This is a genomic window from Clostridium sediminicola, assembly GCF_050402865.1.
Lineage (GTDB): Bacteria > Bacillota > Clostridia > Clostridiales > Clostridiaceae > Clostridium_AF > Clostridium_AF sediminicola.
Genome location: NZ_BAABMF010000001.1, coordinates 461371 through 518353 on the forward strand (window position 1 = coordinate 461371; position 56983 = coordinate 518353).

Consider the following 56983-nt stretch of genomic DNA (forward strand, 5'->3'; position numbering starts at 1 on the left):
ATAGTTATTCTCCCTCACATTTATCAAATATAATTCCCATATATTATTTTACAATTTCAACTTAACTCATATGGAAATTATAACAGATTTCTCATATTTCTACATCACTATATTTCTACAATAGTAATTTTCATTTTTTAATACCTTATTATTCAGTTGCCCTTTTGTTCATGCCATTGCTTTCTCAAAATTTTTCCATAAGGATGTGATACATCCTGATTCTCAACAATAATCAGTTTGTTCTCTTCAATCATCTTATCTATACGCAAAGCATACCAACTATCACTAACACCCAAATCGTAATTTGCCATAATCTCGCCAATTAAACGAGCCATAAGAAAATCATTGTCAGGAATATTTTTAGTAATAATGTAATCATAATAATCTTCGGGAACAGAAATCAACTTTCCGTTTACAACAGCTCTTAATGGGGCGTTTTCCCTTACCAAGTCACACCAACGGTTACTAAACATTCGTTTTTCAGATTGAGTTAATTGTCTTTCTAAAGGCAAGAATTGATAAAATTTCCCTGGCTCCATTTGCCCCCAGTTGCTATAAGTAACAATTTCATTCTCAGATACTTGGTTATACTCCGGTAATGAAACAACGCTTATTTCACAATCAACATTTCTTAATACATTGCAAATGAAGTAAAATCCGCAAGTCGAATATGGAGTGTTGCTCTTCCAAATTCGTATTGGAGTGCCGTTGATTGTAGCAGACAAAAGTTTTTCCATATCCTTGCGCTGATTATGAAAAAATTGTTCCTGTTCATTATCGTAAAAATTAAATCTTCCACATATTTTCTGAAAAACATTTTGACGCTCAATGCCATCAAATTCACCGGATATATCCCCAATATCCAATGCAAATCCTATATAAACTACATCTTGTGAATCTCCGCCAACAGCCTGACCTTCAAAGTGTTTCTTTAATTCAGCTTTAGATGGCTTTTTTCCAATATATCCGATAGCTCCACAAAGCATACATTTTTCATCATAATTTTTTGCTATTTTCATAGAACCTTTTGTGCTATCACTAAATACAACTTCAAGCATTGTTTTACCCCCTAATATGTAAATAACCTTTGTTACGTAATATTTTACAGTTTAGACTAAATCTTATTGAAATTATAACATATTATTATATTTCTACATTCAGCTTACCATAAATATAAAATAAAACTTAGATCAGTAAAGTATTGAAAAAAAAACTAATACCCATTATAATATAATTGATAATATCAACTATATTATAATGGATGTGATAAGATGAATGAAACTAAACGAATAAGAAAAGAACTTCGTATAATAGTTAGAGAGTTAGGACTATTAAATTACAATAGTCTTAATTCGGGGATGACATTGGTACAAGCTCATATATTAAATTATCTAGTTAAAAATGGAGAAACATCCCTAAATGAACTTCTAATACAATTAGGGTGTGATAAAGCATCATTAAGTAGAACAATACATACTTTAGAATCAAAAAACTACATTATAACTGAAAAAATGGAATCTGATAAGAGAATGAAGAAAGTCAGCTTAACTCCATTTGGAAAAAAAGCAATTGAAAATGGGGAGCGTAATGCAGATAGTTATATAGATAGTATTTTAAGTTCGGATACTGGGGATTTAGATAAAATTATTGATGCACTAGAATCCTTTCGTATACTTATTACAAAAAAAAGTATTATGAATGATGACAGAAAAATAATATTCGAAAAATTATCTTCAAATTATTATGAATCAGCAATGAATTTAGTTATGGATATTTTTAATAAAGAACAAAATATACCTAAAGAACTTATCCCTATTTCACAAAAATATTTGCCTATGTGGTGGTGTATAAGAATAGGAGAAGATATTATCGGAGTAGTGGCATGTTGGATTGAAAATGATATGTACCATCTTGGGAGAATTGCCATAGATAAGAAATTCCGAAAACTTGGAATTGGAAAGAAAATAATAATTAATTCAGTGGAAGCAATTTTTAGACTAGGTGGAGAAGAAATATATCTTGAAGCAAGAGATATAACTGTAAAAATTCTTCAGAAAATTGGGGGTGAAATTGTAGCCGATTCAGTTGATTTTTATGGGGAACCTGTGACGCCAGTTATATTAAAAAAATCACATTATATTAATAAAGTATGAATTACCTACCGCTTATGACGGTAGGTATTCTCTCACAATATTAACACATACCGTACATCTCATTTAACTCATATAACCTTCTTGAAAAATTGTTACACATTGATACAAACCTTAATACATTATTATCATACAGCTACTTTGCGAAAAACATATTACAATATAAATTTTTCTCTACAAAGTATCTAAAATAATATTAAAGAAGGTAAAAATGAGTACTCTAAATCCAGAAAAACTTTCAGTAGATTTTCAAGGCGTTACTCCTACAACCCCTATTATACCTAGACGATATACCCTTACCCATTCGGATATAACCGCTGAGCTTTTTCTAACCATAGGATTAAAATATGCCTATGATAAAATTAACCAAATGAGAGATGAAGTTCTTGGTGAGTGGGTTAGAATAGGTGAAAACTACTTTTACTATGTAAACTTATATGTAGATGGTCACTTAGGTCCTACTGTAACAGCTATACGAAATGCAATATTTATAAGAGAACTACCCCTTGCTCTTCAAGCTATAAGATATGGCGATGATAAATTCTTTAGTGTTTATCCTGAATTAGATAATGCTCCAATATTAGTTAACTTTAATTCAATAAATCCTTATTTCAACAGAATAGAAAATTGGGGAACTTTTTCAGATTATAATATAAATAAATCAACCACCTAAAAATATAACTTTAATTTCTAATAACTCAATATGAGCTCTTAGAAATTAAAGTTATATTTTAGTGCTAGATGGTAAACCGCAAGTATTTCCTGTCAGCATGCTATCTATATATCCTCTTTTTTTATCTAATTCTACATGAGCTATTCCTTCTGAAAAACCAAACGCTTTATCGAATTTTCACAAGGAACAGTTGAGTCAATACACAGTAATTGTGATTAGTTCCCTTTGTCATATTTATTTAATATTTTTTCTGGAATATGACAATAATCATTTGGACATCTAGCCAACCTATTTTGATGTTCTTCTGCACTTCTGATGTAATTTGTAAGAGGTAATACTTCAACAACTATATTATCACTATCACTTCTCTTACTTATAAACGCCTTCGCATCTTCCAAATGTTTAGAATCTTCACTATACACTCCTGTTCTGTATTTCTTACCAACATCCTGTCCTTGTTTGTTCAAACTATATGGATCAATTATTTCAAAGAAATATTCCATTAATTGCTCAATAGTTACAACCCTTGGATCAAATTTTGTTTTTACACATTCAGCATAGCCATCATAGTCACTCTCAAGTGAATTATTTGTTCCATTCGCTCTTCCCGCTTCTGTAAACTTAACACCAGGTAAAGTTTTTATAAAAGCTTGTACTCCCCATAGACATCCACCAGCAAAATATACTACTTCCATATTGTTCCTCCTATTTGGTAAAAATATAGCTAAATTAATAATACCTTAATTCTAAGGCAATTTAAAGTAGAAAAACCGCTATTATTTATGATACGTTTGACCATATTCTATTCTAAATCTTCATAAATTTATTCAATAATTAACTACTTCATTCTCTACATTCAACTTCTTGGTATTACTTCATGCAAAAATCCAGTATTGAGTTAAACCTTCAATACTGGATTTCTTAATACTTCTATTCACTTTTAACTTTAAAGAGTTGTTAATTTTTTTTATTATTTGATAACTGCTAGAACTTCAATTTCAACAAGTGCATCTTTAGGTAATCTTGCAACCTGTACAGCACTTCTAGCTGGATAATTTTCAGTAAAGAACTCTTTGTATACATCATTCATAGCTACAAAGTTATTCATATCACTTAAGAATACAGTAGTCTTCACAACATTTCCCATGCTTGTTCCTGCTTCTTCAAGAATCGCTTTTACATTTTGAAGGGATGTTTTAGTTTGCATATCAATTGTTTCTGGCATTACACCATTCTCATCCATTGGAAGTTGTCCTGAAGTATATATCATATTATTTATTATTATTCCTTGAGAATATGGTCCGATTGCTGCTGGTGCTTTTTCTGTATTAACTATTTTTTTCATATTAAATTCCTCCACTCTTCATACTTCACACTATCATTAAAATTCTCTCTTAAAGTTTATATTTCCTTTTTTATAAACTGCACTACTATATACAAATGCAGCAATAATATATACAGCAGACATAACATATACACTAACTGATTGATCTACTAATAAGAAGTAACCTTGAACAAATTGAAGTATAACTCCTCCTGCTACTAGTACTTTTATTAATGTTTTTGGCAATTTGAAAGGCGATTTTTTATAAGCTTCTGGATATTTATATGCTAGCATTGCTGCTGCAATTAATGGTAAAATATTTGCAAGTTGTATAGCGGCATTACCTAAAGATGAAATAAATTCTAGTGATAAACCTGTAACAATAGGAATTAACCCTACAACATAGAAAAATGTAAGTATCCAGTGAGGAGTTCCATATTTTTTATTAACTGCTCCAAATTTTTCTGGTAACCATCCATCATGACATGCAATTAAAAGACCCTTTGTAACCCATGAAAATGTTGCGTTTAGAGTAGTTGCTAAAGCTGCCATTGCTCCAAAAACTATAAAACAAATGAAAAGACTATTTGGTAGTATTTCTTTAGCTACATTTGTAAGAGGTTGAAAAGCAGTTTGTTCTAATGGTAAAATACCAACTGCTACCATTGAAACTAGAGCATACAATACTCCAACCACTGCTGTAGAAACCAATATCGCTACAGGTATATCTCTTCCTGGATTTTTTAATTCTCCTCCAAGTTCAGAAACAACAATTGCACCATTTGTAGCAAAAGTAAGCAATGCAGTTGCTTGTAAGAATCCTTTCAAGCCATGTGTAAACAACACAGTTTTACCAGCTGTAAATAAAGAATAATCAACTTTTGGTAATCCCTTTACTATAAAAATCCCTAGAGATAATACTAATAACACCATCAAAACTTTCTGCAATTTAGCTGCTTTTTGAACTCCTACTATATTAGATAAGTATAATAACGTTAAAATTATGCCTGCCACTAACTTTATTGGAACACCTGGCATAACACCCTGTAAATACTCAGCGAAAGATAACGCATACATTGCAATTGTTATCTGTCCAAGAGTAAACAGTGCCAAATAAAAGAAACCAATCTTTGGTGATATTATTCTACTTGTATATCTATAGTTTCCTCCAGTAGTAGGGATTGTTGCACCATTAAATGCTAATGGCATTGCAACTACAATAGTGATTAATGCGGCTAAAACAAATGCAAATACTACACTTGGACCAGTTAGGCCAATTCCTATACCTGTTAATGCCATAATTCCAGCACCTATAATTTGCCCTGTAGATATACTTATAGCACCACCAAGTCCGATTGTCTTCTTAAGATTATCTTCTGGATTTATATAATTAGCTTGATTATTCGACATATTAAATTCCCCCTATTAATTTATTAATTAATAATCTTATTGCAGTATTGCATCTTTCATTCTATTCATGCATTCTTCAAGAACTTGTCTTGGACAAGCAACATTAATTCTTTCAAATCCTCTGCCTTGCTCTCCAAAAATATATCCTTCATCTAAAATAAGTTTTGCTTTATTTACCATGAAATCCTCTAACTCTTCAGCACTAAACCCATATTCTCTTAAATCAATCCATGCAAAATATGTTCCCTCTGGGATTGTATATTTAGCTTTAGGTAAATGCTCATTAAGAAATTCTTTTATAAATTGTAGATTTCCATCCATGTATTCATTAGCATGCTCTAACCACTCTTCTCCAAGATTATAAGCAGCTTTTGTACCTTCAAGGCCAAATACTCCTGCTCCAAATAAATGATTTCTATCCACTAAATCAGCAGACCATTTTCGTCTCAACTCTTCAGTCTTAAATAATATACTAGACATTTGCAGCCCTGCCAAATTGAAGGTCTTACTAGCAGCAAGAGCTACAATAATTTTCTCATCGGATGATAAAGTTCCAACTGGGGTATGTTTAACGCCTTTTCTCACAATGTCACAATGGATTTCATCTGATACAAGATAAACATCATTTTCTACACAGATATCAATAACTTTTTGCAACTCTTCTTTTTTCCATACTCTTCCCACTGGATTGTGTGGACTACAGAATAAAAATAGTTTAGTATTTGGATCTTTAGCTTTTTCTTCTAAGTCTTCAAAATCCATTTTGTAATATCCATTATCGTTGATCAATTCATTAACAAGAAGCTTTCTTCCATTGTTTACTATTGCACGACTGAAAGGATAGTATACTGGATTTTGTATTATAACACCTTCCCCTTCATTAGTAACCATACGAACAATTGCCGCAAGTGCTGGAACTATACCAGGTGAAGTTACTATTTCTTCTGGATTTATTTCGTAATCAAATCTTCTTTTAAACCAAGATGTAACAGCATCAAAATAGCTTTTATCAGCTAAAGAGTACCCAAATATTTGTTTATCAACTCTTTCTTTTAAGGCATCAAGTATAGGTTGTGCACATGCAAAATCCATGTCTGCAATTGATAAAGGAAGTATTTTATCCTTATCATCTTCATTAGCATTAATAAAATCCCATTTTACACAACTCGTGTTTCTTCTTTCTACTAACTCATCAAAATTATATTTCATAATACCCTCCTATATTTTTTCACTTAAGTTACTTAAGTGATAAACCAAAAAAATAGTCCTTTATAAATCCTCTACTTTAGATTCCTTAATAAATACTACTTTATTGACTTTATCTTTTCAGAAGAACTTCTTAACATCATATTAGCAGCTTAATTGATAATTGTCAAGGTTTTCATTTAGTTTTTTATCAAAAATTCTACAATCTATTTCTCTATTGCTAGAATACTTATAAAATAGTTAAGTTTATAACAATCTATAATAGCTTTACTTGCATATGCTTAAACTATTCGTATTTATCTGCTATAATAAAAGAGTTCGCTAAAGTTTACACAGGAGGGATTATTTTGAATGATATAAGCCAATTTATAAAATTCATAGATAAATTATATGATTTTTCAAGAGTATTTCAGGAATATGAATCTATACCAAGAAACTATGGCACTGATGTTAAATTATATATGAATGAAGTGCATACACTATCTATTGTTTTTAATAACGACGGAATTACTGTAAGTGAAATTGCAGAAGTTGAAAATAAAACACAAAGTGCTATTTCTCAAAAAATTAACAAGTTAGAAAAAAAAGGATTGATACGCAAAGAAAGAAATCCTATCGAATACAAGAAGATTAATTTGTTTGCAACAGATATTGGTAAAAACATATGTAAGTTCCATTCGAAATTAGACGATACTACCTATAGACATCTTATAAGTAAAATGAAAGATTACGACGAAAAAGACTATGAAAAATTCACAAAAATATTAACTATAGTAACAACTGACATGCAAGGAAATATAGAACTCTCCAAAAAATAGGAGAGTTCTATATTTGGTAAGTTAATTCCATTGCTTTAGCGCTATCATTGTTCAATTTATATATACAACAAAAAATAGTTTAGAGAAACCAAAATTGGGTTTTCTAAACTATTTGCTTTATTAATTAGTAAATCCTCTACTGAATGCCTCCAGTAATTTTTGTAGCTTTATTCATAATTTCTTCTGAAAATTCAATATTTAATTTTTCAAGAGCATCAGTATTTATATGTATTGAACTTTCTTTTTGAGTAGTTACTGGAATATCTTTTGGCATTTTACCCTCTAAAACTTCTACAGCTTTCATTCCAGCTTCATGACCTAATTGAAAATAATCTATACCTATTGCTATAATAGCTCCATTAGCAACGTGAGAAGATTCTGAACCAATTATAGGTTTATTGTTTTCAAAACATATTTTAGATACTATGGGCATTGAAGATACTATCATATTATCAGTTTGAACATATAAAGCATCAATTTTATCAAGTATTGAATTTAAAGTTTGAGGTATATCATTAACACTAGTTATCCCTTGCTGAATAATTTCTATACCTAGCTCTTTTGATAATTCTATAGCTCTTTTAACTTGAACTTCTGAATTACTTTCACTTGTGTTATACATTATCCCTATAGTCTTAATATTTGGCAACTCATCTTTAATAAATTGAAATTGCTTGTCCATAGGTGATGCACCTGATTTTCCTGTTACATTACCGCCAGGACTCTCAAGAGACTCTACAAGCCCTGCTCCTACTGGATCTGTTACTGCAGTTATTACTATTGGAATTTCCTTTGTTGCGTTAAACGCCGCTTGAGCTGAAGGTGTTGAAATTGCATAAATCATGTCCACTTTGTCATCAACGAATTTTTTTGCAATAGTTTGTGTTGTTGGCATGTCTCCTTGAGCATTTTGAAAATCATACTCCACATTTTTACCCTCTTCATATCCATTCTCTTTAAGGGCTGCCACAAACCCTTCTCTAGAAGCATCTAAAGCTGGATGTTCAACAATCTGAGTTACTCCAATTTCAATAACCTCTTTTTCTTCAGATCCTCCTGAAGGTTCATTTGTGGTTCCTGAACATCCAATAAGACTTGTTACAAGTAAAGAACTACATAATAATGCTAAAACTTTCTTTCCTACCATACTACCATCCTCCTAATTTTCTACAATTCTAAATAAAGTAAAAAACCCCCACATTGGAGAGTTTCAATACATTATCCTACTTAATAAGTTTAGCTTGTTTTTAAAATCATGTCAATATCGCATTACCATAACAAAAGGACAGTATTCTGTACCAGCATCTATGCAGTCAATCATTTCATAATTCATTATGAACCTCCTAAAGTGCTCTAATAATAAAGTATTTTATTACTAGTTGTCCTGTTACACAAAAATAAACTAAAGTAAAATAGATTATTTTACTTTAGTTTATTTGCATCATAAGATATTGAACAGATAATCTATAGTTTATAAGTCATATACCTTACAATATCATCTCAATTGATGCTAGCTCTTCCATTTTAATATCCTTTCCTCTTACAGTAAATTTACCGCCAACACTTTCTTTTTTTGAATTTGCTACTTTTAATAATTTTAAATAGTTAATTTTTTTTATAAATGTTTTAGTTTCATCTTTAGTAAGAACAATTCTTTTTGAATTTTTAAAATTAAAAGCTAATCTCATATATACCCTCATAAATTGCTTTATATATTATATTCCTATTAAAGTAATTTTATAATCTAAATTGAGAATTTTCAAATAAAATGATATAATCTATAAAAAGAATAAAGTAGGTGATGTAATGCAATATTATTTAGTAGCTTTATTTGACGAAAAGTCCTATAAAAAAGTTGAATATTTACAAAAACAAATTGCAGATAAATATAATTTATATGAAAAACTTCCTACACTTCATATGACCTTGGAAGTTATTGACGAAGCAGAAAAGGACAAACTAATTCCTCTTCTAGACAAAATTTTAAAAAAGTACTCAAAATTTACTTTAAAAATTAATAGAGGTATTTGCTTTGATCCACCATATAAATCAGTGAATTTAAAAGTTGAAAAAGACTTAGATACACAAAGTCTTATTTATGATATAAATAGTTCTTTAAAAGCTAATAATTTTAAAGTAAGAGAAAATATCGAAGATTGGGATCTTCATATTTCCTTAGCAAATATTTATTTCTCCAAAAGAGAATGGGAAACAAATGAATTTAATAACGCCTGTGAGTATATAATGGATATGGAATTTGACATAAACCCAACAGTATCTGAAATACAACTATGGAAGCCTGTTAATAATACAAGTGAAATGGTTTTATATAGAAAAATATTATAGGGTTTCCTCTTGTTGTACAAGAAACCCTATAATTAGATCCAAATCCTTATTTTAGTTTTTCAATAATTTTTGTAAATATATTTTGTTCTTCTAAAGCAAAATCTTTTTCTGCTTCCAAAGGCATACTCAAAAGTATTTCCTCATCTTGTAAAATTTGTACCTTTCCAAGATTTTCTCCCTTAAGTATTTTATTTGGAGCTTCTACCGGTATTTTAACTTCATACTTAACTTGTGACTCATTTTTCACCGGAATAATTATATCATCTTTCGATAATAAATCCATTTTATTCTTTTCATTTATTTGGATTTCACCTAATTTATCACCTTTTTTTGCTAAAGTTTTATATTTATAATTTTCTTTGCAGTAATCATATATTTTTTTTGTTTCTTTCCATCTACCTGGACAATTAATAACTACAATAATTATGTCAGATTCTTTACCCTTTACTGAGGTTACTAAGCATTTTCCCGCACCACCAGTATATCCGGTTTTCACCCCATTAGCATTTGGTATTTGGTAAAGTATTTTATTTATATTGTGATAACTTCTAGTAAATCCACCCTGTTTAGCACCAATATCTCTTGTATTTACTATTTTACTAAATAGCTCATCTTCTTTTGCTTTACTTGTTATTAATGCTAAATCATAAGCTGTGGTATAATGATTTTGACTATCTAAACCATGTGGTGTTTCAAAATGAGAGTTACATGCTCCAATTTCTTCAGCATACTCATTCATAAGTTTCAAAAACTCTTCTACACTTCCGCTGACTCCTTCTGCAATGGCAATTGCAGCATCATTTCCTGACTTTAACATTAAACCATACAATAATTCTCTTAAAGTCAGTTCTTCCCCAGCTCTGTATTTCACTTTATTTCCACTAACACTTGCTGCTTTTTTTGATATTTCAATTTTCTTGTCTAAATCTCCATATTTTATTGCTACAAGTGCTGTCATGATTTTAGTAGTACTTGCCATAGGCGTTATATTATTTGCTTTTTGCTCAAATAAAACTATACCCGTTTTACTATCCATTGCTATTGCACATCTGGCATTTATATAGATAGGTGCTGCTCCTACTTTTATATTAAAAACATTAAAAATCATTATACTACATATAAAAAGTAGAATTAAATTTTTTCTCTTTTTCATTTTTACTCCTCCTAACTATAAAAACTGTTACATAAAATGAAATTTATACCTGTCCAAAGTCCTTACAGATATTGAATTATAATCATATATTAATAGCTAATCTAAAATCCCAATAATCTTATTTTTAACTTTATAAATATTATTAGTCATGTAATTTTTGGAGTGGTTAATTTACTTATAATTACTTTTTATGGATTAATATGATATAAAATTATTTTTTGGTTATACTATTAATGTTATTGGAGGTATATTCCTTGAAAGTATTAATAATAGTTTTGTTGATTCTAATTATTCCATTACCACTTATTTTTGATTTAACTTATAATTATAATTCAAACTTTATTTTAAAGATTAATGGATTTAATATAAAATCTTTTGGATTTGTAAATAAAAAATCAAAGAAACAGAAGAAAAGGATAGTTATTAAACCAAGTAATAACGTTGAGAGATTGAAATTAGTAAGAAAACTTCTTTTTACATCTCAATTTTCATATTATAAGCCTATTGTTTTTATAAAACTAAATAATGAATATGGTTTTGGAGACCCAGCTATTACCGGGATTTCTTATGGAGCTATAAATTATATAGTATCTCAACTTTTAGTTTTATTTAATAATTTTTTTCATTTGAAAATTTCAAAAATTAATATAGTGCCCATTTGGAATAAAAAAAAGATTGAAGTAAAATTAAATCTATTTTTTATCTGCAATATATTAAATATCATAATCTTTATACTTATATTGTTGAATTATGTAATAAAGTATAAAAGAGAAAATAAAAAAAAGGAAGGATAGTTCATGGAAAATAAAAGCGGAAACATTGATTCAATAATCAATATTACTATGGAAAACTTGAGAAAAATAATTGATGTGAATACCATTATTGGAGATCCAATAGAAACAGAAAACACCATTATTATCCCCATTTCCAAGGTTTGTTTGGGTTTTGCCTCTGGTGGCTCCAATGTAAATCTTGAAAATAATTCATCTGAGAATTTACCATTTGCAGGTGGTTCTGGTTCAGGTGTATCAATAAAGCCTATAGCTTTCCTAGTAATAAGAGAAAACACTGTTAGATTACTTCCTATGGATCAAAAAAATACATATGATAAGTTAGTTGATCAAATTCCAAATGCTATTGATATGATTACAAAATTTTTCGATAAAGAGAATAAAGATAAGGAAGAAGATTTAACTGAAGAGTAAAACACAAGAATCAAATATAAAACTAGATTTATATTTGCATAAATCTAGTTTTATATTCAATTCTATGAATTATATTTAATTTTCTTTGTCTAATGCAATTTCATCCATATCATCATCTAAATCTTCTATTTCTTCTATAAAACTTTCTATTGACGGCATTTCATTTAGATTTTTTATACCAAAATAACTTAAAAATTCTTCTGTAGTTGCGTAAAGTAGTGGTCTTCCTGGAACTTCTTTTCTTCCAGATTTTCTTATGAGATTTTTATCTATCAATGTTTGTATTGCTCTATCACTTTTCACACCACGTATTTCATCTATTTCAATACGAGTTATCGGTTGCTTGTACACAATTATTGCCAAAGTCTCAAGGGCTGCTCTCGATAGTGATTGTCTAACATTAGTTTTTAATAATTTCTGCACATACTCACTATTTTCTGATTTTGTTGCAAGTAAATATTTATTGTTAAGATTTACCAAGACTAATCCTCTATCATTTGCTTCATATTTCAATTTCATTTCCGCTAATAGTTCACTAGTATAACTTTCTTCACAATCGATTATAGAGGCTATTTCCTTTAATATAATTGCCTCTCCACTTATAAACAATAATGTTTCGATAATAGAAAAAAATCTTTCCTTATCTCTTATTTCTTGTGTTTCTAATTGATTTATATTAATATCATTCATTAATAATAGCCCCTTCTATATAAATATCTTCATAGTTATTTTCTTGAAAAACTTTTATTTTTCTTGTTTTCATTAATTCAAGCATTGCCATGAAAGTTACAACAATTTCAATTTTATACTCACATTCCTTAAGCATTTTAGAAAAATTTATACTCCTTTTTTCTTTAATTAAATTATCTAATTGGAGCATTTTATCTTCAATTTTATATTTATCTAAAGGAATTTCTTTTTGAATCACATTATTTTTATTAATTTTTTCGTTATAATTTGATATCAATTCATTATATAATAAAAATAAATCTAAAATTGATATATTTTCTAAAAAATCCTCAATATTACTATCCTCTTTAGTCTCAATTACTTCAGCTTTTTTATAATACCTAATTCCCACTGCTTCTTCTCTTAATGATAAAAAATTTGCTACATTTTTAAATTTATTATATTCAATCAACCGATTTATAAGCTCTGTTTTAGGGTCTAATTCATCCTCATTTTCCTCTTCAACGCTTTTAGGTAATAACATATTGGATTTAATCTGAAGTAGTGTAGCTGCGATTACAATGAACTCTGAAGTGACTTCCAGATCCATCTCTTTCATTGAATCAATATATTTTAAATACTGATTTGTTATATCATGAATCTTAACATCATATATATCCATTTTGTTCTTCTTGATTAAATGTAAGAGTAAGTCAAAAGGTCCTTCAAAATTTTCTATTTTTATTTTTAATGGCATTATGGCTCTCCTAAAAAATTCTTTTTTGGTATGTTTTTTCTATTTCAATTAATGTATTTAGTTTTAATTCTACTATTTTTTTCATCATCTTACCTAATTTTTTTTTGTTTTCAATTGTTTTTACTTTATCATCTAAAAGCTTCGTATTTAGTTTCATACTACTTAAATTATTCTTGTAATTGGTTATAATATATTTATATTTATGCTCATAATTAATCAATAGCATTTCAATTGGATTAAGATTTTTAAAAATAGTATATATACTAAAATTATCTGCTCCTTTATTCATCATATCTTCTAATCTTTGCAATATCAAATTATGATTTCTAAAAGCTATTCTAATTTCTTTAGATAAAACTGAATTTGAAATAAAAATTTTCTTATCTTCTTCATCTGATAAAGCATAAAATATTGAAGCAATTTTATGTTCAATTTTATTATTATCATACAAAGAGTTTTCTAAAAAAAGTTTCTTCATATCTAACTTAATAATATTAAACATGGATACAGTATATAAATTTTTTACACATTCTTTTTCAGTGCAAAGCGAAATTATTTCCTTCATAATTCTATCATGAGATATCATGTTTTGTATACCTTTATTAACTACACTTTGAATTTCAGCTCTGTCCATTATGCTAAAATCATATCTATTTGAATATTTTATTGCTCTAAAAATCCTTGTAGGATCTTCAAAATATGAGTTTGCATGAATTTTAGTAATTTCTTTCCTATAAATAGAACTTACTCCATTGTAAATATCTATTATCCTATTATCAATTAAATCATAAGCTAATGCATTTATAGTAAAATCCCTTCTAAACAAATCCTCTTCAATAGTGGATTTAATGACAGAAGGTAATGATCCATTCTCTATATATTCTTCTTTTCTAGTACAAATTAAGTCTATTTCAACTCCATTTTTGAATTGTATAGTACTCGTACGAAAATTTTCATAATAATTGTATTTATTTATAAACCCTTTACCTTGCATTTCTTCTATCACAATTATTGGGTCCGATTCTATACATATATCTATATCTTTAAACCTTCTTCCGAGTAAATAGTCTCTTACTACTCCTCCAACTAAATATGCTTTTATAGAAAGTTCCTTACATATCTCGCATACATAATTTACTACTATTAATTCCTCAGAAGATAAATAATTTTTTATTCCCATGGTAATTACCTCTTAGTTTTTGATGTATTTTGTGTATTGCATGTTTTATAGTCTAACCTTATTATAGCAAAAATAAAAGCTCTACAGTGTTTTTTGTAGAACTTTTATTCTCCTAAATGTTTTACAGATATTTGCATCTATTGTTCAAAACATCAAATATTTAACTATGTCTTTATATTGCTTTATCAAAAAGTGATTCTAAGTTTTCTTTTAAATGATCAAGTATTCCCCTAGTTTTTATATCTCTATCACTATAAATATCTACTTCTCCAATCTTATCGCCATCAATAACAATTTCACAGACTCCTATTTTTTCTCCTTGCTTAAATTCTTTAGAAGAAAAATCAATTTTTAAATTTTTCTCTATTTTATTTTCTTTACCTCTTTCTAAAATAGCTGTATAATTTTCGCTAGCTTTGGCAATAAGAAATTTGTCTCCTTTTTTATTCAAAAGTACCTTTTCTATTTCTGCATCTTTTTCCAATATGTTAGTTGATTCAAATTGTGAAAATCCATAATTCATTAACATACTAGCATCTCTATTCCGAACTTTATAAGTAGGTGCCCCCATTATTATTGTAAGCATTCTAACATTATCTCTTATTGCAGTTGCTGATATGCAATATTTAGCTTCGTTTGTAAATCCAGTTTTAAGACCATCACAACCTTTATAAAATCTAACCAATTTATTATGATTTACAAGGCCTATAGGATTTAACCTGCCTTCAGTAATTGTCTCCATATATGTTCCAGTATATTTTAAGATAGAGTCATGTTTTAATAGTTCTCTTGACATTAATGAAATATCATAAGCTGTGGTTAAATGTCCTTCAGCAGAAAGTCCATGACAATTTTTAAAAGTAGTATCATCCATCTTTAATTGCTTTGCTCTATCGTTCATTGCTTTCACAAAAGCTGCTTCGCTACCACCCAAATATTCAGCTAATGCTACAGCAGCATCATTACCTGATGCTATAGCTACACCTTTTATTAACTCCTCAACGGTTCTAACTTCTCCAGTATCTAATAACATACTGCTACTACCGCCTTTTCCAGCTTTCATTGCATTTTCGCTTACAACTACTTCATCTTTCATTTTTATCTTCCCACTATCAATTGATTCCATTGTTAATAATAATGTCATAATTTTTGTAACTGATGCAGGTGCAAATTTTTCATGTGAATTCTTTTCATAAATTATTTTTCCTGTACTTGGCTCAATTAATATTGCTGATTTTGCCTCTACTTCTAATTCTGGTGAAGCAGCAAATACTACAATATTTAAAGTATTGGATATCATAAGTATTGAAATAATGAACATAGCTAAGAATTTTTTATATTTTTTCATGTGTATCTCCTTCCTTTTTTCCTTTATGCTTTTATTTTTACCAAATTCCAATAGATTATCACTAAATATGACTAGCTATAATTACCAACAAAAAAATCTCATCCTAAGCTCTAGGATGAGATTTTTTATATACGTCCATTATTTTCGATTTTTTTGCAATAGATGAATAAATCTGAGTGCTAGAAATTGCTGCATGTCCTAATAATTCTTGAATAGATTTTAAATCTGCACCATTTTCAATCAAATGAACAGCAAAAGAATGTCTCAAAACATTTGAATCAACTTTCTTATCTGTATTTAACTCAGCTGCATATTCCTTAATTATCTTCCAAAAGCCTTGTCTACTCATTTTATTTCCTCTTAAATTAAAAAACAAATATTCTTCATTATATTTATTAAATTCTTTTCTAACTCCAAGATAATTCTCCAAACATTTTATAGCATATGAACCTATAGGAATTATTCTTTCAAATTTATTATTTTTACATCTTATATATGATAATTTTAAATTTATATCACTTATTTTTAAATTAATAAGTTCAGTTATTTTCATTCCGGTTGCGTACATCAACTCCAACATTGCTTTATCTCTTTTTCCTTTTATTGTATTACTTTCTGGCATATTAAGTAAACTATCTACTTCTTCTACAGATAAAATAAACGGAATATTTCTCTTTGATTTTGGAGATTTAAAATAGAATAAAGGACTTTCTTGAACTAAATTTTTATTAAATAAATATTTATAAAAAACTCTTAAAGTTACAATACTTCTTACAATTGATGAATTAGCTCTTTTTTTAATTCTCATAAATTGTATGTATGACATAATAGTAACAGAATCAGACGAAATTATATCTTCATTTCTTTCATTTAAAAACTTCTCGAATTGTTTTAGATCTCTTTTATAAGAATCTAAAGTATTTTTGCTTAGTTTTCTTTTTTCTCCATCTTTTATAAACTCATTGATATAAGATACCATAATTCTCCTCATCTAAAATTATAACGTTAAGAAACATTTAAATACATAAACATAATATTTAAAAATGTTATAATTCACCTTATAAATTCTAAAGACATATGTTACATTATCATATTTTCTGGACTTTAAAAATAAAGTGGATACTAAAAAGTCAAAAACAACAGGAAGTATAACAGAAAAAAAATATAATATAACAACACACTTCATTACTAATATGATAAAGCTTATTATTGAATTTTTCAATAAATTTATCCTCCTAATTATATTAATTATACAATTAACTTTACAACATTAGGAATTATAAATGCTTCAATGAAAAATCCAATAAACATTACTATTATTATTAATATGTACATACTTGAGTAGGAGACAATTGTTACAAAAATACTTTCTTTAACATTCTTATATGAATCTTTATTTAATAAATTCAAAGAAAATTCCATAGCAAATACTGATGAAAGAATAATTAATGGTATGTATATAATATTCTGAGGTATTATACTTAACAATGTTATCCCAATACCTTTTCCTCCTAGCTCTTTCATTAAAAAACTAATAGAGAATCCTAAACTAAATCCTTTAAAAGTATCAATAATCAAGATTATTGGCATTCCAACCATAGTCAATCCTAGAAACCAAATAGCTATAATCACTGGCAAATTATTCTTTATAGCTTGAACTAGCACCTCGATATTATTAACCTTAGTCTTGTCCACTGAAACCAAAAAATTATTCAAATAATTCAATAGTTCAGTTTTTTCGTATTTCCCCATATACTTGACTGCATATATTCCTAAAACAATTCCAGTACATATACATAATAGAGTTATAATATACAATAACAAGCTCTCTTTTATTCTCTTGTTTAAATTAATGTTCAATAGATAGTTTTTCATATTTCTCCTCCTTAAGTTATTAATTAATAATAAATATGTTTAACCTAAGGAATTTATTCAATTAATATTATAGTTAAGCCACAAAAGTTATTTACATAACCTTTGTGGCTCAGTTGTTTTATAAATACATCAAGGCGCAAATAGTTTTTGCGTCTATAATTTTTCCTGATTTGACCATTTCTTTAACTACATTAAGATCTATTTCCAGTAAATTGATAAATTCATCATCATCCCCACCAACATTCCCTTTAAATAGGTTCTCCGCTTTATATAAGTATATATACTCATCGGTATATCCTGGAGATGGTACAATCTTTCCAAGGTATGTAAAAGTTTCAGCTTTATATCCTGTTTCTTCTTCCAATTCTCTTCTACCACATAGTTCAATATCTTCGTCTTTTTCAAGTTTTCCAGCTGGTATTTCTAGTAAAACTTTCTCAATAGGACTTCTAAATTGTTCTATCATAAGAAGAGTATTTTCATCTTTAAATGCTATTACAGCAACACCACCAGGATGATTAACAATTTCTCTATAAGCCGTTTTTCCATTTGGCAATTCTACTTCCTTAACTGATAAATTTATAATTTTACCTTCAAATTTCACTTCAGATTTTAGTGTATTTTCTATTACATCCATTTTTAAATTTCCTCCATTATTTTAAGCTTTAAATGAACATGAAAATTTAAAATTCTTAACTAACTTTATTTTTTAATCTAAGTTTATCAGCAACCATTGCTATAAATTCAGAATTTGTAGGCTTTCCTTTACCATTAGATACAGTATATCCAAAAATTCTATTAATTGTATCAACTTGCCCTCTTGACCAAGCTACTTCTATTGCATGCCTTATAGCTCTTTCAACTCTACTTGCAGTTGTATTGTATTTTTTTGCAATTGAAGGATATAATTCTTTTGTTACTGCAGAAAGTAATTCCATATTGTTTACAACCATGTTAATAGCTTCTCTAAGATACATATATCCTTTTATATGTGCAGGAACACCTATTTCGTGTATTATGTTTGTAATTTCTTGTTCTAAGTTCATAGGTTCATTTCTTGAAATATGTATACTTACATTTTCGCCAATTGTAGAACTCTTCTTTATTGATGAGTTGTCGCCAGAAATTGTATCATTAAACATTTGTCTTATTCTTTTTGTAAACACTTCCATATCAAAAGGCTTTACAACATAATAGTCTGCACCCAATGTAAGAGCACGCTGTGTTATTTTATCTTGTCCAACTGCTGATAAAACTATAACTCTTGGAATTGGGTCAATATTCAATGTGCTTAATTTTTCTAAAACACCTAACCCGTCAAGATGTGGCATAATTATATCTAAAATTATTAAATCTGGTTTTTTTTCTTGAATCAAATCCAATGCTTCTAAACCATCTTTTGCAATCCCTGTAACCATTATATCTCTTTGATTTAGTAGATAATCATTTAGTATGTTACAAAATTCCTTGTTATCATCTGCAATTATTACATTAATTTTGGAACTATCCATTTAAAATCTACTCCTATATTTTACCATATTGTTATATAATATGTATTCGACATTTCTTTGATAAATCCTCTAATAAAATAAATTTTTTAGAAAAATTTAGTAAAATAGAGGATAAAGTTTTATTATCTTCTATTTTACTACCAAATTGAAATAATTTCTAGTAATATTATAATATTCCTGCATCTTTCAACATCCATTCTATATAAATTCCATAACCTACATCAGGTCTACTAATCAAAACATGTGTTACAGCTCCGATAATTTTTCCATTTTGAATTATTGGGCTACCACTCATACCTTGAACAATCCCACCTGTTTCTTCCAATAATCTAGCATCAGTAACTCTTATTACCATTGATTTAGATCCAGGTACCTCTTGATTCAATAGTTTTTCTATTTCAATATCATATAATTCAGGTTCATTTCCATCTATAGTTGTTAATATTTTTGCAGGTCCAATTTTAATTTCATTTCTCAAAGCAACTTTCATTGGTTTTGAATAGCGATGTTTTGATAATAAATTTGTACCTTTACCATAAATCCCGCATTTAGTATTTTTTTTCACTGTTCCAATGCAATTATCTTCATCAATAAATAATCCCCTTAACTCTCCAGGTGTTCCTTTTTCTCCTTTTCTGTAAGATATTATTGAAGAGTTTACAATTTCACCGGTATCTATCCTTAATATTGTGCCAGTGTCAACATCTGTTATAGGATGTCCTAATGCACCAAAAATCCTTGAATCCTTATGATAAAAAGTCAATGTTCCCACACCTGATGTATAGTCTCTAACCCACAATCCAATTTTATAATTATCCTTACCAGAATTCAATGGTATTATTTTCTTAGAATATTCTTTTCCATCCCTATCAAATAAAACAGTTATTTCTTTTCCATTTGAAGATTTTATTTCATAAACAAGTTTCTCTGCAGTATCTATTTTCTTATTATTAACTTTAGTGATTATATCGCCAACTTGAATACCTGCAAGGGCTGCAGGACTAGTGATTTTCTCACCCTTAGTTTCCACATCACATAAAGCAACTACCAATACACCTTTGGTATTTAGTTTAACACCTATCGGTTGACCACCAGGATAAAGACTAATGTCTGGTACAGGTTCAACTGAAACAGATTTGACTGGAAACAATCCTAGTAAATTTATACTTATAGCATCATTATTATTTTTTTCATTTATAGCTATATTCTTAGTTAAAAAAATGTTAGTGTCAATAATATTATTGGATTCTATCTCCTGTCCTTCATGCACAAAAATTGTATTTGGTATTGAAGAAATATTTTTAAATATACCACAGCACAAAATAAGGAAAGGAATAATAATCCAGCATATTATGCGACTAAGTCTTTTTTTCATAACATTACCTCCTGCATAACATACTAACTTCAATTTTAACTTTCCCCAACTGTAATATATTATTCTAAGATATTTATACAGAAAATACTCACTTTTTCTTTAAAAAAAAGATAAAACCATATAAATTAATAAATGGTTTTAGAAAATAACTCTTTTTTAGTTTCATTTGCAAACTTTATCATTTCTTTTGAATTTTCAATTGTTAATTTTGTAATTTTACTTCCGCCTATCATTCTAGCAATTTCTTCTTCTTTTTCATTTATTTTCAAATTAACTATATTAGTTACAGTGGTCTCATCAACTGTTTCTTTAAAAACTTTCAAATGAAAATCTGACATACTAGCTATCTGCGGTAAGTGTGTTACACAAAATACTTGATGTTTTTTTGAAATAATAAACATCTTTTCAGCAACTCTTTGAGCAGTTCTACCACTAATACCTGTATCGATCTCATCAAAAATTAATGTAGGAATATCATCTTTATCAGCAAAAATAGTTTTTAAACATAACATTATTCTAGATAATTCTCCTCCAGAAACTATTGATTCCATTGTATGTAATGGTTGACCAGGGTTTGTAGAAATCAAAAATCTAATTATATCACTTCCATTATGATAAAAGTCTTCTCCATGTGTAATTTCGATATTAAAAACTGCTTTTTCTAATCCAACATAATTAAGCTCAGATTTTATCTTTTCTTCTAAATCTTTTTTTACAATTAATCTTTTTTCATATAAAATTGCTGCACTATGTTTTAATTTTTGGAGTATGTCTTCCTTCTCTTTGTGTAATTGATTTATTATTTTATCACTGTTTTCGATATTATCAATTTTTTCTCTTAAAGATTCTTTAAATTCTAAAATTTCGCCAACAGATTCACCATATTTCCTCTTCATAGCATCAATTAGAAATATTCTGCTATTTATGTAATCAAGTTCATCAGCATTGTAATATACGTTTTCTTTAAATTTCCTTACTTCTTCAATAACTTGTTCTATGTTAAAAAATGACTCTTCTAATAAATTTATAGAAGGAACTATATCTTTTAAATTGTTTTCTATAGTTCTTAAACTATTTATAAGTTTACCAATTTGATAGTATACAGAATAATATGAGTCAGAATTTTCATTTAAAACTTCATATGCTTCATTTAAAACAGAGCTGATTTTCTCTGCATTTGATAACATATTATATTGTTCTTCTAAATCTTTATCTTCATTTTTCTTTAGATTTGCTTTTTCAATATCCTTTAATTGAAAAGATAAATAGTCTTTTAATTTTTCGTCTTCATCTCTATTCTTTTCAATTTTTTCAATTTTATTCTTAATATATGAATATTTTTCATAATATTCATTATATTTTGCTAGAACTTCTTTCAAATCAACTTCACCATATTTATCTAAATACTCAATATGTTTAGATGAATCTAGCAAATCTTGATTCTGATGCTGTCCATGAATATTTAATAGAGTTTTTGAGATTTCTTTCATTTGAGAAATTAATAAAGACTTACCATTTATTTTCACTAAGCTTTTACCTGATTTTGAAGTTTCTCTACTTACAATAATTATATCATCAAACTCTATATTAAAATCTCTAAGAATTTCACATGTCTTTGGATTATTTATTTCGAAAACTGCTTCTACAAATGTTTTGTTTTCACCTTGTTTTAATAAATTTTTATTAATTTTTTCGCCTAAAACATAACTAATGGCATCTATTAATATTGATTTTCCAGCTCCTGTTTCACCAGTTAAAATATTTAATCCCTTTTCAAAATTTACATTTAAATTCTCTATTAAAGCAAAATTCTTTACGCTTACCTGAAGTAGCATTTTACCACCTCTTTAATTTATCATTTTTTTCATTTTTTTTACGATTTCTTTAGCTTTTTCTTCATTTATGGCCATTATAAATATTGTATTATCTCCGGCTATTGTTCCAACAAGACCTTCTAAATTCATAGAATCTATAGCCTCACATGCACTACCTGCTGATCCAGTCATTGTTTTTATACAAACAAAATTACCCACATTTTGTACTGAATTAACTGTTTGTGAAAAAATATTAACTAATTTATTTGACATAACATTATCTTTAGGAACTATAGTAGCATACTTATAAGTACCTTTTTCTGTTAATACTTTTATTAGTTTTAGTTCTTTTATATCTCTTGAAACTGTCGCTTGAGTTATATCCATACCTTCTTTTTTTAGTTCTTCAGCTAACTCCTCTTGTGTCTCAATGTCTTTAGTACTTATAATTTCCAATAATTTTGCTTGACGTTCAATTTTCATATTATTCTCCTTTTAAGAGTTGGCTTAAGAATTAGTAGAAATCATTCCTAAACAATCTCTTTCGTTTAATTATTTTAAAATTTTTAATCTTTAAATATTAAGTAAAATCTTATTTCTTAAAATATTAAAGTAGTCGTCTCCTTCAAGTTTAATTATCTTACATTTTTTTTCAGAACTCTTAATATTTATTATATCTGAATTAGCTATATGACAATGTGACTGTCCGTCAATAGATAATAAAGTTTTGCTTTTATTTTTATTGACATATACATTAATTTCAGATTTTTCATCTATAATAAGACTTCTTGAATGTAATGAATGAGGACATACTGGAGTTATTGAAATAACATCTAAAGTAGGGTACATTATTGGACCCCCCGCTGATAAAGAATATGCTGTAGATCCTGTAGGTGTTGAAATTATCACGCCGTCAGAATTAAAAGTAGTATAATACTTGTCATCAACATTAACTGTAAATTTGTTTATCCCCACTATCTCACCTTTCGAAATAACAACCTCATTTAAAGCTTTAAATTTCAACTCAGAATTAGATTTTATTACAGTACAATCAAGCATCATTCTATCTTCTGTTTGGAAATCACCTAGAGATAATTTTTTTATGCCTTGGTCCAACTCCGACATTTCTATAGAAGTTAGAAAACCTAAGTTACCCAAATTTATCCCTAAAATAGGTATATCATAATTACACATTTGCCTAGCAGTACCCAGTATAGTTCCATCACCTCCCAAAACAATAATTACATCAAAATAACAATTATGTTCTTTATCCAAACCTATTGAATCTTTAAATAACATAATTTCTATACCATTATTGTATTTTTTTAAAGTGGAGATGACTCTCTTAATTGAATTTAAACTATTACCAATAAATTTACTACTATTAATATTGACAGCTATCTTTTTCATTATATCACCTACTTTGTTTCCGTATGTGAGCAATTTACAATTTTTTCTACATCAACTTGAGAAAAATTAGATTCTTTATTCATATCTTTCGTAAAATATATTAAGTATTCAATGTTCCCTTCCGGTCCTTTTATTGGAGAAAAATCAATCCCTAAGATATTCAAGCTACTTTCCTCTAAAAAGTCCGTAATTTTCTTTATAACCTCTTTATGAATTTCCGGTTCTCTAACAACACCTTTTTTACCAACTTTTCCTTTTCCCGCTTCAAATTGTGGTTTTATAAGTGCAACTATACTACCTTTATCATTTAATAAATTACATGCAGCAGGTATTATTTTAGTAAGTGAAATAAATGATACATCAATACTTGCAAAATCACATGCATCCTCAATATCACTTTTTGTCAAATATCTAGCATTTGTTCTTTCCATGCAGACTACTCTAGGATCAGTTCTTAATTTCCATGCAAACTGTCCGTAACCAACATCAATTGCATATACTTTAGATGCTCCATTTTGCAGCATACAATCTGTAAATCCTCCTGTTGAAGCTCCTATATCCATACACTTATTATCATTTAAAACAATATCAAAGGATTTCATAGCTTTTTCAAGCTTATACCCACCCCTACTTACATAAGGCATATTTTTCCCTTTAAATTCGATTTGTGCATTTATATCAACTTTCTGCCCACATTTATCAACACGTTCTCCATCAACAAAGATTTCCCCCGCCATTATCCTAACTTTAGCTTTTTCTCTAGAATCAAAGTATTTTAAATTTACTAAAAGTACGTCTAACCTTTCTTTCTTTGAACCCATCATCATTCTCCTTTGTATCTATAAAAAATTTAATATACTTTTAAATATCCCTTCTTCATCCAAACCGTATAATTTATATAATGTATCAACACTCCCATGAGTAATGAATTCATCTTTAAATCCTAAATTAAGTACTTTAACATTTTGCTTTTTTACATTTAGATAATTAAGAACGAATAAACCGAATCCGCCAATAATATAGTTATCTTCTAAAGTGATTATTTTATAATCATCCTCTACTAAATTGTCTAATAACTCAGTATCTAAAGGCTTGATGAAACAAGCATTAACTATCAAAGGATTTATTCCGACCTTTAACAATTCTTCTTTCACAGCTACTGCTTTGCTAACCATCTTACCAACTGCTAATATGGCTACTTTATCCCCTTCACTTACAACTTCCCATTTATTTGAAATTATATTTTTATATAGCTTTAATTCATTATTTTGTTTATCCCCACCTCTTGGGTATCTAATAGCTATAGGCTTATTTTCTTTTATAGCCCATTCCAACAGATATGGTAAATCATCTACGCATTTAGGACTAACAATTGTAATGTTTGGAATATGGGTCAAAAAAGACATATCAAAAACACCTTGATGTGTTTCTCCATCCTCTCCTACAATTCCTGCTCTATCAATCGCAAGAATTACAGGTAGCTTTTGCAAACATATGTCATGTATAATTTGATCATAAGCCCTTTGAAGAAAAGTTGAATAAACTGCAAAAACAGGTATCAATCCCTCACTAGCCATTCCTGCCGCTAATGTTGTAGCATGTTGTTCAGAAATACCCACGTCAAAAAACCTATCGGGATATTTTTCGCTGAATTCTGACAATCCTGTTCCAGTTGGCATTGCTGCACTAATTGCTACTAGGTTTTTATGTTCTTCTGCAAGTTTTACCATTGCTTTACCAAAAGCTTTTGAATATGTATTTTTTCCACTAGATTTTGTCTTGCCACTCTCAAGATTAAATGGTCCAATGCCATGAAAAGTATCTGGATTCTGTTCTGCGTAATCATACCCTTTACCTTTGACTGTTACTACATGTATCAATACTGGACCCTTTATGTGTTTAGATAATTCTAAAGAATTTGAAATTTGCTCAATATTATGTCCATCAATAGGTCCAACATATTTTATTCCTAATTCTTCAAAAAACATTCCAGGCACAACCATTTGTTTGATTCCACCCTTAATTCTTTTTAATGACGATGCAATCTCTTTTCCTAAATAAATTTTATTTAATTTATTAGTAAAGTCTTCTTTAAATTTATTATATTTAGGGTCGATTCTCATTTGGCTCAAATATGCAGAGACTCCACCAACATTTTTAGAAATTGACATTTGATTATCATTTAGAATTATTGTCATATTTGTTTTATTATATCCAATATCATTTAAAGCTTCTAAAGCCATTCCCCCCGTAAGGGCACCATCACCAATAACTGCAATAATATTAGAATTTTTCTTAGCTAAATCTCTAGCTCTAGCCATTCCAATTGCAGCTGAAATCGATGTACTGCTGTGTCCTGTTTGAAAATGATCTAATACGCTCTCTGATTTCTTAGGAAATCCACTCATTCCACCAAATTGTCTTAATGTATCAAAGCAATCTTTTCTTCCGGTTAATAATTTATAAACATAAGTCTGATGTCCTACATCCCAAATTATTCTATCATTATAAAGATCAAAAGTTTTTACAAGGCTTAATGTCAATTCCACTACTCCAAGATTTGAGGCTAAATGACCTCCTGTCTTTGATACTTTATCTATAAGAAATTCTCTTATTTCACTAGCAAAAACATTTAATTCGTCTAATGATAACTTTTTCACTCCATTTTCCATAGAGTAATTATCTAAATATTTATACATTTTATCATCTATCCCTTTTCATTAGATTTAGAACTTTTGCAACTGCAAAAACTATATCATTACTTTTGTTAATAGCAATATTCTTCCCTATAGCTTTTCCACCTACTGTCAATGAAGCAATCACAGCCCCAATTAATGATCCAATAATTATATCTATTTTTTGATTATAATAACTTATATTGGTTAATATTTTTGCTAATATCAAAGTTCCTATAGCTCCACTGATTACACCACAAATGTCACCAATAACATCATTACAAAAATTAGAAACTTTATCAGCATTTCTTATTAAATTGACAGCAACCTTAGCTCCTTCTACACGTCTTGAAGCCATAGAATGAAAGGGAGTTTCATTAGCAGCTGTTACAGCTACTCCTATTAAATCAAAAATTATACCAACAAATATAATAAACACTAATATAATTAATGCAATAACAATGTTTACATATTGCAATACTATATTAGCGAAAAGAGAAATTGCTGCTGATATAAATAATGTCCAAATCACAATGATAATTATCCATCTTGTATAGTCATTCTTTTTTTTATTCTTTTTTTCTTTTTTATTCAAATTTCCCTCCAAATATATAGATAGTGGTGGTATGTTAAATAAATCTTGTGGCTTAGGTCCAGTAGGATTTCCCATAGAAAAACCATCCGTCGCCGGTATGGCAGTTTCCTTTTAATTTTCTACCTATAGTGTCTCCAGATATAGAACTGAATTACCACTTAGTCCACACTGCAATCTTTAACATACCTCAAATACAGTCTAGGAGTTTTCCTCAGCAGTTAGGTGTTTTTCTAGCCTCTTTTGCAACATAGGTTTCCTTGAGCCATATTTTGCTCACCTCTACCTATCTCACTCAAGGCAGGCTACTCTGTACATAGCTATTCACCACAATACAGGTTTAATCCATTGTCGTAGAATAGGTATCTCACCTAAACCACAAGCAATGGTCTCCACGGAGGGTAGGGTCGAGTACGCATGCCTTTGCGGTCGCCCCATCCCCCTTACTCCCAGCACAAGCCCACCACTGGGCGTAGCAAGCCAGCACCAGAAGCTTCATCGATGTGCCCTTTGACGGATTTTTAGCCCCGCCTTCAAAAAACACTTACCTGACTAGAATACTGCACCACTATTTCTAATAGGGATTATATCATAAACAGTAAAATAATTCAAAAACAATATATCAATTATTCTACTCATCAATTATTTTACCTATCAATTATATTACTAATTAGTATTGTCGGTTTAATAAAAAACTTGTTATTCCTCTTAAATTAGTTACATCACTGTTAATACTATCTAATATAGCATAACAATCGTTAGTTAAGTTTTCACACATACTTATACATTCATCTAACCCAAACTCGCTAATAAAAGTAGTTTTATTTTTATTATCATCACTATGTGTTTTCTTGCCTAATTTTTTTGCGTCACCTGTAATATCTAATATATCATCTTTTATCTGAAATGCTAGCCCTAACTTTTCACCAAATATGGTAAGTTTATCTATATCATCTTCTATTGCCTCACCTAAAATTGCTCCTGCCTTTATAGATGCCTTTATCAAAGAACCTGTTTTTTTACTATGCATATACTTTAATTTTTCAATAGAAATTTTTTTGTTTTCACTTTCAATATCTACTATTTGGCCACCAATCATACCTTCTGGCCCTGCAGCATTAGAAATTTCCGCACATGCTTTTAAGTGATTTAATGATTTAAATGAGTTATCAAACATTATATTCATAGCCTCATTTAAAAGCCCATCTCCAGCTAAAACAGCTATTGCTTCTCCGTAAACTTTATGATTTGTTGGCTTTCCTCTCCTCAGATCATCATTATCCATACATGGTAAATCATCATGTATTAGTGAATAAGTGTGAATCATCTCAAAAGCAGCCGCTATAGGTAATACATTTTCATAATCAGATTTGTACATAGAATACGTTGTTAACAATAATATAGGTCTAATTCTTTTACCACCATTTTTAATACTATATCCCATTGCTTCATACAAGGTTTTATTGTAATCATTTTTTCCACTGAAATATTGTTCAAACCACAAGTTGATCTCATTTTTGAGTTTATTCATTTTCATCATCCTCGAAAAATAATATTTCTTCACTATCTTTAATTATCTTAATTTTGCCTTCAGCTTCATTCAAAATTTTATATAATTTATTTGTAAGCTTAATTCCTTTTTCATAGGCTTTCATGGATTCGTCCAAGGACATTGTCTCCCCATCCATTTTATTAACTATTTCTTCTAATTGAAGGAACATTTCTTCATAATTTTCTTTTTTCTTCGGCATATTACCACCACCTAGATTCAAATTACATTACACATTACTTGACACAAATACATATCTCTTTTAATAAATTTAGCTATCTAGAATATGGAATTCTTTAATCTTTGCAGATCCATTAGAAAAAACAATTTCTACTTCTTCTTGTTCTTTAAAATTCTCCACAGTCTTAATAACTTTCTCATCTTTATCTCTAACTAGGGAATATCCTTTTTTTAATATATTCAAAGGATTTTTTTCTTCAATTAATTCATATAAATGAGCTAAAGATTTACTTTCTTTCTCTATTTTTCTATATATACTATTATCAATTTTATCCTTAAGTGCATCAATTTTAAAATATTGATTTGAAATAAAATTAATAGGATTATTATTTTTAATTTTCTCTGAATATAACATCAATCTATTCTTCTCAGAATCAATCTTATTTAATCCATTTTTCTTAATCATCTTTTTTAAATAGTCGAGTTTTTCAACATATTCATTAATATTAAAAACAGCTATTTCTGCAGCTGCGGATGGTGTTGGTGCACGCAGGTCACTTACGAAATCAGAAATAGTAAAATCTGTCTCATGGCCTACTGCTGAAATTATAATTTTTTTACTTTTATATATTTCTCTTGCTAAAAGTTCCTCATTAAAACTCCAAAGTTCCTCTATAGAACCTCCACCTCTAGAAATAATTATCAGCTCTACATCATCTCTTTTATTAAAATATTTTATCCCTCTTATAATATTTTCACTTGCTGCCTCACCTTGAACAAGAGATGGATACAATATCAAATCTATTTTATCATTTCTTCTTTTAGCAACATTTATAATATCTCTAAATGCTGCTCCTGTAGGTGATGTAATTATCCCTATTTTTTTAGAATATTTAGGAATCTGTTTTTTATATATATTATCAAATAATCCTTCACTTTGAAGTTTATTCTTTAGTTTTTCAAATTCTATATGTAATTTACCAACACCATTTAGTTCAATAGATTCACAGTAAAACTGAACGGCACCTTCTTTGGAATACAACGTCACTCTACCAGTAGCAATCACTGATAAGCCATTATCAGTTTCAAAGTCTATGTTTGATGCATAATCTCTAAACATAATACAATTTATTTTGGACTCATCATCTTTCAATGAAAAATAGATATGCCCACTACTATGCCTTTTCCAATTTGAAATCTCACCTTTCAAACTTACATTTTTTAAGATGAAATCATTATCCATAGTTTTCTTTATATAATTATTCAATTGCGACACTGATAGAGTTTTTATATACATTAAATATTTCCCTCACAAAGATTTGCCAATAACATAGCTGTTGTCATAGGTCCAACCCCTCCTGGAACAGGAGTAACATATGATGCTACTGGTAGAACTTCATTATAGTTAACATCTCCAACTAATTTTCCATCTACTACAGATGTTCCAACATCTATAACTACTGCATCTTGCTTTATATACTCTTTACCTATATAATTAGGCCTTCCTACTGCTACTACTAGTATATCGGCTCTTTGACAAACCTCTTTTAAATCAGCAGTTTTAGAATGACATATTGTAACAGTAGCATTTTCTTGTAAGAGAAGTTGTGCTACAGGTTTTCCTACAATATTACTTCTTCCTAAAACAACAGCTTCTTTACCTTCTATTTGTATTCCTGTTTCCTTAATGAGACGAATTATACCTTTTGGTGTACAAGGTATGAAGCATTTTTCACCTTTAAACAATTTTCCTGTACTCAAACTATTTAATCCATCAACATCTTTTTGTATTGCTATTGCTGATGTTACTTTATTCTCATTAAGATGTTTAGGTAATGGCAACTGCAATATTATTCCAGTTACACTTTCATCATTATTCAATTCCCTTATAGTATTTAATAAAGTCTCTTCATCTATATCCTCATTTAATTCAATACTTTTTGTATTTATACCAACCTTGTTACACACCTTATTTTGAGTATTCAAATAATACTTTGAACCTCCATCATTACCCACTAATATATTCGCTAAACAGGGAATTTTATTTTCAGATTTATCAATATATTCTTTTATGTCTAGTTTAATCTTGTTTGCAATCTCTTTACCATCTAATTTTGTCCCCACAAAATCAACCCCTAACTTTACATAATTTTCATTATAAAATTATAGTTCAACTAATAATCTATAAAGAGATTCTAGCTCAACTAATAATTTATACGTGTCTAAAACTCGTTGAAACGTCGAGATTTTGAGACATGTATAAATTAAATTTCACTATGAAACTCTATACCATATTACCTATAACTCCATTTATAAATGATGGTGCATTATCTGATGAATATTTCTTAGCAAGCTCAATAGCTTCATTAATTGCTACCCTTTTTGGAATATCTTTCTCAAATAACAGCTCATACGTACATATTCGCAAAATAGCCAAGTCAATTTTAGAAAGTCTATCAATCTTCCAATTTTTTAAATTCATCTGAATTTTATTATCTATTGTTTCAATATTTTCTTGAATTCCATTAATTTCTAATTCTATAAATTCAAAATCATATCCATCTAATTTATTTTCTTTGTCATCTTTAAAATTTTGTACTACTTCTTTATAAGTTAATTTATTTATAGAAATTTCGAACAAAAATTTCATTAGTAATTCTCTTGATTTTCTTCTATTCATAATGTTTCCTCCTAGGTATGTAAGTATTTCTATTAATAACATTATATATTTTTCATCTAAATGTCAAATACTTTCTCAAAAAATAGCAAAAAAACATCCTCTTTTAACGAGGATGTCTAGTTATTCATCGATATTCTTATCTTCTTTAGGAAGAACCATGTTTTGTATATACACATTTACCGCTGAAACTTTCAAGCCAGTCATAGATTCTACAGATTTTTGTACATTTTCTTGAACTTGTTTCGCTACATTCATAATTCTAGTTCCATATGTAACTACAACAAATATATCTATAGTAGCGCTGTCTTCACCAACTGAAACCTTAACTCCTTTTGTTACACTTTTCTTAGAAGTTAAAATCTTAGTGATTCCACCAACTAGTTTAGTGCTCATTCCTACAATTCCATCTATTTCAGAAGCTGCTAATCCTGCAATCACTTCTACTACTTCATCAGATATTTTAACTATTCCGATATCGTTTAAATTCTTTATATTATCTTCCATTATTGTCCCTCCCTGTTTGGATAAGCCAAATCAAATTATCTTATGTACATTATAACAAATAGCATTTATTTTTACAAATGATTATTCTTTTTGTGAAATATCTACATCCATAATTTTAGTAACATCAACAACAACATCTTGAATTTGCTTTAATTGTTGGTCAGTCAATTTTTCTGGAGATTTTATTATGATTCTTACTTTATTTTCCTCTACAAAACATAAAGCTTCTGCATAACCCTTTGCTTTAAGCAATGTTTCAATTTCAGATTCACTATTAGATGCCATTGTCAATTCAGTATACTTACTTGAAGTTTTTTGTCTTTCTTCTTCTGAAATGTTTTCATCATCAATTAAAGTTTTAAGATTTTGTAAAATTTGATTCTCCTTGTTATCCCTTATAATCTTTTGCTCAGCAAAGAAGTTTGATGAAGTAGTTGTTTCTGTTTGACTAGTAGAAATACTTGATACATCATTATTCAAATCTTTCCCAACGTAAAGTGAATCATTGTTCAACTTTGTTGCTAATATCCCAGCACTGATAATTAACGCTAGTAAAACTACGATAATAGCTCCCTGTTTCTTACTCATAAAAATTCCTCCTCTATTATTAGTATTAATTTCATTTTCAATATAATCTATATGCTTAAATTCCTTATTTATGTTATTTTTTCATTGGATAAACTGTTACTTTATTTTCTGGTATGCCAAATAATGTTATAACAGCTTTCTGAATATTTAATTTCATCAAATCATTAGAAGCTCCTTCTGCTACTACACATACACCTTCAACACTTGGACTAATCTTTTTCAAAATTAATGGTTCATTTCCCCCATCACCGTTCATCATCACAACCGTTTTCCCATCATTATTTTGAGTAGTCTTTCTTGTACCACCCTCTCCATCATTCTCTTCTGTTAAACTAGTTGAATCATTAGTGTTTATTGCAGGTACTTGCTCCTCACCTCCTTCAAAATTTATCATTACAACAACTTTTCCTACACCGTCTATGTGTTCCAAAATTGATTTTAATTCTTCTTCAACTTGAGTCTGATAATCTTGACTCACTTGTATAATTGTATTTGTATCTTCTACTTTTGGGGTATCTTTATTTGAAAATATGGGTTTACTACTGCCAAAATTTTCACTGACTATGATCAGCAGAATTGCAATTAGAATTAATATTATTATATTCGGGCTTAATTTTTTACTTAATTTGTTACTCAACTTTTTCTCACTATTTTTTAAGTTATTATGTAAAAACTCATTTATTTTCATTGTATTCCCTTCTCCTTTTCTATAGTTTATAAACTTTAATTTTTTCAGTTGATATATTCAAAAGTTGGGATAAGCTTTTTTTAATTTTATTTGAAATTTCACTGTTAACCTGCCCCATATTATTAACTTCTTTTGAATCATTGATTTCAACTTTTTTGATTTTCTTTATTTTTGAATCAGAAACCCCTATTTTAGCCCAATTAATCACAAATTCTGATAGTTCCTTCGAATAATCAACATTTATTTCTATATCAAATTCACAATTTGGGATAATTCTCTTCAATTCCTTGTTACAAACATTTGATAGTTTGTCTGCAAATACACCTATGGAATTTTCTATAGATTTTTCTCTATATTCTACAAATTCTGTTTTTTCTTCATTGCTATTTAAATAATGAGAAGCTTCTCTCGAATAAACTTCAAGGTCATATTCCCTATCAAACAACTTAATTATTGGATTTAAAATTACTGTGACTAAAATTAATCCTAATGTCAATTTGGCATATTTCTTTATAGAATTTTTAGGTAAAATCATTTCCACAGCTGTTATAAAAAAAACTGCAGTACAAATGCTAATAATCCAACTTTCTAAATAATCCATTTAATCACCTTACCATTAACCATTTAAAATTATTTTTCCAGCAGATGCAACTATTGCTATCATAATAAAAAACATTACTGACACGCTTATTAAACAAGATGTTATTAATATAAGAGAATCCCCTGCAGCGCCAACACATCTAACAAGTCTTTTATCACTAATAGGTTCAATAAGTGCCGCTGATAGTTTATATATCAAAGCAATTACTAATAATTTTATAATTGGTATCAAAACTATAGCAATTAGGACAATAAGACCCAAACTACTTAATGCATTCTTTATTAATAAAGAATAACCTGCAACTGTAGTTATAGCATCTGAAAGTGCACCACCTACTATTGGAATAAAATTATCTACAGCAAATTTAACTGTTTTTTCAGCAACTGCATCTATAGTATTCGCAGATATACCTCTTATTGTGATAACCCCAATGAAAATTGTCATAATAATTCCTTGAATCCAAAGAACTATTTGTTTCATCAATTTTGTCAAATTCTCAATTTTATTATCTTCCGTAATATTATTGACAAAAACCAAAACAAATGAAAATCCAATGATAGGCAATAAAATATCTACAAATAATTTGACACTAATATTTGCTGTCCCAATTATTATTGGATCTAAAACAGCTGCTTCTGTTATACTCCCCACTCCCGCTAACAACATTAATAAAACTGGAATTAATGCTGCCATAAAATCACTCATACTAACTATAGTTTCTCTAGCTAATGTAACTCCAATATAAAAGCTTTTCGATAGAATAATAATCAACACTGAATAACATGCAAAATAAGCAATATTGGTCAAATTTTCATTACTAAAGGCGGATTCAAGATTTTTTATAAGAGCACATATAATTGAAATAATTATTATAGTAGACATTATTTTTAGTGTTGCTGAAATTTCTCGTAATCCATATTTTATAAAAATATTCAGTAAGCCCTTTACAGAAAGTCCACCAGCTCCAGATTTTAAGTATGTATCTACGTATTCTTTAAAACTTATGTCGTTTAGTAATTCATATTCACTTTGAATTTCTGTCATATAATCGTATAATTGTTGTATTTTTATATCATTTTCAGCATCTTCTATGGTAAATGTTTCATTATTGATTTCATTACTAGGAGTATTGGTTTGTCCATAAGCTACATCTACAATACAAAAATTTAATAAAATAAAAATAATAAAACAATAAGTTATTCTTTTCAAATTTATCACCTGTGTCTTACATTATTTTTAATATTGATTGCAGGACTGCCATAAGTATAGGAATAGCTAGAACAAGTATTAGTATTTTTCCTGCAAATTCAACTTTTGATGCTAAATTTCCTTCCCCTGCATCTCTACATATCTCACTACAAAAGGAAGCTAAATAGGATATACCCAGTATTTTAAAAACTACATCTAAATAAACAAAATCTATATTTGCTTTCAAAGCAAGTTCTTGAAGCAACTGTAAAACAGAAGAGATTTTACTTATCATATATAAGAAAATAATAACCCCTGAAACAATACTTATTTGAATGGCTAGATCTTGTCTTTCTTTTCGCACTGTAACGATTATCGCAAGTGCTATAAATGCAAAAGAAACAACCTTAATAATATCCATAGGCCACCTCAGAAACTAAACATTGTTTTAATTGTATTAAATAGTTTATTTATAAGGTCCATTACCATCATAAGTATTATTACAAGGCCTGCAATATTTATTACAACCGCATATTCTTTTTTTCCACTAGAGTCAATTATCTTATCTAGTACGATAATTAATATGCTTACTCCTGCTAATTTAAAGATCAAACTTGTATCTAACATAATTTTCCTCCTAAATGATAAGAATAACTATTGTAGCTCCAATAGAAAACCCTAAATATCGGTATACTTTCAGGTTTTTCTCTAATTCTGTTTCTGCACTTTTAATTTGTTTTTTTAGTTTCATATCTATTAAATTCAAAACATTGCTTTGCCCTTCAACATCTGTATCTCCTAAAGATTTAGCCAAATCTAGTAATATTTCTGTATCGTCATTCTTTAAATGTAATTCGTGATTTTCTTTTGATAGTTCCTCTATAAAAGCCTCATGAATAGAATCTACTGCATTTAAAAATAATTTTTCAGATATATTATTAAATATTGTGGCTAAAGGTTCAGAACTTTTTTTTGCGATATCATTTAATATTTCCGGAATCGGTGTAAAAGTATATTGAATATGAACCTTCATTTGATTTACTGCTTGTAAAAGAGAATTTAACTCTTCAACCCTTTTACGTAAATTTTCTCCATACTTAATTCCTAATAGGGTGCATGATATGATAATAATTAAAGAACAAATTAGTTTAATTATCATTAACATTTCCTCCTATTTTCATTTTTTTTGTGAAGTCATAAATATACTCTATAGTTCCTACTTTATTTCTATTGCTAAGGATTACAGCACGCTTAAAAACCTTATTTTTTATAATCTCTCTAAAAACATCTCTATTATTTAAATCTTCTATGCCAAAACCATGAATAGTAGTTATTAATTTTATACCTGAACTCAATGCTGCTATGATACTTTTTATATCATCATAAGTTCCAATTTCATCACAAATAATTACATCAGGAGACATAGACCTTATAGCCATCATTATTCCACTACTTTTCATACAGTTATCCATAATATCCGTCCTATTACCTACATCAAGCTGCGGGGTTCCATTGTAGCACCCTCCAATTTCACTCCTCTCATCAATAATGCAAACTTTCATACCTCTTATTTTAGTATTATTGAGAGTGAAGCCATTTGATAAATTTCTTGAAATATCTCTTATAAGTGTAGTTTTACCACACTTTGGGGGTGAAATAATTATTGTATTCATTAAATTAGAATTTTTCATTAAATATGGCAATAATTTTTTCGAACAATTAATTATTTGTCTTGAAATTCTAATATTTAAAGATGATATATTCTTGATAGTCTTAACCTCACCTTTATTAATAACACAACTTCCACAAATCCCAACTCTGTGCCCACCTTTAATTGTTATATACCCTTGTTTTAACTCTTCATCAAATGCATACATAGAATAATTACTCATACGCTGTATAATCTTACTTAAATCGTTCGGTTTAATTATGTAATTCAGTATTTTTTCATTTTCATCAATATAAATAGCTATAGGTTTATTGCTTCTTAATCTAATTTCATTTACTCTTTCAAGATTCTTAACATCTTCAATAACTTTACTTATGTGATCTGGTAAAATATAAAATACATCTCTTGTGCTCATAGTTTTCCTCCTTTCTTAATTAATTTTATTGCTTGTACACTAAAATTATTCCTAAATAAAGATAAAAAAAAGCCGTAATGCAATTTAATGCATTACAGCTTTTTTAAAATTTAATTATATTATGACAATTTGGACATTCAAAAGAACTTTTAGAGTCTATCAAAGATCTTTCTACAGCTATCTGTTCAAAACATTTTTCACATTGAACATCAGTATATTCAAAATCTTCAAATTCACTTTCTTCTTCTTCGAAACCATAAAGTTCTTCTTCAATATTCCCTAAATTTTCATCTAATACAGTAACATAGTCATTGATTTCATCAAAATTTGAATTCAATTCTAATACATTATTCGCCAATTCACTAATAACAAAAAACATATCAGATATGATTTCATTGTATTGTTCGTTTTGATTATCGATTTTATCTATCTTACTTTTTATTGTTTCAATTTTTTTAACTAGTGAGTGCAAAATATCACTTCCTAAGATTTAAACTCTTTCCATGTAATCGCCAGTTCTTGTATCTATTCTAATAGTATCTCCTTCGTTTACAAATAAAGGTACTGGAACTACTGCTCCTGTTTCAACTGTTGCAGGCTTCATTACGTTTGTAGTAGTATTTCCTTTTACTCCTGGCTCACATTCTGTTATAAGTAATTCAACAAAGTTTGGAGCTTCTACTGAAAACGCGCTTCCTTTAAAGAATTTTATTATTGCAAACATATTCTCTTTTAAGAATTTGATAGCATTTTCAACTTGCTCAAAACTTAAAGGAATTTGCTCATAAGTTTCTTGGTCCATAAAATAGTATAATTGACCATCTGAGTACAAATATTGCATTTCTTTTCTTTCAATTACCGCTTCTTGTAATTTTGTAGTTGGGTTAAAAGTTTTTTCAACCACTGAACCACTTATCACGTTTCTTATTTTTGTTCTTACAAATGCAGCACCTTTTCCTGGTTTAACGTGTAAAAATTCAATTACTGTAAATACTTGTCCATCCGTTTCAAAAGTCGTTCCTTTTCTTATATCTCCTGCTGAAATCATTGTGTATCCCTCCACTAAAAAATATATATTATAAAAATATTTTTAACATAAATAATAATTTATATACAAATAAGCTCTTTTGAAGACTTTGATAAAACTTTGCAACCATCTTCTGTAACTAAAATTAAATCTTCAATTCTAACTCCACCAAATTCTGGAATATAAATACCTGGCTCATCAGTTATTACCATTCCACATTTAAGCATTGTTTTGCTTTTAGGACTTACTCTAGGTTCTTCATGAATTTCAGATCCTACACCATGACCGAGTCCATGCCCAAAATAACTTCCATAACCTTTTGATTTAATATAATCTCTGGCAACTTTATCAATGTCTGAGCACATTTTACCAGGAGCAATTTCTTCCAAGGCTTTTTCTTGAGCAAACTTTACAGTTTCATAAATTTCAATCATTTTTTCATTTGGCTTTCCAATAACAACTGTTCTTGTCATGTCAGAACAATAACCATTGTAAACACATCCAAAATCAAGGGTTAGAAAATCACCATCATTGATAACCTTACTTGTAGCTGTACCATGTGGCAACGAAGATCGAACTCCTGATGCAACAATTGAAGTAAAAGATAATGCTGAAGCTCCTAATTTTTTCATAAAAAATTCTAATTCTAGAGCTACTTCACTTTCCTTCATTCCTACCTTTATAAAATTTGTAATATGGCTAAATGCCTTATCAGCTATTTCAGCTGCCTTTGATATGCATTCGATTTCATAATCATCTTTTACTATACGTAATTCCTCAACCATACCTTCTTGGGGTACAAGTTCACATTCAAAACCATTTTTGAACTTATCATATTGTGAAAAAGATATCTTTTCATCTTCAAAGGCTAACTTTTCTATTTTCAAATCTCTTATCAAATTTGAAATACAACTAACTAAGTCTCCTTTATAATCAACAACTTCAAAAAGCTTAGCTTCTAACTTAGCTTGTTGAATATATCTAGAATCAGTTATGAAAAATGCTCTTTCTTTTGTAATAAGCGCATAACTCTCATCACCAGTAAATCCAGTTATGTAATTTCTATTAGCATCACTATTGAGTAATATACCCGATAAATGCTTCTCTTGCAGTTTATCTCTAAGATTAATCAATCTAGCAGTATACATTGTTGCCTCCCTTCTACTAAACAATGATATTTTATCAAAACTTAAGTATATTTGCAAATAGAATTTAATTTTTTCATTAATAGTTTTTATTCTCTAATATATCAAAAGTCACTTCAAGCTCTCCTTCTTTATCTTTAAATGACTTTAGTTTTAGTATTTCTAAAGAAGTATTTAAATCAAGAATTCTACTGATTTCATCAATTTTCTCGTAACCTTTTAGTTTTATTTTGTAACAAACAGAATTTTCTTCATTAATTATACTTTCAATCTTAATATCCTTTATATTGTGGAAGTAATTAAGAGAATTTAAACTTCCATTCTCATAATTTTCTATAGAAGAATTACTAAAAGTCTCTTTACTAACTAGCCTTGTATATAGCAATATGTTTTTTTGATTTATTAAGAAAATACATACTATCAAAACAACTAAACTATATTTGTATACTTTTTCTTTCATTTTAACTCCATTTCTATACTGATTTTATATATATTTTCGCTGTTTATTATACTGTAATTTAAAATAGAAAATTGTTTGTTTATATTCCCTAATATATTTTTGCAGTAACTATAATCCTCATTTTCTATTGTCAAATTCATTTTATTATTTAATAATTCTATTTCTACAGTTTTATCATCCATTAAAACAAGCATTAAATTTTTAAAGTTATTAACAAATTTTTTATTTGTTATTTGAGTTTGTTTGGTACTGTTAAAAGCTTGAATTTTGTCATTAATCAAACTAGTGTTTTCTTTTTTATTTAAGTCAATTTTTTTGCGAATCAATTCTTGTGCTACAACAGAACTAATCAAGAAAAAAAATAATATTATAAATGTAAGAAATCTTTTCTTAAACTTTTTATTTTTTTTCTCAATAATATACCATTCAGGCAAAAAATTATATTTATTCATCATTTTCATTCCATTTCTAAATATAAGATTTTTTCATTAACATTATCTAATTTAACAATATCATACTTATATTTTGAGGGTAAATCCTTTTCATCTATATCAAAGTTAGATCTATATATTGCTATACTATCACAATTATCCTCATAATTTTCTATAGCAGTGTTTTTGATAAAATCAAATAATAATCGATTATTTTCTTCTAATTCATTAAATGCAAAATTAACTAAAATATTTTTATTTTTTACAAACATTATATAAAAAATTTCATTGAATTTAAAAGCAAATACAAACCTATTATGAATAAAAGATGCATCGTAGTACTTTAAGAAATAATATTGAATCAAACTAACACTGGATACAATATTATTATTAAAGATAATCTCTTTATTCTTTTCTAAATTACTTGAATTAATACAGTATACTATTGTACTCAACTGAGCATCCTCTTCATCTATAACTGAATAAGAAAATAATATATTATCAACGTTACTTCCATACAAACTAATTAGCTTATTCTTAATTACTTCTCTTAAATTACTTTTACAGTAAGAGGGAAAAGTAAAATATTTAATGAAAATCTCTTCTCCTTCTAGAATAATCGAAACATTTCTTTTTTTCATTCTCAATTTAAACTTTGATTTGCCTTCAATACTTTTGAAGGCTTCAATTTTATTTTTATCAATCTTTAATAAGTTTACCTCGTCGTCAGAAATTCTTATAATATATTTTCTTTTTTTCATAGAATCACCTGCTTTATATAGGTTTAATAAAAATATTATTATCCAAATTAATTATCTCATACTTTTCTACAATTAATAAATAACTTTCATCCATTAAATACAATTTTATGCTATTTTTTTCGTTTTCGTAAATAATATATGAGTTATCTATTTTCATATCATCATAATCTATGCTTTGTAATAGTTCCTCAATGTTTCCATTGTATAAATCTATATTTTCATAACAATATGCGTTTAGTTCTGCTAATAATATTTCTCTGTAGTATGAGCATTTATCTTCCTTCAATAAATATTCTTCTCTTTCCTGTAACAGCTCCTGAATCAATAAAACTTCTTTTACTATATAAATACTTATTAAAGATACTATTGATATCATTATTAATAACTCTATTACAGCCCAGCCTTTTTCACTTTTTTGTTTCCTATGCATTTATAAAATTTCTCTCCATTATAAGTAGTTAGTTCTAAAAATAGAAGTTTCCCTTTTTGATTGAACTTATAGTCCAAGATGTTTTCCATAATCGTGTTTCTAGTAACGGAAGTATATCCATTTTTCTTTTTATAATAAGATATTCTTAATTTTTTATCTCCTCCACTCCCATATACATCTATATAACTATAGTCTTCATCATACCTCAAAAGATAAATCCTGTTGCTTTTTAGATATATAGTTTCATTCTCAGATGATATAACCTCTTTTTCAATAAAGTTAAAAGAATCAGCAGCATAAATTGAATACCTACTCCTATTTGCCATAATTTTATGGTCCTTTAACAAATTAGTAACTAAACTTATTGCAACACTAGAAACTATTGCCAATATAGTGATACTTATAATGACTTCAATCAAAGTATACCCTTTCTTCAATTGGTGAAATATTCTCCTTTATAAATATTTTTTTCTAGAGAACTTAAGTCATTATTATTTTTAATATCAGATTTCACATTTATTGTTATCATATTATTGACTTCATCTCTATTAATAGTTAATTTTAATATGCTTTTATTATCTTCATTACTTAATAAACTAATTAAACTTTTTTCACGAAGAATTTCCCTATGAAAATTCTCCCTGGGTAGATATAATAAATTATTCTCCATTAAATAAAGTATATCTTGAAAATTACAATTATACTCTAAGTCTTTACATACAATTTCAAAGCTATCAAAAATCTCTGCTTTATTCTTTATTCTAATATTGGTTTTCTTACAGGATACTTTGAAAGATACAATATAAAACAGCAAGATACTGAGAAGTGAAATAGCAACAACTGTTTCAATTAAAGTAAATCCTCTACTAGTATTTGACTTTAACATAATTTGTGGCAACACGTATTGTTATACAATGTTTTACCTTCCTCTCATCATAAAAGTATATTGAACAAGCTTTTCCGATTTCACCTTCACCATTAATAATTATCCTTTTAGGATATGGATATAGCTGAAAGTCATTTGGTAACCCATAGTATCTAACTTTATCATCACATTTAAAAACTATTTTATCGTCATCTTGTAGCCGTAACTCTCCATAATCTTTATTTAATTTACAATAGAATTTACCATAATCAACTATTTTTACAATTTCATTGCTACAAATATCTATGTCCATGTTATTTCTAATATTTTTCATAAAACTATAGTAATTAAATACACAAAAATTTGTAAATATCATTATAATACTTAATACAATAATGACTTCCAGTAGGCTTAACCCTTTGTTTTTATAGAATTTATTTTTCAAATTAATAAATTTTTTACTATTACGCACTATCTTTGTCATACTAGCTGACTTATGTTGAAAAAGCTTCTCATCCATTTTAAGAAGATGTTTCTTCTTTTGACGAATAAATCTTATTTTCGCCTTCTTTAATTATAAAACTAGAATCATTTCCAGTAATTTCAAGAGTATATTTCTTTTTATTCAAGGGGTATACAACAGTAACATCATCTTCTGAATCAGTAACTGTTGCTGTTAAACCCAACAAATTCGTTACTTCATCTTGAATCTTCGCGCTAGAAAATTCACCATTATTGATATAGCTATCTATACAAACTCCGTATATTTTTCGACCTGAATCGACAGCCCTAAGATTTAACGCTTTTCCTTTATACTCTTTGTACTTTGGTATTGAATAAGTAGCCAGTATTAAAGATATAGCAATTCCTATAATAATTTCTACAAAAGAAAATCCTTTTTTATTTTTTTTCAATTTCATAATTATACACTCCTTAATTTTATTCATAGTTTTACCTCCATTTTTTAAATATTATTCAAATTATCCATTATTGGGAAAAATACACTTACAGCATAATAAGTTATAAACGCTCCAAGTAAAATCATTATTATTGGTTCTACCATTACAGATATTTTTTTAAGTCGATTATTCATCGCCATTTTTGAATCATCTATGGATTTTTTTAATGCATTTTCTAAACTATTAGTTTCTTCACCAATACTTATAGTAGCGATAATAATATCATCTAAAGCATCAATATATTCCAGACTCTCAGACAATGAATTGCCATACTTTAAGACTTCAAAACCACTGTTAATCTGACATTTAAAATATTTACTTTTTACTGAATCTAATGCCATCTCATAACCAAAAGATAGACTCTCACCACAGACTGCAGCTAAATATAAAGAATTCAAGAATTTAAATCTAAAAATTAAATTAATTAATGAGCCTTTTGGAATCAATTTATATATTTTGTTCTGACAATAGTCATATTTCACCTTTCTCATAATAAATATTAAAGCAAGGATAATAAATATAAACCCAACAGTTGACATCATAAATTTCGTAGATATTATATTATTAGACATACTAATGGTTGAAGAATTGTTTTCTAATAGTAATAAAATTTTAGGTATAAAAATTACCCTCATTAGGATCATTGATACTACAGCAGTTACTAAAACAATAAGAGGATAAATTAAATTTTTTTCTAACTCTTTAGTTGTTGTGTACATCTCTTTATAAAAGTTCATCAATTGTTTAAATACCTCTTTTAAATTATCTGTTTTTTCTCCTGTATGAATCATTTCTACGAAAAAGTGAGAAAAATACATTGGATGTTTTAAAAAACACTTATAAAATTCCTTTCCGTTATTAACATCATCTATTATTGATAATATTGTTCTTTTGAATTTCTTATCTTTAATAGATTTAGAAATTAATATCATACCTTTATTTATAGGCAACCCCGAGCTTTCAATATAAAATAAGTAAGAACACAAGTTGGCTAAATTTTCATATTTATTTTTTATTAAAAAATTATTTAATTTTTTATTATTTCTAATTCTATAATCAATAAGAATCAACTTATTATTTTCAATAAATCTATAAAACTGCTCCATTGTGTCTTGACTACTGTTATCTTTTATTTTTTTGCCACTACTATTATAAGCTGTATATTCTATTTTCATAAACTCACCTATCTAATACTGTAAATAATATTCAAATATTCTTCAAAAGAAGTTTCCCCATTTACCATCATTTGCTTACATTTTTGATTTATAGAAACCATTCCCTCTTTTAAAGCTTCTTTATACAAATCACCAACTACAGAACATTTAACTATAAGCTTCTTTATTGTTTCGCTAACTTCTAAAATTTCAAAAATTGCTCTTCTTCCCACATAACCTGTGTAGTTACAATGTTTACATCCTATTCCTTTATACAATTTTATCTGATCATTTAATTCGTAAGCTTTTCTCTCTTCATTATCAACAATTTCTTCTTTTTTGCAGTGAGGACAATTAATTCTAATGAGTCTTTGTGAAATTACAGAAATTATAGCATCAGATAATAGATAATTCTTTATATGCATGTTTTGAAGCCTATTTATAGTGGAAACAGCATTAGAAGTATGTATTGTAGATAAAACTAAATGTCCTGTTATTGCCGCCTTAATAGCTATATCTGCTGTTTCAGAATCTCTAACTTCTCCTATTGAAATTACATCTGGATCCTGCCTCAAAATGCTACGGAGTCCTGTAGCAAAAGTTAATCCCGACTTATTATTTACATTAACTTGATTTACTCCATCTATTTTAAATTCTACTGGATCTTCTATGGTAATTATGTTTTTGTTTTTTTTATTAAGCTCATTAATAAAGGTATATTGTGTTGAAGACTTACCTGACCCAGTAGGCCCTGCTAAAAATATTATTCCATTATTATTTTTTAAAATATTATTAAACTTAGTTTTTATTTCTTTATCATTAGTAATTCCATTTAAAGAATAGTCAAAAAAGTTCTTATTTAAAATTCTAATTACAACTTTTTCTCCATGAATAGATGGTATTGTGCTTACCCTAAAGTCATAGTTATTTTTAAATTTGTATAAACTAAATTTTCCATCGCAAGGTAATAACTTTTTAGTAATATCTATTTCAGCCAAAATTTTTATTCTTCTAAGAATTTTTTCATATACCTTTAATTGTAGAGTTTTAAAATTCTTTAAGGAGCCATTTATTCTAAACCTTATTCTGCAGTACTCCTGAAAGGGTTCAATATGTATATCACTAGCTTTCACAGTAATTGCATTATTAATAATTAACTCGGTAAGTTTAACAGAAACTCTATCGTCGTTATCTTTCATGCTATTAAGAAATTTATTTCCATAAAATTTTTCAATACAATAAAAAATATTTTCTGAGCTATCTATATATGGAACTATTTCTCTTCTGGTGATAAGTTTTAAATCTAGAAGTAAATCTCGATCTTTTTCATTTTCCATTGCAACTTTCAGTTTATTACCATTAACACCAAAAGGAAAAATACATTGCTTTTTTGCATATTCCTTTGAAATAAGTGAAACTAAATCGCCGTTGATTTCACAACTTTTCAAGTTGATTTTCTTATATTTCATTTTCATATGCATCCACTCTCCTTCCTATTATTTTCCATGTTTATCCATGCACATTAGAATTCTTACCATAAATTTTTATTTTAATCAAAAAAAATATTGCTAAAGTCATAAAAATACTTTAGCAATATTATCAATTTATTAATTAAATTTTATAAGTATTCCCCTTCAAATACTGTTTTTGCAGGTCCTGTCATATAAACATTATTATCATCAGCAATCTCAATTACCATCTTTCCACCTGGTACTGAAACATTAACTTTTTTACCTGTTTTCCCATAAAGGTTTGAAACAACAGCTGTTGCACAACATCCTGTTCCACATGCCATAGTTGGTCCAGCACCTCTTTCCCAAGTTTTAACTCGTATATTCTCCTCGTCTATCACTTCACAAAAGTTAACATTTGTTTTTGCTGGATATAACTTGTTAATTTCAATATCTCTACCTTCATTTACGTCAATACTATCAAGTTCACCAAAAATCACTGAATGTGGTACCCCTAATAATAATGTTGTAATATTATATTTCTTACCATTTTCATTAATCTCTTTATTTTTAACTTCATCATTTCCTGCTATAGGCACCAATTTAGGGTCAAATGTATAAGAACCCATATTTATTCTTATCCCTGTAACATCACCATCTTTTGTAATTAAATAAGCAGTTTTTATACCATCCCCTGTATCTATGGTAATCTCTTCTTTTCTAACAATATTATTATCATACACAAACTTTGCAAAACATCTAATTCCATTTCCACACATCTCTGCATAAGAACCATCTGAATTATATATAACCATTTCAATATCAGCTATCTCACTGTTTCTTACAAACATAACACCATCTGCCCCAATACCAAATCTCCTATGGCACATTTCTTTTGCTAAATCACTTTCTTTTCCTAAATATTCATTGTTTAAATCCTTTATTAAAACAAAATCATTGCCAGTACCATGAATTTTAGTAAATTTCATTCTACCACCCCAATATTATTTTTTATATAGTTTTTCAAAAGTTAAATTTATTTTTTACATTTATTATATATTATTTCACATAAAATAAATTGTCAATGTTGATATTAATTAAAAAGGGCATAACAGAAATAAAAGACGAAACAAATCAGTTGTCACTATAAATTTCAATTATTATTCAAAATAAATATAAAAGTTGATTATTGAAATAGTTAATTATATACTAGAAAGTGATATTTATAAAAAGAAAGATAAAATAACTAAAAAAGAAAGGATGATTTTATGGCATTAGACGGTATTTTTATTAAAAGCATTGTTGATGAATTAAAAGAAATCTTAATAGATTCTAAAATAGATAAAATTAACCAACCTGAAAAAGATGAAATTATTTTAACAATTAGAAAGGGAAGAAATCGAAGAAAACTATTAATTAGTGCTAGCTCAAATTATCCAAGATTACATCTTACTAATTTAGTAAAACAAAATCCTCTTAAAGCGCCAATGTATTGTATGGTTTTAAGAAAATATCTAACTAATTCAAAATTTATTTCTATTGATCAAATTGGCAATGATAGAATATTAAAATTAACATTTGAAAGTAGAGATGAGCTAGGATTTGACAGTATCTATCTTTTGTATATAGAAATTATGGGGCGCCATAGTAATATCTCTTTAGTTAGACAACGAGATATGATGGTAATGGATAGTATCAAACATTTAACTCCTGATAACAACTCCGTACGTACAGTTTATCCTGGTGTTGAGTTTCAATTACCTCCAAGCCATTCAAAGCTTAACCCATATTCTTTCTCTAAAAAAGAGTTTTTAGAAAAGATTTCTTTAGCCACTATTGATTTTGATGATAAATATTTCATGCATCTATTTTCAGGGGTTAGTGCACATATTTCAAAACATTTATATAACGAATATATTATGAACAATAAAAACTTTGCTGATAAAGATGAACTTTGTGAGTTCTGCACAAATTTCTTTTCATCTTTAAATCCATCAAACTATACATATAACATTTATTCTCGTAATAATAAACTCATGGATTTTTATTGTTTTGATTTAAAATATTATTCAGAATTCGAGAAAAACACTTATCAATCCGCTTCAGAATTATTAGAAGAATATTATTACAAAAAAGACAAATCTGATAGACTTAAGAATAAAAGTTCATCATTAAACAAAATAATAAACAACAACATTAGTCGTTGCACTAAAAAAGAAAAAATACTAAATAAAAATTTAATAGAATGTCAAAGCAAAGAGCTTTTCAGATTAAAAGGTGAATTACTTACTGCTAATATTCATAGATTAAAAAAAGGAATGAAAGAAATTCAGCTATTAAACTACTATTCCGAAGATGGTGAAAAATTAAACATAACATTAAATGAGTTTAAGACTCCATCTGAAAATATTCAACTATATTACAAGAAATATAATAAACTAAAAAAAGCAGAGCACGCAGCTCAAGAGCAGTTAGACATAAATAGTGAGGAGCTAGAATACTTACAATCTGTTTCTACTCATCTAGAAAACTGTGAAACTTATGATGATATAAAGGACCTTAGATCTGAACTTATTGAGTCAGGCTATATAAAGAAGAAAAAAAGCACAAAAAAAGATAAATCTAAGCCATCAAAACCCTTACATTTTATCTCTTCAGAAGGTGTTGATTTATATGTAGGGAAAAATAACATTCAAAATGATTATTTAACTCTTAAATTCGCAGGCAAAAATGATATTTGGTTTCACACTAAAAATATACCAGGTTCGCATGTAATATTAAAACATGATGAAAGAATCACTGATATTTCAATAGAAGAAGCTGGAAATCTTGCAGCTTTCTATAGTAAAGGTCAAAATTCTACTAAGGTACCAGTGGACTATACCGAAATAAGAAACATCAAAAAACCAAACGGTTCTAAGCCAGGTATGGTCATTTATTATACAAATAAAACAATGTATATTGACCCAGTAAAACCAGTTCTCCAAGAAACTAAATAAATATGTAAAATAAATAAAGGTTGACCAACAAGGTCTACCTTTATTTATAATTCATATAATTCAACTGAATCTTCATCATCAAATTCTTGCACTTTAACTGAAACAATTTCCTTCTTAGAAGTAGGAACATTTTTACCAACGTAATCAGCTCTTATTGGAAGCTCTCTATGCCCTCTGTCTACCAAGACAGCTAATTGTATTTTTGCTGGTCTACCTTTCTTAATAATTGCTTCTAAAGCTGCTCTAGCTGTTCTACCAGTATATAATACATCATCTACTAAAATAACTTTCCTATCTTTAACGTCTATAGTCAAAATATCATTATTTAGAATTGGTTGCTCATCTACCTCAGATAAATCATCTCTATATAAAGTTATATCAACAGACCCAACTTGAACTTCTACATCTTCAAATTTGTTTATTAACTCTGAAATTCTCTTAGCAAGTGGAACTCCTCGTCTTTTTATACCTATAATTATAATATCTTCTACGCCTTTGTTTTTCTCAATTATTTCATGAGAAATTCTAGTAAGTGTTCTTTTAATCGCTTTTTCATCAAGTAGCATCGCTTTAAATTCCATGGTATACCTCCTAATGTTTATTATCCATATTTCTTACCTTAATAAGTATATCATTCAATATCTTCGGAGTTTCTTTTTCAAATTCAATGTATTCTTTTTTAGTAGGATGAATAAAACCTAATTTTTGAGCATGTAAAAATTGACCTTCTAATTTAAATTTACCATTTTTCAAGCCGTAAACTGTATCTCCAACTAAAGGATAACCTAGATCTTTTAGATGTACCCTTATTTGATGAGTTCTTCCTGTTTCTAATTGGCAATTTACTAATGTATATTTAGAAAATCTCTCTATTACATTAAAATGGGTAACTGCTCTTTTTCCTTTCTGAACAATTGCCATTTTTACCCGATCTCTTGGATGTCTTGCTATAGGTTTATCAATTACTCCACTTTCAACTTTAATATTGCCCTCAACCAAAGCAATATATTCTCTTTTGATAGTATGCTCTTTAAACTGAGCTGCCAAGCATATATGAGCTATATCATTTTTTGCCACAACCAATACTCCAGACGTATCTTTGTCAATTCTATGTACTATTCCTGGTCTTTTAATACCATTTATCCCTGATAAATCTTTACAATGATATAGCAAAGCATTTACAAGAGTACCATTATAATTACCAGGAGCAGGATGTACAACCATACCTCTTGGTTTATTTACAACGATAACATCACTATCTTCATAAAGAATATCTAAAGGAATATTTTCAGCAAGAACTTCTAATTCTTCAGCCTCTGGTATATTTACAATCAAAACGTCATCTAACCTCAATTTATAATTAGATTTTGTTTTAATCTTTTCATTAATAAAAACATTTCCTTCTTCTATAAGCTTTTGGATATGAGATCTTGATTGTCCATCAATTTCGTTTGCTAAGAAAACATCTAATCTTTTTTCTACATTCTTTATATTGTCAACATTAAATTTATATTCCATTATTCCCATTCCTTTATTATACATAATGCAAATAGAAATGTACCTACCACTACTAAAATGTCTGCTACATTAAATGTAGGGAAATAGTATACCTCTTTATAATGGACTAAGATAAAATCAACTACATATTTAATCCATATTCTATCAATTAAATTTCCTATTGCACCACTTATTATTAATGCTAAAGATACTTTCATTATTTTAGTTTTGGGCTTATATTTTAATCTATAATATATCATACCAATCAAAACTATAAAAGTGATAATTGCCAAAAAGTTTAATTTATTTTGTAATATACCAAATGCTGCTCCTCTGTTTTCAAGATATTCAAAAGCGAATAAATTTTTAATTACAACAATTCCCTCATTACCTTTCAAACTATTTATCGCCCAAAATTTTGTAATTCTATCTAAGAGTAAACCAATAATAATTATAACTAGTTCCATATTCGCCCATCCTTTTTATTATTTAAACTTATATTGTAAAACAGAATTTATACATGCCTCAAAATTGTACATCATAAACATATTGAGACATGTATAAAATATTAGTTAAACGAAAAATTTTATAGCTGATCTTTATATTGTTCGTTGCTGATTCTTTCAATAGGCTCAACATATTGTTTATCACTAGAATCAAAATCTTCAGTATCTTTTATTGAGTTGAAGTCAGCCACCTTTTGATATGAATCTTCAATGTCAAAGCTAACATTTTCTTTTCTTCCTTCGTACATAAATGGCGTTCCAATCACTTTTTCTTCAATAGGCCTATTCTTCATTTCGCTTAAGCTAGCCTTTTCTTTAGCACAAGAAACGCAAATATCTGTATATGGTAGCCCTTCAAGCCTTTCATCAGATATCTTTTTACCACAACTTTTGCATTTACCATAAGAACCTTTTTCGATATTATCTAACGCAGAATTTATCTCATCAAGAATCTTCTCTTGTTCCACTTTTAAAGCCATTGCTTTTTCTGCATCAAACAATTCTGTAGCCGTGTCTGACGGGTGATTATCATAAAAGGATAACTCTGAAGCCATTTCATTGCGGATATCACTCAATTCACCATTTTTTATAGATTTTATTAAATTTATTTTTTGATTTTTTTCATTCAAAAGTTCTTCTTTATAGTTCTGTATTTTTTTATTTTTCATAAACAACACCTCGTTCTTATTTTAACCAGATTGTTATTTATATATAAAAACTTTTAGAACCATTCATTCCATTATTTTAATTTACATAATCATCTTACTTTAATAGTCTAACTAAACTGTAATTCATACGATTTTTTTAAAATTTTATGTAATAGAATTATTATATAATTACATATTTAAAAGTAAACTTCTAATTATTACACTGGAATTTTTAACAGCTATTGGAACAAATTTATTAAAATCTATATGTGCACCTGTACAAGCATTATCTGAAATAGATCTAATAATAACGAAAGGAACACTATTCAAATAACAAACTTGAGCAATACTAGCACCTTCCATTTCACATGCTTTAGCATTAAATTCATCACTAAACCATTCAACTTTCTCTACACTATCAATAAATTGATCTCCTGAAACAACAATACCTTCATGAATATTTATGTTGCTAATTGTTTTTGCTGAATCAACAGCAGATTTAAATAGTTTTTCATCACTTTTAAAATCAAAACAATCCATTCTAGGGATTTGTCCAATTTTTGAACCAAATGCTGTAACATCCATGTCATGTTGAATAAGTGATGAGGCTATAACAACGTCACCTGGGATTACTTCTTTACCTATACCGCCTGCTACTCCCACATTAATAACACTATCAACGTTAAAATCATCTATTAATATTTGTGCACACACTGCTGCATTAACTTTTCCTATACCACATTTTACAACTACAACTTCATTTTTATAAAGTTTTCCAATATTGAAATTCATCATTGCTTTTGATACTACCTTATCTAATTCTATATCCTGAAGTAAAATACTTACTTCTTCGTCCATTGCTCCAATAATGCCTATACTCATAATTACCTCCCAAATTAAATATTAAATACATACCTTTATACTTTATCAAATTTTTAAACTAAATACAATTCTTAAGATAAAAAGTCTCACTCATCAGAGCAAGACTTTTTTTAAATGTTATCAATTTCTGATTCTAATTCATCTATTTCAAAGAATTCATCATTATCAACTAAAACCGCAACTTCATCTTTTTTATTCTCTAAAATAGGTTCATTTATATCTGAGTCTAATTCCATATTTTCACTTAATAAATTACTTTCTTTTCCTGTTTCATTCTCTTTTGTTTTTCTTTCTTCACTTAAAACCTCTTCAATTTCATTTTCAATAGTCTTTGAAAATGAATAAGATGGTTCAGTATGAGTTATACTAAAGTTTCTTGCAAAATCTTTTTCTAATTCTTCAAAAAGTTCAGTTTGAGATTTCATAAAATTTTTATATTTTGTTTTAAATGATAAAAATTCATTTTTTACTCTGTCATACTCATTGTTTATTTTTATAACTTCTCTATGTGAATTATCAATAATTTTTTGAGCAGACTCACTTGATCTTTTAATTATCAGTTCTGCTTCATCTTGAGAATTCTTCTTCAATTGTTCAGCATTCTTTTGAGCCATTACTAAAGTATTATTTATAGTATCTTCAATCTTTTTATAGTTTTCCAATTTTTCTTCAAGGACTTCAAGTCTTTCTTTTAATGATGAATTTTCTTTATATAGCGTTTCATAATCTTCTGCAATATCTTCTAAAAATTCATCTACATCATCTACATCATAACCTCTAAAACTTTTTTTAAATTCTTTATTTTCTATGTCCATAACAGTAATTTTCAAAACAAACACCCCCATAATCAATTGTATATCTTAATTTTTAGCTTCAGTTTTCCTTTCTTTGTTTGACCAATTACATCTTTAACAACTAATTTCCCTTTTCCTCTTAAAGTAATAATATCATTTTCTTTTATTTTATAATCATTTTTATAATTTTTTTTGTAATTGATAAATGCTCCTCCGCCATTAATAGTAGCAACAGCATTTCCTCTTGGAATATTAAAAGACGCTGCAATAATTGCATCCAATCTTAATGATGGAACCGAAATCACTTTTTCAAAGAAACTATATTCAGGTAACTCATCAGTATTAATATCTAATAGATTTACTTTTACTGGAACATTATTTATCTTATCTAAATTTACTCTAACAAAGTCTGAAACTTTCTCGATGACAGGACAATAACATTTGTCTTCATCAATAATTAAATCTCCAAATACTTCTCTTTTTAAACCCAGATGTACAAGTGAACCTAAATAATTTCGATGATATAATTTATTATACTTTGATTGTTTTTTTATTCTTAATACTTTTATAGGCATACTTTCATTAAAATCCAAAATGCTATAAGGTCTAATAATTGCATACTTTCTTTCAGCTTCGCTAAAAACACCTTCGAATTTAACTTCACAAGGCAATCTATCATGCATCTGTTCAACAACACGCCATATTCTTGGAGTTAAAAATAACTCACTATATTTAATTTTATTTGTTTTTTCACACATGCATATTTTTTCGTATAAATTCGAAACTACTAATTTATCTTCTATATCAAAACACTTTAAAAAATTCTCTCTATTCATCTTTATCCTTTATTACTTATTCCAATTTAAAATACCTTTATTTTTTAATTCTGATTTAAGTTCACTAGATACTTCAACATTAGACGGTGAAAGCACAAAAACACCTTTGTTAACTTCTTCCAAAACTCCTCCCAATGCATAACTTGCGCCAGCTATAAAATCTAATAACCTCTGCGCAATGCTAGATTCAATGCTAGACATATTTATCAAACAAATTTTCCTGTTTTTTAAATTATCACAAATCTCAACTGCTTCATTGTAATGAGTAGGTTTTATAATAACAACTTTAGTAGATTGAGCAGAATGTATACTGACAACCTTTGAATTTTGTTTTATATTTGCATTCATAGAATTTGAATTTGCATAATCAAACATATTACTAACATCATCAGTTTTGCTTATAGCTTCTTCTTCAAATTCTTCTATCTCATCATATTCATCCGAAAACCCCAGATAATCTTTAACTTTATCAAAAATTTTAGCTGACAAAATTTACCCTCCTATACGTTTACTTATTATAAACTCTTTTTCCGAATATTCCTTCACCAATGCGAATTAAATTAGCTCCATGATTGACTGCATATTTATAGTCTCCTGTCATTCCCATAGATAAATACTTCATCTCAATGTTTTTATATGTTTCTTGACCTAATTCATAAAATAATTTTTCCATTAAAGAAAAGTATTGTTGACATGATTCTTCATTTCCTTTTGGAATAACAGTCATCAAACCTTTTACTTTAACATTTTTACATTTTTCACATTCTTTAATAATTTCATCTAAGTCTTCTACAAAAATTCCCCATTTTTTTATATCTTTTGAAATATTAACTTGAATTAAAACATTAGCAATTTCATTTTTGTCAGAAAATTTCTTTTCAATTTCTTTTAATAATTTAATTGAATCTAAAGAATGTATTAAAAAAACCTTACCTACTATATATTTTACTTTATTTTTCTGTAAATGTCCAATAAAATGCCATTTTACATCTTTATGGAATACTTCGTATTTTGAAGTAAAATCTTGTACTTTATTTTCCCCAAAATGTTTAATTCCTAATCTATACACACTTTCCATTTCTTCAATAGTTCGTGTTTTGGAAACTGCAATTAACTCTGCCTCTTTTCCTTCTATGACTTTGTTAATATTTATTAAATTTTTTTCAATAGTCACTATAACACCTCACAATAATTTTAATTTGATTTATCTTCTAATTTTAATTCATGCATATAATTTTCATTTAATTTACCATTGAAAGCATATATTCTAATATCATCAGATTTTTTGATCCTGACTCTAATGCCTCTTATTCTTAAAAATGATATACAATTCCCTTCAGATTCCATGTAACTTATCAATTTTTCTTTATCACCAATAGCATTTACAATAAATGGTTGAGGATATTTAATCCAATTAACTTCTATTAAAGGACCGTTACAGAGTAAATGTGTTTGGTCTGTTACCCTTTGACCATTAATAGAAATCACTTCTGCTCCAGCATTTTTTAAATCATTTATTAAATTTCTCATATCAAAATCATGTATTATAGACATGGAATCATTATTATAAGATTCCGCATCTCTTAGTTCTATTGAAATTCCTTCTCCCTCAACATCTGCTTTACCTAATATCATATAATTCAAAGCAAGCTCATCTTTCATTTCGTTCATAACTTTATCATTACTGTCAAAGGATTCTTTATAAGTTTCCAACTTTTCACTATGTTCATAACGTAAATTTCTTAAATTCTCTATTTCATTCATCAATTTATTCTTTTTATTATGTGCTTCAATATACTCAGTAGGAGTTAAATAAATTCTTTTATTTGTATCTTGAATCACAATGTTAGAAGATATTAAAATTCCTAATAAAATTGAAGCAATAAACAAAAAAATCTTTGCTTCATTTTTTTTCATTTTATCACCTCTTTAGTGCAATCTACTTTCTTCAAGTTTATCTAAAAGCATTCGTCTTATAAGTGAGAAATTGTTGAAAATCCTACTTCCAAAAACGATAATTGCCGCAATATATACAGGCATTTCCAATTTATCGCCCAAATAAGTTAACAATGCTGCCAAAATTGCGTTCCCAAAAAAACCTGAAATAAATACATCGGTTCTAAATTTTTTCTCCATAACTGCTTTTAGCGCACCAAAAACTGAGTCTAAACACGCTAATATAGCTACTGACAAATATGCATCAAACTGAGATGGAATAGCTATATTACTAAACATCCCTACTAATATTCCAATTATCAAACCAATAAAAATTATCATATAAACACTCCTAGTCTTTTTTTAAGGGTTTCGCATAAATAAAATCAAAGTTAATACTTGATTTGAATATTTCCACACTATCTACAGGCTGAATACTGGTTTTAAACCCTTGAAAACTTTCTTCTAATATTCCAGGAAACATCAATGCCTCTTTTAGCTTTTCTTTATTTCCAATTGCTTTAATAATAACTTCCTGCGTCATAGGAATTCTTTCATTATTAATAAAAATTGCATTACCTGCATTTCTAATACCTGTTCTAGAAGATATTCTAATATCATTTATAGAGATTGCTTCTGCGTCTGCAAAAT

The 56983-nt window shown here is 27.9% G+C and carries 71 protein-coding genes (2 of these 71 running past the window's edge); 7 read left to right on the top strand and 64 right to left on the bottom strand.

Annotation, left to right across the window (positions count from 1 at the left end; all coding sequences use genetic code 11):
• On the bottom strand, positions 1 to 2 hold a 2-nt sliver of the coding sequence (locus ACQ3F0_RS02240) for an EFR1 family ferrodoxin (protein ID WP_428863395.1). Its footprint begins 814 nt before the window's first position; only 2 of the gene's 816 nt are visible here; only part of the start codon is in view: it crosses the left edge, with 2 bases visible at positions 1 to 2; its stop codon lies off the left edge, out of view.
• A gap of 150 nt (positions 3 to 152) precedes the next feature.
• On the bottom strand, positions 153 to 1058 hold the full coding sequence (locus ACQ3F0_RS02245) for a DUF3658 domain-containing protein (protein WP_428863396.1): 906 nt from the start codon (positions 1056 to 1058) through the stop codon (positions 153 to 155).
• Positions 1059 to 1271: 213 nt separating this feature from the next.
• Between ACQ3F0_RS02245 and ACQ3F0_RS02250 the strand changes: the two genes are divergently transcribed.
• Both ACQ3F0_RS02250 and ACQ3F0_RS02255 read left to right on the top strand, forming a co-directional pair.
• Positions 1272 to 2153: a GNAT family N-acetyltransferase gene (locus tag ACQ3F0_RS02250; protein ID WP_428863397.1), complete on the top strand. Its 882-nt coding sequence runs from the start codon at positions 1272 to 1274 to the stop codon at positions 2151 to 2153.
• A 208-nt stretch (positions 2154 to 2361) separates the two neighbouring features.
• Positions 2362 to 2823 (top strand): staygreen family protein, encoded by a 462-nt coding sequence (locus ACQ3F0_RS02255; protein ID WP_428863398.1) that lies wholly within the window; start codon positions 2362 to 2364, stop codon positions 2821 to 2823.
• A 215-nt stretch (positions 2824 to 3038) separates the two neighbouring features.
• Here the strand turns inward: ACQ3F0_RS02255 and ACQ3F0_RS02260 are convergent, their stop codons facing one another.
• The 4 genes from ACQ3F0_RS02260 to ACQ3F0_RS02275 form a co-directional block, all read right to left on the bottom strand.
• Positions 3039 to 3518 (bottom strand): peptide-methionine (S)-S-oxide reductase, encoded by a 480-nt coding sequence (locus ACQ3F0_RS02260; protein ID WP_428863399.1) that lies wholly within the window; start codon positions 3516 to 3518, stop codon positions 3039 to 3041.
• Between the two features lie 275 nt (positions 3519 to 3793).
• On the bottom strand, positions 3794 to 4168 hold the full coding sequence (locus ACQ3F0_RS02265; RefSeq protein WP_428863400.1) for a RidA family protein: 375 nt from the start codon (positions 4166 to 4168) through the stop codon (positions 3794 to 3796).
• 36 nt (positions 4169 to 4204) lie between these two features.
• Entirely contained in the window at positions 4205 to 5557 is a 1353-nt protein-coding gene (locus ACQ3F0_RS02270) for an APC family permease (RefSeq protein ID WP_428863401.1), read from the bottom strand.
• Positions 5558 to 5593: 36 nt separating this feature from the next.
• Positions 5594 to 6766, bottom strand: coding sequence for a MalY/PatB family protein (locus ACQ3F0_RS02275; RefSeq protein ID WP_428863402.1), 1173 nt, complete (start codon positions 6764 to 6766; stop codon positions 5594 to 5596).
• A gap of 344 nt (positions 6767 to 7110) precedes the next feature.
• On the opposite strand from ACQ3F0_RS02275, the gene ACQ3F0_RS02280 reads away from it, so the two are divergent.
• Positions 7111 to 7581 carry a MarR family transcriptional regulator gene (locus ACQ3F0_RS02280; RefSeq protein WP_428863403.1) on the top strand — a complete coding sequence of 157 codons (471 nt, stop codon included), beginning with the start codon at positions 7111 to 7113 and terminating at the stop codon, positions 7579 to 7581.
• 136 nt (positions 7582 to 7717) lie between these two features.
• On the opposite strand, the gene ACQ3F0_RS02285 is transcribed toward ACQ3F0_RS02280, so the two are convergent.
• Together ACQ3F0_RS02285 and ACQ3F0_RS02290 are read right to left on the bottom strand one after the other, a co-directional pair.
• Complete coding sequence (locus ACQ3F0_RS02285) at positions 7718 to 8728, bottom strand: ABC transporter substrate-binding protein (RefSeq protein ID WP_428863404.1); 1011 nt, start codon at positions 8726 to 8728, stop codon at positions 7718 to 7720.
• A gap of 340 nt (positions 8729 to 9068) precedes the next feature.
• Positions 9069 to 9269 carry a hypothetical protein gene (locus ACQ3F0_RS02290; RefSeq protein ID WP_428863405.1) on the bottom strand — a complete coding sequence of 67 codons (201 nt, stop codon included), beginning with the start codon at positions 9267 to 9269 and terminating at the stop codon, positions 9069 to 9071.
• Positions 9270 to 9387: 118 nt separating this feature from the next.
• Between ACQ3F0_RS02290 and ACQ3F0_RS02295 the strand changes: the two genes are divergently transcribed.
• The gene (locus ACQ3F0_RS02295) at positions 9388 to 9927 is read left to right on the top strand and encodes a 2'-5' RNA ligase family protein (protein WP_428863406.1); all 540 of its coding nucleotides are present in this window, start codon (positions 9388 to 9390) and stop codon (positions 9925 to 9927) included.
• A 46-nt stretch (positions 9928 to 9973) separates the two neighbouring features.
• Here ACQ3F0_RS02295 and ACQ3F0_RS02300 read toward each other — a convergent pair whose 3' ends face one another.
• Positions 9974 to 11080, bottom strand: coding sequence for a D-alanyl-D-alanine carboxypeptidase family protein (locus tag ACQ3F0_RS02300; protein WP_428863407.1), 1107 nt, complete (start codon positions 11078 to 11080; stop codon positions 9974 to 9976).
• A 254-nt stretch (positions 11081 to 11334) separates the two neighbouring features.
• On the opposite strand from ACQ3F0_RS02300, the gene ACQ3F0_RS02305 reads away from it, so the two are divergent.
• The gene (locus ACQ3F0_RS02305; RefSeq protein WP_428863408.1) at positions 11335 to 11874 is read left to right on the top strand and encodes a DUF2953 domain-containing protein; all 540 of its coding nucleotides are present in this window, start codon (positions 11335 to 11337) and stop codon (positions 11872 to 11874) included.
• 3 nt (positions 11875 to 11877) lie between these two features.
• Positions 11878 to 12285, top strand: coding sequence for a GerW family sporulation protein (ytfJ, locus tag ACQ3F0_RS02310; RefSeq protein WP_428863409.1), 408 nt, complete (start codon positions 11878 to 11880; stop codon positions 12283 to 12285).
• Between the two features lie 75 nt (positions 12286 to 12360).
• Here ytfJ and scpB read toward each other — a convergent pair whose 3' ends face one another.
• The 43 genes from scpB to dapF all read right to left on the bottom strand — a co-directional run bounded on the left by scpB (position 12361) and on the right by dapF (position 47225).
• Complete coding sequence (scpB, locus tag ACQ3F0_RS02315) at positions 12361 to 12975, bottom strand: SMC-Scp complex subunit ScpB (RefSeq protein WP_428863410.1); 615 nt, start codon at positions 12973 to 12975, stop codon at positions 12361 to 12363.
• Positions 12968 to 13711 (bottom strand): segregation/condensation protein A, encoded by a 744-nt coding sequence (locus ACQ3F0_RS02320; protein ID WP_428863411.1) that lies wholly within the window; start codon positions 13709 to 13711, stop codon positions 12968 to 12970. Before ACQ3F0_RS02320 ends, scpB begins: the two co-directional genes overlap by 8 nt.
• Before the next feature lie 10 nt (positions 13712 to 13721).
• Positions 13722 to 14891 (bottom strand): tRNA nucleotidyltransferase/poly(A) polymerase family protein, encoded by a 1170-nt coding sequence (locus ACQ3F0_RS02325; protein WP_428863412.1) that lies wholly within the window; start codon positions 14889 to 14891, stop codon positions 13722 to 13724.
• A 172-nt stretch (positions 14892 to 15063) separates the two neighbouring features.
• Positions 15064 to 16239, bottom strand: a complete 1176-nt coding sequence (locus ACQ3F0_RS02330; protein WP_428863413.1) for a D-alanyl-D-alanine carboxypeptidase family protein — start codon at positions 16237 to 16239, stop codon at positions 15064 to 15066.
• Between the two features lie 103 nt (positions 16240 to 16342).
• Positions 16343 to 17218 (bottom strand): site-specific tyrosine recombinase, encoded by an 876-nt coding sequence (locus ACQ3F0_RS02335; protein WP_428863414.1) that lies wholly within the window; start codon positions 17216 to 17218, stop codon positions 16343 to 16345.
• Between the two features lie 269 nt (positions 17219 to 17487).
• Positions 17488 to 18114, bottom strand: a complete 627-nt coding sequence (spoIIM, locus tag ACQ3F0_RS02340) for a stage II sporulation protein M (protein ID WP_428863415.1) — start codon at positions 18112 to 18114, stop codon at positions 17488 to 17490.
• Positions 18115 to 18232: 118 nt separating this feature from the next.
• Entirely contained in the window at positions 18233 to 18751 is a 519-nt protein-coding gene (locus ACQ3F0_RS02345; protein WP_428863416.1) for an NUDIX hydrolase, read from the bottom strand.
• 55 nt (positions 18752 to 18806) lie between these two features.
• A complete protein-coding gene (gene spo0A, locus ACQ3F0_RS02350; protein WP_428863417.1) occupies positions 18807 to 19625 on the bottom strand; it encodes a sporulation transcription factor Spo0A in 819 nt (272 codons plus the stop codon).
• A gap of 166 nt (positions 19626 to 19791) precedes the next feature.
• Positions 19792 to 21000 (bottom strand): SpoIVB peptidase, encoded by a 1209-nt coding sequence (gene spoIVB, locus ACQ3F0_RS02355; protein WP_428863418.1) that lies wholly within the window; start codon positions 20998 to 21000, stop codon positions 19792 to 19794.
• A 125-nt stretch (positions 21001 to 21125) separates the two neighbouring features.
• A complete protein-coding gene (recN, locus tag ACQ3F0_RS02360; RefSeq protein WP_428863419.1) occupies positions 21126 to 22835 on the bottom strand; it encodes a DNA repair protein RecN in 1710 nt (569 codons plus the stop codon).
• Positions 22836 to 22847: 12 nt separating this feature from the next.
• Positions 22848 to 23297 (bottom strand): arginine repressor, encoded by a 450-nt coding sequence (locus tag ACQ3F0_RS02365; RefSeq protein WP_428863420.1) that lies wholly within the window; start codon positions 23295 to 23297, stop codon positions 22848 to 22850.
• 90 nt (positions 23298 to 23387) lie between these two features.
• Positions 23388 to 24224 (bottom strand): NAD(+)/NADH kinase, encoded by an 837-nt coding sequence (locus ACQ3F0_RS02370; RefSeq protein ID WP_428863421.1) that lies wholly within the window; start codon positions 24222 to 24224, stop codon positions 23388 to 23390.
• Between the two features lie 8 nt (positions 24225 to 24232).
• Positions 24233 to 25045 (bottom strand): TlyA family RNA methyltransferase, encoded by an 813-nt coding sequence (locus ACQ3F0_RS02375; RefSeq protein ID WP_428863422.1) that lies wholly within the window; start codon positions 25043 to 25045, stop codon positions 24233 to 24235.
• Between the two features lie 18 nt (positions 25046 to 25063).
• Positions 25064 to 26923, bottom strand: a complete 1860-nt coding sequence (dxs, locus tag ACQ3F0_RS02380) for a 1-deoxy-D-xylulose-5-phosphate synthase (RefSeq protein WP_428863423.1) — start codon at positions 26921 to 26923, stop codon at positions 25064 to 25066.
• Positions 26924 to 26927: 4 nt separating this feature from the next.
• Positions 26928 to 27494 (bottom strand): hypothetical protein, encoded by a 567-nt coding sequence (locus tag ACQ3F0_RS02385; RefSeq protein ID WP_428863424.1) that lies wholly within the window; start codon positions 27492 to 27494, stop codon positions 26928 to 26930.
• Positions 27495 to 28161: 667 nt separating this feature from the next.
• On the bottom strand, positions 28162 to 29031 hold the full coding sequence (locus ACQ3F0_RS02390; RefSeq protein WP_428863425.1) for a polyprenyl synthetase family protein: 870 nt from the start codon (positions 29029 to 29031) through the stop codon (positions 28162 to 28164).
• On the bottom strand, positions 29015 to 29242 hold the full coding sequence (locus ACQ3F0_RS02395; RefSeq protein WP_428863426.1) for an exodeoxyribonuclease VII small subunit: 228 nt from the start codon (positions 29240 to 29242) through the stop codon (positions 29015 to 29017). The genes ACQ3F0_RS02390 and ACQ3F0_RS02395 overlap by 17 nt, the downstream gene beginning before the upstream one ends.
• A gap of 69 nt (positions 29243 to 29311) precedes the next feature.
• Complete coding sequence (xseA, locus tag ACQ3F0_RS02400; protein ID WP_428863427.1) at positions 29312 to 30517, bottom strand: exodeoxyribonuclease VII large subunit; 1206 nt, start codon at positions 30515 to 30517, stop codon at positions 29312 to 29314.
• Complete coding sequence (locus ACQ3F0_RS02405; RefSeq protein WP_428863428.1) at positions 30517 to 31344, bottom strand: bifunctional 5,10-methylenetetrahydrofolate dehydrogenase/5,10-methenyltetrahydrofolate cyclohydrolase; 828 nt, start codon at positions 31342 to 31344, stop codon at positions 30517 to 30519. Before ACQ3F0_RS02405 ends, xseA begins: the two co-directional genes overlap by 1 nt.
• Before the next feature lie 160 nt (positions 31345 to 31504).
• A complete protein-coding gene (gene nusB, locus ACQ3F0_RS02410) occupies positions 31505 to 31900 on the bottom strand; it encodes a transcription antitermination factor NusB (protein WP_428863429.1) in 396 nt (131 codons plus the stop codon).
• A 120-nt stretch (positions 31901 to 32020) separates the two neighbouring features.
• Positions 32021 to 32404, bottom strand: coding sequence for an Asp23/Gls24 family envelope stress response protein (locus ACQ3F0_RS02415; RefSeq protein WP_428863430.1), 384 nt, complete (start codon positions 32402 to 32404; stop codon positions 32021 to 32023).
• 81 nt (positions 32405 to 32485) lie between these two features.
• Positions 32486 to 32992, bottom strand: a complete 507-nt coding sequence (locus tag ACQ3F0_RS02420) for a SpoIIIAH-like family protein (RefSeq protein ID WP_428863431.1) — start codon at positions 32990 to 32992, stop codon at positions 32486 to 32488.
• A gap of 73 nt (positions 32993 to 33065) precedes the next feature.
• Positions 33066 to 33680, bottom strand: a complete 615-nt coding sequence (spoIIIAG, locus tag ACQ3F0_RS02425) for a stage III sporulation protein AG (protein ID WP_428863432.1) — start codon at positions 33678 to 33680, stop codon at positions 33066 to 33068.
• 19 nt (positions 33681 to 33699) lie between these two features.
• Positions 33700 to 34281: a stage III sporulation protein AF gene (gene spoIIIAF, locus ACQ3F0_RS02430; RefSeq protein ID WP_428863433.1), complete on the bottom strand. Its 582-nt coding sequence runs from the start codon at positions 34279 to 34281 to the stop codon at positions 33700 to 33702.
• Positions 34282 to 34296: 15 nt separating this feature from the next.
• Positions 34297 to 35490 carry a stage III sporulation protein AE gene (spoIIIAE, locus tag ACQ3F0_RS02435; RefSeq protein WP_428863434.1) on the bottom strand — a complete coding sequence of 398 codons (1194 nt, stop codon included), beginning with the start codon at positions 35488 to 35490 and terminating at the stop codon, positions 34297 to 34299.
• Positions 35491 to 35506: 16 nt separating this feature from the next.
• Positions 35507 to 35890 carry a stage III sporulation protein AD gene (spoIIIAD, locus tag ACQ3F0_RS02440; protein WP_428863435.1) on the bottom strand — a complete coding sequence of 128 codons (384 nt, stop codon included), beginning with the start codon at positions 35888 to 35890 and terminating at the stop codon, positions 35507 to 35509.
• 8 nt (positions 35891 to 35898) lie between these two features.
• Positions 35899 to 36096: a stage III sporulation protein AC gene (spoIIIAC, locus tag ACQ3F0_RS02445; protein WP_428863436.1), complete on the bottom strand. Its 198-nt coding sequence runs from the start codon at positions 36094 to 36096 to the stop codon at positions 35899 to 35901.
• A 10-nt stretch (positions 36097 to 36106) separates the two neighbouring features.
• Positions 36107 to 36628 (bottom strand): stage III sporulation protein SpoIIIAB, encoded by a 522-nt coding sequence (gene spoIIIAB, locus ACQ3F0_RS02450; protein WP_428863437.1) that lies wholly within the window; start codon positions 36626 to 36628, stop codon positions 36107 to 36109.
• Positions 36618 to 37553 (bottom strand): stage III sporulation protein AA, encoded by a 936-nt coding sequence (gene spoIIIAA / locus ACQ3F0_RS02455; RefSeq protein ID WP_428863438.1) that lies wholly within the window; start codon positions 37551 to 37553, stop codon positions 36618 to 36620. Before spoIIIAA ends, spoIIIAB begins: the two co-directional genes overlap by 11 nt.
• 103 nt (positions 37554 to 37656) lie before the next feature.
• Positions 37657 to 38025, bottom strand: a complete 369-nt coding sequence (locus ACQ3F0_RS02460; protein ID WP_428863439.1) for a CD1247 N-terminal domain-containing protein — start codon at positions 38023 to 38025, stop codon at positions 37657 to 37659.
• 18 nt (positions 38026 to 38043) lie between these two features.
• Positions 38044 to 38601, bottom strand: coding sequence for an elongation factor P (efp, locus tag ACQ3F0_RS02465; RefSeq protein WP_428863440.1), 558 nt, complete (start codon positions 38599 to 38601; stop codon positions 38044 to 38046).
• Positions 38602 to 38660: 59 nt separating this feature from the next.
• Positions 38661 to 39728, bottom strand: a complete 1068-nt coding sequence (locus tag ACQ3F0_RS02470) for a M24 family metallopeptidase (protein WP_428863441.1) — start codon at positions 39726 to 39728, stop codon at positions 38661 to 38663.
• 76 nt (positions 39729 to 39804) lie between these two features.
• The gene (locus tag ACQ3F0_RS02475) at positions 39805 to 40185 is read right to left on the bottom strand and encodes a hypothetical protein (protein ID WP_428863442.1); all 381 of its coding nucleotides are present in this window, start codon (positions 40183 to 40185) and stop codon (positions 39805 to 39807) included.
• Positions 40182 to 40637 carry a hypothetical protein gene (locus ACQ3F0_RS02480; protein ID WP_428863443.1) on the bottom strand — a complete coding sequence of 152 codons (456 nt, stop codon included), beginning with the start codon at positions 40635 to 40637 and terminating at the stop codon, positions 40182 to 40184. Before ACQ3F0_RS02480 ends, ACQ3F0_RS02475 begins: the two co-directional genes overlap by 4 nt.
• Positions 40638 to 40642: 5 nt before the next feature.
• A complete protein-coding gene (locus ACQ3F0_RS02485; protein WP_428863444.1) occupies positions 40643 to 41377 on the bottom strand; it encodes a hypothetical protein in 735 nt (244 codons plus the stop codon).
• A 13-nt stretch (positions 41378 to 41390) separates the two neighbouring features.
• A complete protein-coding gene (locus ACQ3F0_RS02490) occupies positions 41391 to 41807 on the bottom strand; it encodes a hypothetical protein (protein WP_428863445.1) in 417 nt (138 codons plus the stop codon).
• Entirely contained in the window at positions 41768 to 42244 is a 477-nt protein-coding gene (locus ACQ3F0_RS02495) for a prepilin-type N-terminal cleavage/methylation domain-containing protein (protein ID WP_428863446.1), read from the bottom strand. The genes ACQ3F0_RS02490 and ACQ3F0_RS02495 overlap by 40 nt, the downstream gene beginning before the upstream one ends.
• Positions 42241 to 42693 carry a PulJ/GspJ family protein gene (locus ACQ3F0_RS02500; protein ID WP_428863447.1) on the bottom strand — a complete coding sequence of 151 codons (453 nt, stop codon included), beginning with the start codon at positions 42691 to 42693 and terminating at the stop codon, positions 42241 to 42243. Before ACQ3F0_RS02500 ends, ACQ3F0_RS02495 begins: the two co-directional genes overlap by 4 nt.
• On the bottom strand, positions 42674 to 43192 hold the full coding sequence (locus ACQ3F0_RS02505) for a pilus assembly FimT family protein (RefSeq protein ID WP_428863448.1): 519 nt from the start codon (positions 43190 to 43192) through the stop codon (positions 42674 to 42676). The genes ACQ3F0_RS02500 and ACQ3F0_RS02505 overlap by 20 nt, the downstream gene beginning before the upstream one ends.
• Before the next feature lies 1 nt (position 43193).
• Positions 43194 to 43619, bottom strand: a complete 426-nt coding sequence (locus ACQ3F0_RS02510; protein WP_428863449.1) for a prepilin-type N-terminal cleavage/methylation domain-containing protein — start codon at positions 43617 to 43619, stop codon at positions 43194 to 43196.
• 17 nt (positions 43620 to 43636) lie between these two features.
• Entirely contained in the window at positions 43637 to 44806 is a 1170-nt protein-coding gene (locus tag ACQ3F0_RS02515) for a type II secretion system F family protein (RefSeq protein ID WP_428863450.1), read from the bottom strand.
• 8 nt (positions 44807 to 44814) lie between these two features.
• Positions 44815 to 46260 (bottom strand): GspE/PulE family protein, encoded by a 1446-nt coding sequence (locus ACQ3F0_RS02520; protein ID WP_428863451.1) that lies wholly within the window; start codon positions 46258 to 46260, stop codon positions 44815 to 44817.
• A gap of 143 nt (positions 46261 to 46403) precedes the next feature.
• The gene (gene dapF / locus ACQ3F0_RS02525) at positions 46404 to 47225 is read right to left on the bottom strand and encodes a diaminopimelate epimerase (protein ID WP_428863452.1); all 822 of its coding nucleotides are present in this window, start codon (positions 47223 to 47225) and stop codon (positions 46404 to 46406) included.
• A gap of 279 nt (positions 47226 to 47504) precedes the next feature.
• Here dapF and ACQ3F0_RS02530 point away from each other — a divergent pair, with 279 nt between their 5' ends.
• Positions 47505 to 49235 carry an Rqc2 family fibronectin-binding protein gene (locus ACQ3F0_RS02530; protein WP_428863453.1) on the top strand — a complete coding sequence of 577 codons (1731 nt, stop codon included), beginning with the start codon at positions 47505 to 47507 and terminating at the stop codon, positions 49233 to 49235.
• Positions 49236 to 49279: 44 nt separating this feature from the next.
• Here the strand turns inward: ACQ3F0_RS02530 and pyrR are convergent, their stop codons facing one another.
• The 12 genes from pyrR to ACQ3F0_RS02590 form a co-directional block, all read right to left on the bottom strand.
• Entirely contained in the window at positions 49280 to 49816 is a 537-nt protein-coding gene (gene pyrR, locus ACQ3F0_RS02535; protein WP_428863454.1) for a bifunctional pyr operon transcriptional regulator/uracil phosphoribosyltransferase PyrR, read from the bottom strand.
• Between the two features lie 10 nt (positions 49817 to 49826).
• The gene (locus ACQ3F0_RS02540) at positions 49827 to 50753 is read right to left on the bottom strand and encodes an RluA family pseudouridine synthase (protein ID WP_428863455.1); all 927 of its coding nucleotides are present in this window, start codon (positions 50751 to 50753) and stop codon (positions 49827 to 49829) included.
• Positions 50753 to 51199 (bottom strand): signal peptidase II, encoded by a 447-nt coding sequence (gene lspA, locus ACQ3F0_RS02545; protein WP_428863456.1) that lies wholly within the window; start codon positions 51197 to 51199, stop codon positions 50753 to 50755. Before lspA ends, ACQ3F0_RS02540 begins: the two co-directional genes overlap by 1 nt.
• Before the next feature lie 119 nt (positions 51200 to 51318).
• Positions 51319 to 51906: a TraR/DksA C4-type zinc finger protein gene (locus ACQ3F0_RS02550; protein ID WP_428863457.1), complete on the bottom strand. Its 588-nt coding sequence runs from the start codon at positions 51904 to 51906 to the stop codon at positions 51319 to 51321.
• A 168-nt stretch (positions 51907 to 52074) separates the two neighbouring features.
• The gene (locus ACQ3F0_RS02555) at positions 52075 to 52767 is read right to left on the bottom strand and encodes a 5'-methylthioadenosine/adenosylhomocysteine nucleosidase (RefSeq protein ID WP_428863458.1); all 693 of its coding nucleotides are present in this window, start codon (positions 52765 to 52767) and stop codon (positions 52075 to 52077) included.
• Between the two features lie 110 nt (positions 52768 to 52877).
• A complete protein-coding gene (locus ACQ3F0_RS02560; RefSeq protein ID WP_428863459.1) occupies positions 52878 to 53597 on the bottom strand; it encodes a DivIVA domain-containing protein in 720 nt (239 codons plus the stop codon).
• Between the two features lie 17 nt (positions 53598 to 53614).
• Positions 53615 to 54397: a YlmH family RNA-binding protein gene (locus tag ACQ3F0_RS02565; protein WP_428863460.1), complete on the bottom strand. Its 783-nt coding sequence runs from the start codon at positions 54395 to 54397 to the stop codon at positions 53615 to 53617.
• Between the two features lie 12 nt (positions 54398 to 54409).
• Complete coding sequence (locus ACQ3F0_RS02570; protein WP_428863461.1) at positions 54410 to 54886, bottom strand: cell division protein SepF; 477 nt, start codon at positions 54884 to 54886, stop codon at positions 54410 to 54412.
• A 19-nt stretch (positions 54887 to 54905) separates the two neighbouring features.
• Complete coding sequence (locus ACQ3F0_RS02575) at positions 54906 to 55571, bottom strand: YggS family pyridoxal phosphate-dependent enzyme (protein ID WP_428863462.1); 666 nt, start codon at positions 55569 to 55571, stop codon at positions 54906 to 54908.
• 20 nt (positions 55572 to 55591) lie between these two features.
• Positions 55592 to 56314 carry a DUF881 domain-containing protein gene (locus ACQ3F0_RS02580; RefSeq protein WP_428863463.1) on the bottom strand — a complete coding sequence of 241 codons (723 nt, stop codon included), beginning with the start codon at positions 56312 to 56314 and terminating at the stop codon, positions 55592 to 55594.
• Between the two features lie 12 nt (positions 56315 to 56326).
• On the bottom strand, positions 56327 to 56674 hold the full coding sequence (locus ACQ3F0_RS02585; protein WP_428863464.1) for a small basic family protein: 348 nt from the start codon (positions 56672 to 56674) through the stop codon (positions 56327 to 56329).
• Positions 56675 to 56684: 10 nt separating this feature from the next.
• Positions 56685 to 56983, bottom strand: partial view of a DUF881 domain-containing protein gene (locus ACQ3F0_RS02590; protein WP_428863465.1) — the 3' end only. It continues 415 nt past the right edge of the window; 299 of the gene's 714 nt are visible here — the last part of the coding sequence; the start codon falls outside the window, past its right edge; the stop codon is at positions 56685 to 56687.

Bases quoted from the DNA above. Each gene is read 5' to 3' on its own strand.
- ACQ3F0_RS02245 (WP_428863396.1), bottom strand. From the start codon at position 1,058: ATGCTTGAAGTTGTATTTAGTGATAGCACAAAAGGTTCTATGAAAATA.
- ACQ3F0_RS02250 (WP_428863397.1), top strand. From the start codon at position 1,272: ATGAATGAAACTAAACGAATAAGAAAAGAACTTCGTATAATAGTTAGA.
- ACQ3F0_RS02255 (WP_428863398.1), top strand. From the start codon at position 2,362: ATGAGTACTCTAAATCCAGAAAAACTTTCAGTAGATTTTCAAGGCGTT.
- ACQ3F0_RS02260 (WP_428863399.1), bottom strand. From the start codon at position 3,518: ATGGAAGTAGTATATTTTGCTGGTGGATGTCTATGGGGAGTACAAGCT.
- ACQ3F0_RS02265 (WP_428863400.1), bottom strand. From the start codon at position 4,168: ATGAAAAAAATAGTTAATACAGAAAAAGCACCAGCAGCAATCGGACCA.
- ACQ3F0_RS02270 (WP_428863401.1), bottom strand. From the start codon at position 5,557: ATGTCGAATAATCAAGCTAATTATATAAATCCAGAAGATAATCTTAAG.
- ACQ3F0_RS02275 (WP_428863402.1), bottom strand. From the start codon at position 6,766: ATGAAATATAATTTTGATGAGTTAGTAGAAAGAAGAAACACGAGTTGT.
- ACQ3F0_RS02285 (WP_428863404.1), bottom strand. From the start codon at position 8,728: ATGGTAGGAAAGAAAGTTTTAGCATTATTATGTAGTTCTTTACTTGTA.
- ACQ3F0_RS02290 (WP_428863405.1), bottom strand. From the start codon at position 9,269: ATGAGATTAGCTTTTAATTTTAAAAATTCAAAAAGAATTGTTCTTACT.
- ACQ3F0_RS02295 (WP_428863406.1), top strand. From the start codon at position 9,388: ATGCAATATTATTTAGTAGCTTTATTTGACGAAAAGTCCTATAAAAAA.
- ACQ3F0_RS02300 (WP_428863407.1), bottom strand. From the start codon at position 11,080: ATGAAAAAGAGAAAAAATTTAATTCTACTTTTTATATGTAGTATAATG.
- ytfJ (WP_428863409.1), top strand. From the start codon at position 11,878: ATGGAAAATAAAAGCGGAAACATTGATTCAATAATCAATATTACTATG.
- scpB (WP_428863410.1), bottom strand. From the start codon at position 12,975: ATGAATGATATTAATATAAATCAATTAGAAACACAAGAAATAAGAGAT.
- ACQ3F0_RS02320 (WP_428863411.1), bottom strand. From the start codon at position 13,711: ATGCCATTAAAAATAAAAATAGAAAATTTTGAAGGACCTTTTGACTTA.
- ACQ3F0_RS02325 (WP_428863412.1), bottom strand. From the start codon at position 14,891: ATGGGAATAAAAAATTATTTATCTTCTGAGGAATTAATAGTAGTAAAT.
- ACQ3F0_RS02330 (WP_428863413.1), bottom strand. From the start codon at position 16,239: ATGAAAAAATATAAAAAATTCTTAGCTATGTTCATTATTTCAATACTT.
- ACQ3F0_RS02335 (WP_428863414.1), bottom strand. From the start codon at position 17,218: ATGGTATCTTATATCAATGAGTTTATAAAAGATGGAGAAAAAAGAAAA.
- spoIIM (WP_428863415.1), bottom strand. From the start codon at position 18,114: ATGAAAAACTATCTATTGAACATTAATTTAAACAAGAGAATAAAAGAG.
- ACQ3F0_RS02345 (WP_428863416.1), bottom strand. From the start codon at position 18,751: ATGGATGTAATAGAAAATACACTAAAATCTGAAGTGAAATTTGAAGGT.
- spo0A (WP_428863417.1), bottom strand. From the start codon at position 19,625: ATGGATAGTTCCAAAATTAATGTAATAATTGCAGATGATAACAAGGAA.
- spoIVB (WP_428863418.1), bottom strand. From the start codon at position 21,000: ATGAAAAAAAGACTTAGTCGCATAATATGCTGGATTATTATTCCTTTC.
- recN (WP_428863419.1), bottom strand. From the start codon at position 22,835: ATGCTACTTCAGGTAAGCGTAAAGAATTTTGCTTTAATAGAGAATTTA.
- ACQ3F0_RS02365 (WP_428863420.1), bottom strand. From the start codon at position 23,297: ATGAAAATTGAACGTCAAGCAAAATTATTGGAAATTATAAGTACTAAA.
- ACQ3F0_RS02370 (WP_428863421.1), bottom strand. From the start codon at position 24,224: ATGAAAAAGATAGCTGTCAATATTAATAGTAGTAAATTTATTGGTAAT.
- ACQ3F0_RS02375 (WP_428863422.1), bottom strand. From the start codon at position 25,045: ATGGGTTCAAAGAAAGAAAGGTTAGACGTACTTTTAGTAAATTTAAAA.
- dxs (WP_428863423.1), bottom strand. From the start codon at position 26,923: ATGTATAAATATTTAGATAATTACTCTATGGAAAATGGAGTGAAAAAG.
- ACQ3F0_RS02390 (WP_428863425.1), bottom strand. From the start codon at position 29,031: ATGATGAAAATGAATAAACTCAAAAATGAGATCAACTTGTGGTTTGAA.
- ACQ3F0_RS02395 (WP_428863426.1), bottom strand. From the start codon at position 29,242: ATGCCGAAGAAAAAAGAAAATTATGAAGAAATGTTCCTTCAATTAGAA.
- xseA (WP_428863427.1), bottom strand. From the start codon at position 30,517: ATGTATATAAAAACTCTATCAGTGTCGCAATTGAATAATTATATAAAG.
- nusB (WP_428863429.1), bottom strand. From the start codon at position 31,900: ATGAATAGAAGAAAATCAAGAGAATTACTAATGAAATTTTTGTTCGAA.
- ACQ3F0_RS02415 (WP_428863430.1), bottom strand. From the start codon at position 32,404: ATGGAAGATAATATAAAGAATTTAAACGATATCGGAATAGTTAAAATA.
- ACQ3F0_RS02420 (WP_428863431.1), bottom strand. From the start codon at position 32,992: ATGAGTAAGAAACAGGGAGCTATTATCGTAGTTTTACTAGCGTTAATT.
- spoIIIAG (WP_428863432.1), bottom strand. From the start codon at position 33,680: ATGAAAATAAATGAGTTTTTACATAATAACTTAAAAAATAGTGAGAAA.
- spoIIIAF (WP_428863433.1), bottom strand. From the start codon at position 34,281: ATGGATTATTTAGAAAGTTGGATTATTAGCATTTGTACTGCAGTTTTT.
- spoIIIAD (WP_428863435.1), bottom strand. From the start codon at position 35,890: ATGGATATTATTAAGGTTGTTTCTTTTGCATTTATAGCACTTGCGATA.
- spoIIIAC (WP_428863436.1), bottom strand. From the start codon at position 36,096: ATGTTAGATACAAGTTTGATCTTTAAATTAGCAGGAGTAAGCATATTA.
- spoIIIAB (WP_428863437.1), bottom strand. From the start codon at position 36,628: ATGATAATTAAACTAATTTGTTCTTTAATTATTATCATATCATGCACC.
- spoIIIAA (WP_428863438.1), bottom strand. From the start codon at position 37,553: ATGAGCACAAGAGATGTATTTTATATTTTACCAGATCACATAAGTAAA.
- efp (WP_428863440.1), bottom strand. From the start codon at position 38,601: ATGATTTCAGCAGGAGATATAAGAAAAGGAACGACTTTTGAAACGGAT.
- ACQ3F0_RS02470 (WP_428863441.1), bottom strand. From the start codon at position 39,728: ATGTATACTGCTAGATTGATTAATCTTAGAGATAAACTGCAAGAGAAG.
- ACQ3F0_RS02475 (WP_428863442.1), bottom strand. From the start codon at position 40,185: ATGAAAGAAAAAGTATACAAATATAGTTTAGTTGTTTTGATAGTATGT.
- ACQ3F0_RS02480 (WP_428863443.1), bottom strand. From the start codon at position 40,637: ATGAATAAATATAATTTTTTGCCTGAATGGTATATTATTGAGAAAAAA.
- ACQ3F0_RS02485 (WP_428863444.1), bottom strand. From the start codon at position 41,377: ATGAAAAAAAGAAAATATATTATAAGAATTTCTGACGACGAGGTAAAC.
- ACQ3F0_RS02490 (WP_428863445.1), bottom strand. From the start codon at position 41,807: ATGCATAGGAAACAAAAAAGTGAAAAAGGCTGGGCTGTAATAGAGTTA.
- ACQ3F0_RS02500 (WP_428863447.1), bottom strand. From the start codon at position 42,693: ATGTTAAAGTCAAATACTAGTAGAGGATTTACTTTAATTGAAACAGTT.
- ACQ3F0_RS02505 (WP_428863448.1), bottom strand. From the start codon at position 43,192: ATGGATGAGAAGCTTTTTCAACATAAGTCAGCTAGTATGACAAAGATA.
- ACQ3F0_RS02510 (WP_428863449.1), bottom strand. From the start codon at position 43,619: ATGAATAAAATTAAGGAGTGTATAATTATGAAATTGAAAAAAAATAAA.
- ACQ3F0_RS02515 (WP_428863450.1), bottom strand. From the start codon at position 44,806: ATGAAAATAGAATATACAGCTTATAATAGTAGTGGCAAAAAAATAAAA.
- ACQ3F0_RS02520 (WP_428863451.1), bottom strand. From the start codon at position 46,260: ATGAAAATGAAATATAAGAAAATCAACTTGAAAAGTTGTGAAATCAAC.
- dapF (WP_428863452.1), bottom strand. From the start codon at position 47,225: ATGAAATTTACTAAAATTCATGGTACTGGCAATGATTTTGTTTTAATA.
- ACQ3F0_RS02530 (WP_428863453.1), top strand. From the start codon at position 47,505: ATGGCATTAGACGGTATTTTTATTAAAAGCATTGTTGATGAATTAAAA.
- pyrR (WP_428863454.1), bottom strand. From the start codon at position 49,816: ATGGAATTTAAAGCGATGCTACTTGATGAAAAAGCGATTAAAAGAACA.
- ACQ3F0_RS02540 (WP_428863455.1), bottom strand. From the start codon at position 50,753: ATGGAATATAAATTTAATGTTGACAATATAAAGAATGTAGAAAAAAGA.
- lspA (WP_428863456.1), bottom strand. From the start codon at position 51,199: ATGGAACTAGTTATAATTATTATTGGTTTACTCTTAGATAGAATTACA.
- ACQ3F0_RS02550 (WP_428863457.1), bottom strand. From the start codon at position 51,906: ATGAAAAATAAAAAAATACAGAACTATAAAGAAGAACTTTTGAATGAA.
- ACQ3F0_RS02555 (WP_428863458.1), bottom strand. From the start codon at position 52,767: ATGAGTATAGGCATTATTGGAGCAATGGACGAAGAAGTAAGTATTTTA.
- ACQ3F0_RS02565 (WP_428863460.1), bottom strand. From the start codon at position 54,397: ATGAATAGAGAGAATTTTTTAAAGTGTTTTGATATAGAAGATAAATTA.
- ACQ3F0_RS02580 (WP_428863463.1), bottom strand. From the start codon at position 56,314: ATGAAAAAAAATGAAGCAAAGATTTTTTTGTTTATTGCTTCAATTTTA.
- ACQ3F0_RS02585 (WP_428863464.1), bottom strand. From the start codon at position 56,674: ATGATAATTTTTATTGGTTTGATAATTGGAATATTAGTAGGGATGTTT.